At 68.2% G+C, this 56,180-nt stretch carries 51 protein-coding genes, 3 tRNA genes and 2 pseudogenes (2 of these 56 cut by a window edge); 27 read left to right on the top strand and 29 right to left on the bottom strand.

Translation table 11 applies throughout. The annotated features are described in order from the left end of the window. From M2351_RS10820 to M2351_RS10830, 3 genes and pseudogenes are all read right to left on the bottom strand, one after another. Positions 1–578 carry the 5' portion of a substrate-binding periplasmic protein gene (locus tag M2351_RS10820; protein WP_264656081.1) on the bottom strand. It extends 232 nt beyond the left edge of the window, so only the first 578 of its 810 coding nucleotides appear in the window; it begins with the start codon at positions 576–578; the stop codon falls past the left edge of the window. A gap of 204 nt (positions 579–782) precedes the next feature. Beyond that, a complete protein-coding gene (locus tag M2351_RS10825) occupies positions 783–1,340 on the bottom strand; it encodes a hypothetical protein (protein ID WP_264656885.1) in 558 nt (185 codons plus the stop codon). Positions 1,341–1,686: 346 nt separating this feature from the next. Beyond that, positions 1,687–2,265, bottom strand: a pseudogene (locus M2351_RS10830) (dynamin family protein); the annotation flags it as partial. 242 nt (positions 2,266–2,507) lie between these two features. On the opposite strand from M2351_RS10830, the gene M2351_RS10835 reads away from it, so the two are divergent. After that, positions 2,508–3,098, top strand: coding sequence for a hypothetical protein (locus tag M2351_RS10835; RefSeq protein ID WP_264656082.1), 591 nt, complete (start codon positions 2,508–2,510; stop codon positions 3,096–3,098). Positions 3,099–3,311: 213 nt separating this feature from the next. Here the strand turns inward: M2351_RS10835 and M2351_RS10840 are convergent, their stop codons facing one another. Beyond that, a complete protein-coding gene (locus M2351_RS10840; RefSeq protein ID WP_264656083.1) occupies positions 3,312–5,717 on the bottom strand; it encodes a methyl-accepting chemotaxis protein in 2,406 nt (801 codons plus the stop codon). 505 nt (positions 5,718–6,222) lie between these two features. Here M2351_RS10840 and M2351_RS10845 point away from each other — a divergent pair. Beyond that, a pseudogene (locus tag M2351_RS10845) lies at positions 6,223–6,474 on the top strand (helix-turn-helix domain-containing protein); the annotation flags it as partial. Between the two features lie 481 nt (positions 6,475–6,955). On the opposite strand, the gene M2351_RS10850 reads toward M2351_RS10845, so the two are convergent. Together M2351_RS10850 and M2351_RS10855 are read right to left on the bottom strand one after the other, a co-directional pair. Next, entirely contained in the window at positions 6,956–8,134 is a 1,179-nt protein-coding gene (locus M2351_RS10850) for a baeRF3 domain-containing protein (RefSeq protein ID WP_264656084.1), read from the bottom strand. A gap of 152 nt (positions 8,135–8,286) precedes the next feature. After that, positions 8,287–8,883 carry a DUF882 domain-containing protein gene (locus tag M2351_RS10855; RefSeq protein ID WP_264656085.1) on the bottom strand — a complete coding sequence of 199 codons (597 nt, stop codon included), beginning with the start codon at positions 8,881–8,883 and terminating at the stop codon, positions 8,287–8,289. A 370-nt stretch (positions 8,884–9,253) separates the two neighbouring features. On the opposite strand from M2351_RS10855, the gene M2351_RS10860 reads away from it, so the two are divergent. Next, a complete protein-coding gene (locus tag M2351_RS10860) occupies positions 9,254–10,462 on the top strand; it encodes a L,D-transpeptidase family protein (RefSeq protein WP_264656086.1) in 1,209 nt (402 codons plus the stop codon). 93 nt (positions 10,463–10,555) lie between these two features. On the opposite strand, the gene M2351_RS10865 is transcribed toward M2351_RS10860, so the two are convergent. Continuing rightward, on the bottom strand, positions 10,556–11,140 hold the full coding sequence (locus M2351_RS10865) for an HPF/RaiA family ribosome-associated protein (protein WP_264656087.1): 585 nt from the start codon (positions 11,138–11,140) through the stop codon (positions 10,556–10,558). 65 nt (positions 11,141–11,205) lie between these two features. Beyond that, positions 11,206–11,580 (bottom strand): DUF2934 domain-containing protein, encoded by a 375-nt coding sequence (locus M2351_RS10870; RefSeq protein ID WP_264656088.1) that lies wholly within the window; start codon positions 11,578–11,580, stop codon positions 11,206–11,208. Between the two features lie 235 nt (positions 11,581–11,815). Here M2351_RS10870 and M2351_RS10875 point away from each other — a divergent pair, with 235 nt between their 5' ends. Further along, positions 11,816–13,069 (top strand): polysaccharide deacetylase family protein, encoded by a 1,254-nt coding sequence (locus tag M2351_RS10875; RefSeq protein WP_264656089.1) that lies wholly within the window; start codon positions 11,816–11,818, stop codon positions 13,067–13,069. 6 nt (positions 13,070–13,075) lie between these two features. Here M2351_RS10875 and M2351_RS10880 read toward each other — a convergent pair whose 3' ends face one another. The 5 genes from M2351_RS10880 to treZ all read right to left on the bottom strand — a co-directional run bounded on the left by M2351_RS10880 (position 13,076) and on the right by treZ (position 19,939). Next, on the bottom strand, positions 13,076–13,435 hold the full coding sequence (locus tag M2351_RS10880) for a hypothetical protein (RefSeq protein ID WP_264656090.1): 360 nt from the start codon (positions 13,433–13,435) through the stop codon (positions 13,076–13,078). Between the two features lie 90 nt (positions 13,436–13,525). Next, positions 13,526–13,837, bottom strand: coding sequence for a hypothetical protein (locus M2351_RS10885; protein WP_264656091.1), 312 nt, complete (start codon positions 13,835–13,837; stop codon positions 13,526–13,528). Between the two features lie 670 nt (positions 13,838–14,507). Continuing rightward, positions 14,508–15,656 carry a PAS domain-containing sensor histidine kinase gene (locus M2351_RS10890; protein WP_264656092.1) on the bottom strand — a complete coding sequence of 383 codons (1,149 nt, stop codon included), beginning with the start codon at positions 15,654–15,656 and terminating at the stop codon, positions 14,508–14,510. A gap of 265 nt (positions 15,657–15,921) precedes the next feature. Next, positions 15,922–17,964, bottom strand: coding sequence for an amylo-alpha-1,6-glucosidase (locus M2351_RS10895; RefSeq protein WP_264656093.1), 2,043 nt, complete (start codon positions 17,962–17,964; stop codon positions 15,922–15,924). Then, entirely contained in the window at positions 17,957–19,939 is a 1,983-nt protein-coding gene (gene treZ / locus M2351_RS10900) for a malto-oligosyltrehalose trehalohydrolase (RefSeq protein ID WP_264656094.1), read from the bottom strand. The genes M2351_RS10895 and treZ overlap by 8 nt, the downstream gene beginning before the upstream one ends. Before the next feature lie 184 nt (positions 19,940–20,123). Here treZ and M2351_RS10905 point away from each other — a divergent pair, with 184 nt between their 5' ends. After that, positions 20,124–20,861 carry a ThuA domain-containing protein gene (locus M2351_RS10905; RefSeq protein WP_264656095.1) on the top strand — a complete coding sequence of 246 codons (738 nt, stop codon included), beginning with the start codon at positions 20,124–20,126 and terminating at the stop codon, positions 20,859–20,861. Between the two features lie 41 nt (positions 20,862–20,902). On the opposite strand, the gene M2351_RS10910 is transcribed toward M2351_RS10905, so the two are convergent. The 5 genes from M2351_RS10910 to M2351_RS10930 form a co-directional block, all read right to left on the bottom strand. Continuing rightward, positions 20,903–21,154: a hypothetical protein gene (locus tag M2351_RS10910; RefSeq protein ID WP_264656096.1), complete on the bottom strand. Its 252-nt coding sequence runs from the start codon at positions 21,152–21,154 to the stop codon at positions 20,903–20,905. Between the two features lie 19 nt (positions 21,155–21,173). Continuing rightward, complete coding sequence (locus M2351_RS10915) at positions 21,174–22,349, bottom strand: zinc-dependent alcohol dehydrogenase (protein WP_264656097.1); 1,176 nt, start codon at positions 22,347–22,349, stop codon at positions 21,174–21,176. Further along, positions 22,346–23,134, bottom strand: coding sequence for an SRPBCC family protein (locus M2351_RS10920; RefSeq protein WP_264656098.1), 789 nt, complete (start codon positions 23,132–23,134; stop codon positions 22,346–22,348). Before M2351_RS10920 ends, M2351_RS10915 begins: the two co-directional genes overlap by 4 nt. Beyond that, positions 23,131–23,565 carry a DUF3775 domain-containing protein gene (locus M2351_RS10925; RefSeq protein ID WP_264656099.1) on the bottom strand — a complete coding sequence of 145 codons (435 nt, stop codon included), beginning with the start codon at positions 23,563–23,565 and terminating at the stop codon, positions 23,131–23,133. Before M2351_RS10925 ends, M2351_RS10920 begins: the two co-directional genes overlap by 4 nt. A gap of 96 nt (positions 23,566–23,661) precedes the next feature. Then, the gene (locus M2351_RS10930; protein WP_264656100.1) at positions 23,662–23,868 is read right to left on the bottom strand and encodes a hypothetical protein; all 207 of its coding nucleotides are present in this window, start codon (positions 23,866–23,868) and stop codon (positions 23,662–23,664) included. A 122-nt stretch (positions 23,869–23,990) separates the two neighbouring features. Between M2351_RS10930 and M2351_RS10935 the strand changes: the two genes are divergently transcribed. From M2351_RS10935 to M2351_RS11000, 14 genes are all read left to right on the top strand, one after another. Next, positions 23,991–24,650 carry an alpha/beta hydrolase gene (locus M2351_RS10935; protein WP_264656101.1) on the top strand — a complete coding sequence of 220 codons (660 nt, stop codon included), beginning with the start codon at positions 23,991–23,993 and terminating at the stop codon, positions 24,648–24,650. A gap of 86 nt (positions 24,651–24,736) precedes the next feature. Beyond that, positions 24,737–25,087 (top strand): CidA/LrgA family protein, encoded by a 351-nt coding sequence (locus tag M2351_RS10940; RefSeq protein WP_264656102.1) that lies wholly within the window; start codon positions 24,737–24,739, stop codon positions 25,085–25,087. Continuing rightward, on the top strand, positions 25,084–25,806 hold the full coding sequence (locus tag M2351_RS10945; RefSeq protein ID WP_264656103.1) for an LrgB family protein: 723 nt from the start codon (positions 25,084–25,086) through the stop codon (positions 25,804–25,806). The genes M2351_RS10940 and M2351_RS10945 overlap by 4 nt, the downstream gene beginning before the upstream one ends. Positions 25,807–26,187: 381 nt before the next feature. Beyond that, a complete protein-coding gene (gene leuA / locus M2351_RS10950; RefSeq protein WP_264656104.1) occupies positions 26,188–27,897 on the top strand; it encodes a 2-isopropylmalate synthase in 1,710 nt (569 codons plus the stop codon). A gap of 226 nt (positions 27,898–28,123) precedes the next feature. Then, the gene (gene rfaD, locus M2351_RS10955) at positions 28,124–29,110 is read left to right on the top strand and encodes an ADP-glyceromanno-heptose 6-epimerase (protein WP_264656105.1); all 987 of its coding nucleotides are present in this window, start codon (positions 28,124–28,126) and stop codon (positions 29,108–29,110) included. A gap of 68 nt (positions 29,111–29,178) precedes the next feature. Next, positions 29,179–29,985, top strand: coding sequence for a prolipoprotein diacylglyceryl transferase (gene lgt, locus M2351_RS10960; RefSeq protein ID WP_264656106.1), 807 nt, complete (start codon positions 29,179–29,181; stop codon positions 29,983–29,985). A gap of 173 nt (positions 29,986–30,158) precedes the next feature. Beyond that, a complete protein-coding gene (locus M2351_RS10965) occupies positions 30,159–31,274 on the top strand; it encodes a class I SAM-dependent methyltransferase (protein ID WP_264656107.1) in 1,116 nt (371 codons plus the stop codon). 32 nt (positions 31,275–31,306) lie between these two features. Continuing rightward, positions 31,307–32,074 carry a peptidoglycan editing factor PgeF gene (gene pgeF, locus M2351_RS10970; RefSeq protein WP_264656108.1) on the top strand — a complete coding sequence of 256 codons (768 nt, stop codon included), beginning with the start codon at positions 31,307–31,309 and terminating at the stop codon, positions 32,072–32,074. Positions 32,075–32,237: 163 nt separating this feature from the next. Beyond that, positions 32,238–32,657 carry a bacteriohemerythrin gene (locus M2351_RS10975; protein ID WP_264656109.1) on the top strand — a complete coding sequence of 140 codons (420 nt, stop codon included), beginning with the start codon at positions 32,238–32,240 and terminating at the stop codon, positions 32,655–32,657. 178 nt (positions 32,658–32,835) lie between these two features. Continuing rightward, positions 32,836–33,771, top strand: a complete 936-nt coding sequence (locus M2351_RS10980; RefSeq protein ID WP_014199935.1) for a ribose-phosphate pyrophosphokinase — start codon at positions 32,836–32,838, stop codon at positions 33,769–33,771. Positions 33,772–33,966: 195 nt separating this feature from the next. Continuing rightward, positions 33,967–34,575: a 50S ribosomal protein L25/general stress protein Ctc gene (locus M2351_RS10985; protein ID WP_264656110.1), complete on the top strand. Its 609-nt coding sequence runs from the start codon at positions 33,967–33,969 to the stop codon at positions 34,573–34,575. 72 nt (positions 34,576–34,647) lie between these two features. Continuing rightward, positions 34,648–35,223 (top strand): aminoacyl-tRNA hydrolase, encoded by a 576-nt coding sequence (pth, locus tag M2351_RS10990; protein ID WP_264656111.1) that lies wholly within the window; start codon positions 34,648–34,650, stop codon positions 35,221–35,223. Positions 35,224–35,317: 94 nt separating this feature from the next. After that, entirely contained in the window at positions 35,318–36,418 is a 1,101-nt protein-coding gene (gene ychF, locus M2351_RS10995; RefSeq protein ID WP_264656112.1) for a redox-regulated ATPase YchF, read from the top strand. Positions 36,419–36,692: 274 nt separating this feature from the next. Beyond that, entirely contained in the window at positions 36,693–37,562 is an 870-nt protein-coding gene (locus M2351_RS11000) for a putative bifunctional diguanylate cyclase/phosphodiesterase (protein ID WP_264656113.1), read from the top strand. On the opposite strand, the gene M2351_RS11005 is transcribed toward M2351_RS11000, so the two are convergent. Then, a complete protein-coding gene (locus tag M2351_RS11005; RefSeq protein WP_264656114.1) occupies positions 37,525–37,995 on the bottom strand; it encodes an NUDIX hydrolase in 471 nt (156 codons plus the stop codon). The genes M2351_RS11000 and M2351_RS11005 overlap by 38 nt on opposite strands. 97 nt (positions 37,996–38,092) lie before the next feature. Here M2351_RS11005 and M2351_RS11010 point away from each other — a divergent pair, with 97 nt between their 5' ends. From M2351_RS11010 to M2351_RS11020, 3 genes are all read left to right on the top strand, one after another. After that, positions 38,093–39,019: a LysR family transcriptional regulator gene (locus M2351_RS11010; RefSeq protein ID WP_264656115.1), complete on the top strand. Its 927-nt coding sequence runs from the start codon at positions 38,093–38,095 to the stop codon at positions 39,017–39,019. 132 nt (positions 39,020–39,151) lie between these two features. Continuing rightward, the gene (locus M2351_RS11015; protein ID WP_264656116.1) at positions 39,152–40,435 is read left to right on the top strand and encodes an MFS transporter; all 1,284 of its coding nucleotides are present in this window, start codon (positions 39,152–39,154) and stop codon (positions 40,433–40,435) included. Positions 40,436–40,454: 19 nt separating this feature from the next. After that, on the top strand, positions 40,455–40,853 hold the full coding sequence (locus M2351_RS11020; protein ID WP_264656117.1) for a hypothetical protein: 399 nt from the start codon (positions 40,455–40,457) through the stop codon (positions 40,851–40,853). 569 nt (positions 40,854–41,422) lie between these two features. Here M2351_RS11020 and phbB read toward each other — a convergent pair. From phbB to M2351_RS11035, 3 genes are all read right to left on the bottom strand, one after another. Beyond that, positions 41,423–42,145: an acetoacetyl-CoA reductase gene (gene phbB, locus M2351_RS11025; RefSeq protein ID WP_264656118.1), complete on the bottom strand. Its 723-nt coding sequence runs from the start codon at positions 42,143–42,145 to the stop codon at positions 41,423–41,425. Positions 42,146–42,247: 102 nt separating this feature from the next. Further along, positions 42,248–43,423 carry an acetyl-CoA C-acetyltransferase gene (locus M2351_RS11030; RefSeq protein WP_264656119.1) on the bottom strand — a complete coding sequence of 392 codons (1,176 nt, stop codon included), beginning with the start codon at positions 43,421–43,423 and terminating at the stop codon, positions 42,248–42,250. 111 nt (positions 43,424–43,534) lie between these two features. Next, positions 43,535–44,782: an alpha/beta fold hydrolase gene (locus M2351_RS11035; protein WP_264656120.1), complete on the bottom strand. Its 1,248-nt coding sequence runs from the start codon at positions 44,780–44,782 to the stop codon at positions 43,535–43,537. A gap of 478 nt (positions 44,783–45,260) precedes the next feature. On the opposite strand from M2351_RS11035, the gene phaR reads away from it, so the two are divergent. Then, the gene (phaR, locus tag M2351_RS11040; protein WP_264656121.1) at positions 45,261–45,908 is read left to right on the top strand and encodes a polyhydroxyalkanoate synthesis repressor PhaR; all 648 of its coding nucleotides are present in this window, start codon (positions 45,261–45,263) and stop codon (positions 45,906–45,908) included. 132 nt (positions 45,909–46,040) lie between these two features. Next, positions 46,041–46,265, top strand: a complete 225-nt coding sequence (locus M2351_RS11045; protein WP_264656122.1) for a hypothetical protein — start codon at positions 46,041–46,043, stop codon at positions 46,263–46,265. Positions 46,266–46,471: 206 nt separating this feature from the next. Here M2351_RS11045 and M2351_RS11050 read toward each other — a convergent pair whose 3' ends face one another. Continuing rightward, the gene (locus M2351_RS11050) at positions 46,472–47,638 is read right to left on the bottom strand and encodes a glutathionylspermidine synthase family protein (RefSeq protein ID WP_264656123.1); all 1,167 of its coding nucleotides are present in this window, start codon (positions 47,636–47,638) and stop codon (positions 46,472–46,474) included. A 448-nt stretch (positions 47,639–48,086) separates the two neighbouring features. Here M2351_RS11050 and M2351_RS11055 point away from each other — a divergent pair, with 448 nt between their 5' ends. Beyond that, entirely contained in the window at positions 48,087–49,163 is a 1,077-nt protein-coding gene (locus tag M2351_RS11055) for an ABC transporter ATP-binding protein/permease (RefSeq protein WP_264656124.1), read from the top strand. Positions 49,164–49,266: 103 nt separating this feature from the next. Here M2351_RS11055 and M2351_RS11060 read toward each other — a convergent pair. Beyond that, positions 49,267–49,342, bottom strand: a tRNA-Ala gene (locus tag M2351_RS11060). Positions 49,343–49,386: 44 nt separating this feature from the next. Then, positions 49,387–49,473: transfer RNA gene (locus tag M2351_RS11065), tRNA-Leu, on the bottom strand. A 239-nt stretch (positions 49,474–49,712) separates the two neighbouring features. Here M2351_RS11065 and M2351_RS11070 point away from each other — a divergent pair. Beyond that, a complete protein-coding gene (locus tag M2351_RS11070; protein WP_264656125.1) occupies positions 49,713–51,425 on the top strand; it encodes a calcium-binding protein in 1,713 nt (570 codons plus the stop codon). Positions 51,426–51,449: 24 nt separating this feature from the next. Here M2351_RS11070 and M2351_RS11075 read toward each other — a convergent pair whose 3' ends face one another. From M2351_RS11075 to M2351_RS11090, 4 genes are all read right to left on the bottom strand, one after another. Then, positions 51,450–53,330 (bottom strand): hypothetical protein, encoded by a 1,881-nt coding sequence (locus M2351_RS11075; protein WP_264656126.1) that lies wholly within the window; start codon positions 53,328–53,330, stop codon positions 51,450–51,452. Positions 53,331–53,624: 294 nt separating this feature from the next. Further along, positions 53,625–53,701, bottom strand: a tRNA-Arg gene (locus M2351_RS11080). A gap of 85 nt (positions 53,702–53,786) precedes the next feature. Further along, positions 53,787–54,758: an alpha/beta hydrolase gene (locus M2351_RS11085; RefSeq protein ID WP_264656127.1), complete on the bottom strand. Its 972-nt coding sequence runs from the start codon at positions 54,756–54,758 to the stop codon at positions 53,787–53,789. 49 nt (positions 54,759–54,807) lie between these two features. Continuing rightward, positions 54,808–55,806, bottom strand: a complete 999-nt coding sequence (locus tag M2351_RS11090; RefSeq protein ID WP_264656128.1) for an ABC transporter ATP-binding protein — start codon at positions 55,804–55,806, stop codon at positions 54,808–54,810. Between the two features lie 184 nt (positions 55,807–55,990). On the opposite strand from M2351_RS11090, the gene M2351_RS11095 reads away from it, so the two are divergent. Further along, a protein-coding gene (locus M2351_RS11095; protein ID WP_406567376.1) for a zinc-finger domain-containing protein crosses the window boundary here: on the top strand, positions 55,991–56,180 show its 5' portion. The gene runs 2 nt beyond the window's last position; only the first 190 of its 192 coding nucleotides appear in the window; its start codon is at positions 55,991–55,993; only part of the stop codon is in view: it crosses the right edge, with 1 base visible at position 56,180.

Raw genomic sequence — 56,180 nt, forward strand, 5'->3', positions numbered from 1 at the left:
GCGTCCACGCGGTCGGTCGCCACCATGCGCACGCAGGCTGGCAGGTCGGCCGGGCTTTCCCGGACCAAGTCCCCGGTGGCGATCATCGCGGTCAGTTCCGTCGGCAGCGCGTAGCCCACCGGCGCGCAGACCGAACGCCCTTTGAAGTCCCGCGGCGTGTGGAACTCCATCGGCGTCCGGGCGGAAAGGTAGACGAGTTGCCGCACCTCCATCAGCGGGTCGGAGAACAGCACCTCCGACTCCCGCTCCGGCGTGCGCACATAGGGAAAGCTGCCCAGATACTTGCCGGCCACCACCCCGTCGTAGCCGCGCTTCCAGGGCATGAAGCGGACCTCGTAGCTGAGGCCCACGGCCTTGAAGGCGCTCAGCACCACCTCGGTCAGCATGCCGCCCTGGGGAAGCGTCTCGCCGGTGAAAGGGGCGAAGTCGTTGCCGGTGACAAGGTCGAGCCCGGAGTCGAGCAGGGCCGCGCGGACCGGAACGGCTGCCGCCACGAGCATCAGCGCGGCCAGGATCGCCCGCTTGACGCGCGTCCGCTGCCCCCGAATCCGCCCGACCAAGTTTCCCCGCGCCAGCATCCCTTGTTGCCCCCGCCTTCGCCCACCGCCCCCGGCCGGTCCAAGTCCATTCAGTCCACGCCGTGTAACGCCCGCGACGTGTAGCGGGGCAGCCCCGACCTGTAAAGCGGTTTCACCTAGGGATCATTTGCAACACCAGCCGCTTTCCCTTTGCGTACCCATAATAAAGGACGCCTAATCTCGCCCAATTCCTGATCGTGCGTCTTACACCGCCGTGGCCGCGGCCTTTTGCGCCGCCTTCATCCGCTTGCCGGCGGGGTCGGTGTAGATGTCGTTGATCCGCTGCACATGCTCGGCCACAGCCTCGCGGATCCCGAAGATCCGCTTCTCCGCACCGGCGCCCCAGCCGGCCGGGCGCTTGCGGAAGATGGAGCGGAAAAAGCGGGTGTTGCGCAGGAATCCCGCGCGCAGGTTCAGGTCGACGTCGCCGAACCGCTCCGGCAGGGTGCGGGCGACGCGGCGCGCGGCAAAGGCGCGCAGCCAGAAATGGCCGGCGGCGAACAGCCCGCCGACCAGCAGCGCCGCGACCAATCCGCGCACCGGTAGGCCGGCCGCCCAGGCCGGCCCCGCCTCGCCCAGCCAGGACAGGAAGCCCGGCACCGTGTCCGACCCGACCAGGCTGGCGATCCCGCCGAACAGCACCAGCAGCAACACCGTCCACACCACGTCGCCGATCAGCACCAGCTTGCGCCAGCGCTTCAGCGCGGCGGTCAACTGCGGCACGACCTCCCCGCGCAGCTCCTTCACCAGGCTGTCGATCATGCCGACGATGGCGGTAGGCGCGGGCGACCTCCACCTCGTTGATGCGCTCCTGGATTTCGGCAAGGTCGGAGTCGCGCCGCGCTTCGTAGCGGGCGCGCACCGCCTCGTCCTCGATGGCGACGGCCGACTTGCCGTCATAGATCGCGTAGAAGCGACCGGACACCAGCCCGGCCTGCGCGATGGCCCGCTGCCACGCGCCGAACACGGCCTCCAGGTTGTCTTCCTTCGCCGTGGTGTCGATCTGGTTCAGGATGTAGCAGACCTTGCGCGCGTCGGCGCGGTCCACCGTCTTGGCCACCAGATGCTTCAGCGTGTCCTGCATCGCCCCGGGTTCCGGATGGCGGCCGTCGAAGAAGACCAGGACGAGGTCCGACAGCTCGACGATGTGGTCGACCAGCCGCAGGACGGAGCGGCGCTGGTCGTCGGCGTCGAAGCCCGGCGAGTCGATGAAGATCTTGCCGCGCGCCCGTTCGCCGGACAGCGTCTTCAGCTGCAGATAGTTGTCGATGCGCTTGCCCTCCCCGGCCGCGACCTTTTCGATCTCGTCGGCGATCCGGTAGAAGGGGAAGCGCGGGTCGGCGTTCAGCGCAGTGCCGGGCAGCGCCTCGCGCCGCGTCTCCGGCCCGTGGCAGATGACCGTGAATTTGTCGTCCACCGCTTGGTTGCCGGTGTTCTGCAGCGGCGCGCCGAGATAGCCGTTCAGGAAGGTCGACTTGCCGGCCGAGAAGGTGCCGAGCACCGCGATCATCGGCCACCATGGGATGCGCGTGGTCAACGATTCGTGCCGGCCCAGCACGCCCAGCCCGGCCAGCAGCCGGTCGAACTTGCGGAAGGTCGGGATCACCGGAAGAAGGTTCGGGTTCTCCGCGCGGAGGTGCGCGTCCAGGGCCGCGAGGCGCTGCTGGAGGGCTTGCCTGGGGGTCATGGCCGGCGGGTTCCCGTAAGCTGTGAGGACAAGGGTGCGACGACAGGGTTGTGTCAGGAGCCACTCTCTAGCACGAGCCGCCGGGGCGGGGGGGAATGAAATCGGCGTGGCAAATCGGCGTAACGGACCCGCGCCACGGGGGCTGCAAACCCGCCCGGAAGGCGTCCGGTCCAATGGAGAGCGTCCTGTGACTTTGGAGGGACCGCCGGACGAAAAGGCCGGTTGCGCGCGTTGTTCCCCGCATGGTGCGCGACGATGACCCGGACCTTTCCGCCACGCCCGACTCCTTCCGCCTAACGGCGGACGAGTTGGCCTTCCTGCTCGGCGACCCCGCGGCGCAGACGCGCCGGGCGGAGCGCAACGCCCGCGCCAACCGCGCCCGGACGGAGCGTCGCCACGCCGACCCGTCCTACGCAGAGCGGCTGCGCACCGACGAGCGCGAGCGCCAGCGCCGCCGGCGCGCCAAGGCGGCCATCGGCCAGCCGGAGCGGGAGCCGAGCCCACCCGCCCCCCTGCCCGCCCTGGCGCCGGAGGACGCGCTCGCCCGCCTGACCGCGTTCCTGGAGCAGGCCGGCACGCCGCAGGCCATGCAGCTGCGCGGCCGGGCGGAGGCGCTGGACCGCTACGTCGAAGGCTTCGTCGTCTACCGCGCCCTGGCCGCGACCGGGGAGCGCCCGACCCGCGGCGCCCTCGCCGCCGCCTTGAAAGCGCAGTACGGGCGGTCGCTCACCCCGTCCCAAATCCAGAACCTGCGTGACCGGATCGAGGGTTTTGCCAAGCCCGGCGGCCCCTGGCACCCGCATTTCCAACCGCCGTCAGGCGGCGACCGGTGAAGCCCGATACAGCGCGTCACGCAGCCGCCGCGAATCCACCCTGTTACAGCCCCGAAACGTCGTTAATACGGCGTTAACCAGTTCCTTAACGATCCATTAAGGCCGACAAGGCCACTCGGACATCGCTCATTACGTCCCAAGACGCTGCGTGACGCGCTGTATCGTCCTTTGGACCCATCTCCCGCCCCCAGTGGGGGACGGGAGATTCGGACGTCAGAACTCCTTCCAGTCATCCTCGTCCGCGGCGGCGCGCTGGAGCGCCGCGCCGGCGGAGCGGCGGGCCTGCGTCGTGTGGATCGGCGATGTGGGGACTGGCGGGCGGGTCGGGGCGATGGCGCGGCGCAGGGTCGGCGCGGCCGGAGCGGAGGCCGTCTCCACCGCCACCGCATCCAGCTTGAAGAAGCCGACCAGCGCGCGCAGGTCACCCGCCTGGGTGGCGAGCGACTGGGCGGCGGCGGTGGTTTCCTCGACCAGCGCGGCGTTCTTCTGGGTCATCTCGTCCATCTGCGAGACGGTGGCGTTGATCTCGTCGAGCGCCGAGGCCTGCTCGGAGGAGGCCGCGGCCATCTCCGCGATCAGGCCGGCGACCTGCTGCACGCCCGACACAATGCCACCCAGCGCGTCGCCGGCCTTCTTCACCAAATCGACGCCGTCGCGCACCTGGCTGTCGCTGTCCAGGATCAGGCTCTTGATCTCCTTGGACGCCTGGGCGGAGCGCTGGGCCAGATTGCGCACCTCCTGCGCCACCACCGCGAAGCCGCGGCCCGCGTCGCCGGCCCGCGCCGCCTCCACCGCCGCGTTCAGCGCCAGCAGGTTGGTCTGGAAGGCGATCTCGTCGATCACCCCGATGATGTCGGTGATCTTGCGGCTGGCGCCCTCGATCCGCCGCATCGCCTCGATCGCGGAGCCAGCCACCGCTCCACCCGATTCGGCGGAGCCGCGCGCGTCCACGGCCATGGCGTTGGCGCGCTGGGTGTTGTCGGCGTTGGAGCGCACGGTGGCGCCCAGCTCCTCCATGCTCGCCGCCGTTTCCTCCAGCGAGGAGGCCTGCTGCTCCGTGCGTTCCGCAAGATCGCTCGACCCCATGGACACCTCCGACGCCGCGGCGGAAATCGCCGCGGTGGCGTGCAGGATCTGGCCGACGATTTCCGACAGCTTGGCGGAGGTGGCGTTGACGTCGGTCTTCAGGGTCTGGAAGGCGCCTTGGTAGTCGCGCTCCACACGCTTGTTGAGGTCGCCCTGGGCGAGCGCGCTGAGCACGGCGCCGAGGTCGGCGATGACCGCCTCGACCGTGTCGGTCAGGCGGTTGATGCCCTGCGACATGGTCTTGTAGAAGCCGTCCTTGCCGGCCAGGTCGAGCCGGCGCGACAGGTCGCCCTTGGACACGCCGTCGATCAACTGGGCGATCTCCTCGCCGATGGCCTGCTCGCGGGCGCGGCGGGCCTCTTCCTCGCGGCGCTCCTCCTCCAGCCGGGCGCGCTCGGCCTCGTCCATCGACTTCTTCTCGATGGCGTTCTCCTTGAACACCTGCACCGCCTGCGCCATCCGCCCGATCTCGTCACGGTTGGCCAGGGCCGGAATCGTCACGCCCAGGTCGCCGCCGGCCAGCGCCGTCATCGTCCCGGTCATCTCCAGCACCGGCTTCACGATCGACCGCGCCACCGCCCAGGCCAGCAGCAGCCCGAACAGGAAGGCGCCGCCGGCGATGGCGAGGTTGGCGGAGAAGGTGCGCTCCAGGCTTCCCTCCGCCGCGGCCAGGACCGCCCCACGGTCCTTCGTCTCGCTTTCCACCGTGCGGTCGGTCAGCTCGGCGAACTCCGCGCCGCGGGCCGCCATGGCGTCGATCAGCCGCGCACCCTCGGTCATCACGGTGGCCGTTTCGCGGAAGATCTGAACATAGCGGTCGGACAGCTGGTCGGCGTCCTGGGCCATGCGCTTGCGCGCCGGGTTGGCGAGGCGGTCGCCCAGCTTGCGGATCGCGTCGTTGAAGGCGTCGTTGCGGACCGACACCTCGGCGGCGGCCTTGTCGCTGGGGCTGTTGAAGAAACGCGAAGCCGCCAGACGGGCGAGCAGCAGCCGCTCCTGCGCCTGTCCGGCCAGCGCCGCGGCCTCCATCTCGCCGTCCGCCATCAGGCTGGCGGCCAGCTGCGACATCGTGTCACGGGCCTTCTCGCCCGCCGGAACGAGCTGGTCGTCGTACAGCCGGTCGCGGCGCTGCCGCAGTTCCGCCAGCTTGCCGAAGTCAGCGACGTAGCCGTCGAACAGCTGGACCATCCGCTCCAGCGCCGCGCGCCGTTCGCCGGCCGCCCCGTCCAGCCCGGCGCGGAGTTGCCTGGACAGGCCGGACTGCACCTTGCGGACCTGCTCCGCCACGGTCATGTCGCCGGAATTGTTGAAGTTCACGACCAGCCGGCGCATTTGCGCGACGTTGCCGTCGATGTCGGAGATTTGCAGCGAATGGCTGCTCACCGCGGCGTAGGAGCGGAACGCGTCGCGGACGGTGCCGAGCCCCGCCACGCCCACGGCGACGACCACCGCCAGCAGGACCAACACGACGGCGAACCCGAAGTAAATGCGGGTCCCGACCTTGTAGCGCCCCGCGAGACTGCCTTCCTGCATCGACCTGTTCCCCTGGCTGCTGCCCGGCGGCGGGTCGCCCCGCCCGCCGGAGCCGCCCCGGCCCCGCGATGGAGACCGGAACGCATACGACAAGATGCCAACTATCGGAATTTGATTATCAAAGAGTTTCCGGGCCTGAATTGTCGCGAAAAGTCGCTGCGGTTTTTCAATCAAGGCTCGACGCGAGGCCACAAGACCTTCCACCGCGCCCAGTGCCCCGCGAATACCGCGGGAAAAACGCCATCAAATAGTGGCGACGGCAACGGGACGCGCCGCGACCAGCGGAACGTTTCACAACTTCAGCGAGACTTAGAGCCGAACGGACGCTCTTTTCCGGATTTTTCGGATAACTTTTGTACCATATCCGATTATGTTCTGTCTTCGCATGGACACGAATCAATATCATCCAAGATTTCGCTTGCCCGTTTTCAAACGATGTGTGAACAATGCGACCATGATTCGAAAGTTCAACGCATTGGTTTGAAAGCATTGGAGTGCCGGGGCGATGAGTGAACCAACGGCGCGAAAGAGGGGACGGCGCGGATCGCCGGAATCCTGGTCTGTCGATGCGCATGTCGGGCAGCGGGTACGCATGCGCCGCACCTTGCTGGGCATGAGCCAGGAAAAACTCGGCGAGGCGATCGGCCTGACGTTTCAGCAGGTTCAGAAATACGAACGCGGATCGAACCGCATTTCCGCGGGAACGCTTTATCGTTTGGGACAAGTGCTTGACGTTCCGGTCAGCTTCTTCTTCGATTGTTATGACGACCCGCACGCGCCGCTGCGCCCGTCGTGTGGTGCGGACGGTGGCCCCGTTGCGGAAAGCGTGATCAGCCGGCGGGAGGCCCGCCTGCTCCGGCTCTGGCGCGCCGCCCCGGATTCGGTGTCCGACGAACTGCTGTCGCTGCTCGGCTCGCTGTCCCCCCACCTGAGCGACCCGCGGGAGGATGAGGACACCGCCGCCGCCGCGGTGGCCGCGCCGCCTCCCGCCCCGACGAAGCGCATCGGCACGCCACGCGTGAAAGCTGAAAAGGCCTCCTCCGGCAAGCAACGGCGGCGCCACGGCGCCGTGTGGGACCCCACCGACATCTACCGCGCCACCAAATCGACGAAGGTCACGACCTGATCCAGGTCACCACCTGATCTTGGACCGCGCTGCCCCAGTTTCCGGACACAAAAAAGGCCCCCCGCACCGGCGAGGGGCCTTTTCGCTGTGAAGCGCCGGAAACGGGAAACCGTCAGAAGCGCAGGATCGCCGCGGTCGACGCGCCGGAGGGCAACTCGCCCTTGGCCACCACATGCACCTCGCCGCCGCGCAGCAGAGTCTCCATGGTCGCGTGCTCGACGAGGTCGATGGCGCCGTCCGTCTCGTGGTGGAGCGGGAAGGCGCGGTGGTAGTCCTCCCGATAATGGCCCCAGATGCGATCGTTCTCGGCCACCAGCAGGACTCCGACGCGTCCCTCGCGGGCAGCCACCATGGCGTCCTCGACGCGGGTCATCGTCCGTTCCGCGGTGCTGCGGTCGCCGTGCAGGGCGTTGAAATGCTCCAGCGCAGCGCGGCGCGCTTGGTCGAACATCGGCTGGACGACCGCGTAGGCGCGGCGGTGGATCTCTTCGGGCTCCAGCGCGTCGGGGTTGGCGAACACACCCTTTTCGATCAGCGCGCGGGGGTGGGTGTTCTTGCGCAGATGACCCTGGATCTCGTCCTCCGCGACCAGCACGAGCGGGCCGTGGAAGGTCTTCAGATGGTCCTGCACCTTGGCACAGACCCGGCCGATGTAGGAGATCAGGTGTGCCTTGCGCAGCTCCTCCGGATCCTCGCCGAAGTTGTGCGTCTTCACCATGGAGACGCCGCCGCGGTCGGTGCGGTCGCCGTGGCGGGCCGGCGGGGCGGAGTTCCGGTTGTTCTCGTCATAATCGGTTTCGGCGTCGATTTCGGCCACGCCGTGCGGCAGGTCCACGTCCTCCTCCGCGATGCCGTGGCGGGTGGCGGAGAACAGGCGCGCACGGCCGGCGGTGACCGCCAGGATCATGAAGTTGCCGTCGTCCGCCAGCAGCGGCAGCAGGGGCCGCACGGTGAAGCGGGAGTTGACGCAGACCTCCTCCGGCAGTTCGATGGGCACACGGTGGATCGCCGCGACGCCCTTGGCCAGGAACACGGCCAGCCCGCGGTCCATGTGGCGCCAGAACTCGCCCTGGTCCAGCAGGTCCGCGACCGGCTTCATGAAGGTCTCGGCGTCGGGCCGGCGCAGGCCGTGCTTCTCGCACAGCTCGTCCTGGGCCTTCGCCATCAGGTTCCTCAGCCGGATCACATCCTGGCGGATTTCGCGCCCGGCGATGTGAGTGGGCATGAAGATGGACACCGCCGGGGCGGTGTCGACGGCCAGCAGCCGCTCAAGATCGTTTTTGCAGAACATCGCCTTCACGTCGCTTGTTCGGGTGTGCCTGTCGGCAGCAACCGGCGCGTCGGCGTATGGTTCCTGGGGCCTATCGACTGGGCAGGACGCTGATGAAGACGCCTATGACGTGCCCCCGCGACCGCCGCCCCCGTTCCATCAAATAAGGTCTGTCACCAGCTGCGCACTGGCCCGACGTCCAGATGGACGAAGCCGCTGCGCGGGTAATAACCGACTCCGCCCAGTTCCAGATCCAAGGCGGCGTCGGCGATGGCGCCGAGTTCCACGTCGGGCAGCCGCACGTCCACCGCCATGCCGCGCGTGTGGTAGCTCTGCTTCGCGACCCCGCGGGAGCGGCGGCGGGCCAAGGCGTTGGTCCGTTTGGAGCGGTAGCCGCAGATGATCCGGAAGGGTTCGTCGCTGTCCACTGCTTGGTGCACACGGGCCAGCAGGTCGAACAGGCGCGGGTCGAAGCGGCAGACCTGCTTGGCGCGGTGGTCGCGCAGCAGCACGTCGAGCTTGCGCAGGGCGTCGGCCTTGTAGGCACCGTCGGCCCAATAGACTCCGCTGAAGGACTCGTTCGTGTTGATGTTGTGCAGGGCGATCCGGCGGACGCCACCGGCCAGGGGGGCCGCCATCGCGGGGGCGGCGGGTATCACGGCCGGAACGGCCATGGCGGTCAGCGTGGCGGCGGCGAAGGTCAGAAACCCGCGGCGGCCGGTCGCGCGCCCATTCATCGGCGCGGCACGGTCGTCAGTCCCCAAAGTCATCCCTCCCGTCTTGCGTTCGGCCGTCTTGTGTTTGGCGGGGCGAAGCGCGCCGGATCCATCGCCGGGCAGCCCCTATGGATGGAATGGGTATGTCCAAAATATTGTGGTCATACCCAACGTTTATCCCTATAGGCGAGGGCCGGGGCGCGATCAACCCAAAATCCGCACGGAAAGGTCACAACAGGTTCGAATCCGTTCGCCCGCCGTCTCTGGCAGAGCTGCCTTCGGCAGGAAGGACACACCGGCGAAAGGGATTCGATACGGAGGTGTTAGGCCGCTCGAAGCCTGGGCTTGGGCGTACTACATAAGCAAAGACGATTTCTCGGCCGCCTTCCGGCAGACGGCCATCCCACAGCGCGAAGGACACGTCATGCACGCAACCGAGATGCTTTCCGCCAAGCGGGCCTTCGCCGCGTTGACGCTGGCGGCCTCGCTGTTCGCGGGCGCGGCATCGGCGCAGGCGGCCTCCTACCGCGAAACGCTGGGCGGCTGGGCCGACCGACTCGACGCTGCGGCGGCGGAGTTGGAGGCGGTGCCGGAGCAGCCCGTCACCCGGATCGGCCGCGGTCCGCTGCTGAAGAAGGGTGTGTCCGGGGAACGCGTGGCCCTGCTGACCCAGCGGCTGGTGGAGCTTGGCTTCCTGACCGAGGCGCAGCGCACCGACCTGTTCGACGACCCGGTGGACGCGGCGGTGCGCGCCTATCAGGTGGCGCAGGGGCTGCGCCCTGACGGGCTGGTCGGCGGCGGCACGCGGGTGGCGCTCGACCGCTCCACGCCCGAAGCGGCGCAGCAGATGCGGCGCAGCGCGGCGGATATGCGCGTGCTGCGCGACGGCGTGCCGGACAGCATCGTGCTGGTGAACCTGCCGAGTCAGACCACGACGCTGGTCCGCAACGGGGAGGAGGCGCTGACCATGCGCTCCATCGTTGGGCGCCCGTCACGCGAAACGCCGATGCTGCAGGACCGCATCACCCACGTGATCGTCAACCCGACCTGGACCGTGCCGCCCACGGTGCTGAAGGAGGACAAGCTTCCCCTGCTGCGCAGCAAGGGCACGCCCGGCATCGACAACGCCGTCGTCTACCTGGACGGCGCGCCGGTGGAACCGGCCCTGGTGGATTGGAACGGCGTGTCGCCGCGGCGCGTCCGCATCGTGCAGCAGCCGGGCGACCACAACGCGCTCGGCCGCTTCCGCTTCAACCTGACCAACTCCTACAGCATCTACCTGCACGGCACGAACGACCCCAAGCTGTTCGACCGGGAGATCCGCACCGTCAGCTCCGGCTGCGTGCGGCTGGAGGACGCCCGCGGCATGGCCGAGGCGCTTCTGGCCGACGAGCATGTCAGCCCGGACCGCCTGACCCGCATGCTCGACAAGCCGGAGCCGCAGTGGGTGAAGCTGACCCGACCGGTGCCCGTGCGCTTCGTCTACTGGACGGCGACGGTGGACGCCGGCAACCGCGTGCACCTGCACCCGGACATCTACGACCTGAACGAGGACAACGCCCCGGCCGCGGCGCCGGCAACCGTTCCGGCCGCCAACCCCGAGGCCGCCCCGACGCCAGCGCAGCGCGCATAAAAATTCACCACCAAGACACCAAGACACCAAGAATCCTCGCCCCGTCGGGGTGTTGGATTCTTGGTGTCTTGGTGTCTTGGTGGTGAAGATTCTCTACGACGCGTGCAGCTCCGTGTCGGATCCCGCCGCGCGCCAGACCTTGGACGCGGTAGGGCCGGTGTCGCCGGCGGTCTCCACATACTTCACCGGGTCGCCGGTCTTCAGCTCGTCCAGGTTCACGTTCAGACAGCTGTTGCGGTGGAAATACAGCTGCGTGCCCGTGTTGGTGATGATGAAGCCGTGATCCTCGTTCGGGTACAGCTGGGCGACGCGGCCCGGCTGTTCGGGATCGTGGGTCTTCACGTCGCGGCGCAGCTTGTCCTTGTATTCCTTCAACTGGCGTTCGGCCGCCTCGAAGGCGTCGCGGATCGAGGTCCGGGCGTCGGGGTTGGCGTAGCGCTCCTTCGCCTTGTTCGGCTTGCGGCTGACGACGATGTCCTGGCCCGGCACCATCAGTTCGATGTGGACGTCGTAGACGTTGCCGGTCTTGTGCTGGCGGTGCGTGGCCTCCACGGCAACGCGCATGCCGACAAGACGGTCGAACAGCTTCTCCACCTTCTCCGCCCGCTCGCGGATGTAGGTTTCCAGCTCCGGCTGGGTGTCCATGTTGTGGAACGCGATTTCCAGGTTCGTGTCCATGGGGGGTCCTTTTTCAGGCAGGCGAAGCGGAGGAAGGCGGGCACCGGCAACCGGAATGCCGCCGGTCAGCCGCCGCGGCGCGACCGGCGCGACGGGCGGGGGCGCGCGACAGCGTCCGCAGCGCCGCTGTCGGCGGTCGCCGGAATGGGGTCGCGGTCCCCGGCGCCGGGGATCTGGAACTCCTCGCCCTGGTCGGCGATGCCCGGCATCTCGCCCTGGTTGGCGATGCTCAGCACCGGTTCGACCGGTTCCGTCCGTTCGGCGGTGTCGTCGGGCCCGTGCGACGGGTTCGGCAGCAGCGTGTCCCGGTAATTGTCCTCGATGGCGATTTCCTCGCGGGCCAGTTCCCAATGGTCGTGGGAACGCCCCTCCGGCCGCCCCTCGCGCTCCCAGATCTGGTAGGCGCGCTTCTCGATCCGGCTTTCCAAAGACTCGGCCATCCGGGCCCTCTCCTTCCTGGTTCGCCTCACGCGGTGTGCGGCAAACTTAACCGCGAGAACGGATGTTGGTTCCGCACCCCAAGACCCACACGCACAGGGCGAAATCCCCCGAACCTTCAAACCCAATCCTTCGAACCATTGTCGTTTGAATTAACACCAAAGGGGTGGTATTCGACGGATACGAACGACCGTCGCGGCGTTGAGACGCCTGGTGCGGCATCGGGATGGAAAACCGGTGGGGACAGACATCGTGCGCGAGCCGCCAGCACCCGTCGCCCTCCCCTCGGGCCGCTTCCACCGCTTTCGCAAGGCCGCAGCCCTGACTCTGACACTGCTGGCCGCAACCTCTTTTCCCGCCGCCGCCACGCCGGCCGAACCGAAGGCCCTGCTGCAACTCGGCCTCTACCAGAAGGACGGAGAGGCGTGGTGGGCCTGGGAAAGCCTGCGCCGCGCGACCCCGGATTTGGCAGACGGGCTGAGCCCCAAGGTCGTGCCGCTGGACGCGAAGCGCCAGGGCAGCGGTGTCGCCCTGCGCGCCACCGCCCCAGCCGGCCTGGACGTTCGGGCGCTGTGCCGCCGCATGGTCGGCGCCGGCTTCGGCTGCCTCGTCCTCGACGCGCCCTCACCGGCATCCACCCCGGCGACCCCGGCATCTGCCCCGGCCCCCTCCCCTCCGGCTCCGGTCCCGCCCGCATCCCCTCCCCCGACCTCCCAGGCCGGCGCGGACGGCGCCTTCAGCTACGGGCCGGACGACGCCCGGACCATGGCGGACATTGAACGGCACGGGCGCCGCAAGGGCCGGCTGGGCGCGGTGATCCCCGACACCACCTGGGACGTCACGCCCGCGGTCCTGAAGCGGGAGAACTGGAACCTCTGCGCGCTGACCTTCGACGACGGCCCGCACCGGGTGGTGACGCGGCAGATCCTCGACGTGCTGAACCGCGAGAAGATCCGCGCCACCTATTTCCCGATCGCCCGCGTCGCGGAAAATCAGGGAGACATCATCCGCGACTTCATCGCGGCGGGGCACGAGATCGGCAACCACAGCCTGAGCCATTCCGACCTCCGCGCCATGACGCCGGAGGCGCAGCGCTTCGAGATCGCGGAGGCCAACCGCATCCTGCGCGGCTTCGGCGCCGATCCAGTGCTGTTCCGCCCGCCCTACGGACGCTACACGCTCGACCTGCTGGCCATCGCGCGCGACGAGCGGATGAGCCCCGTCCTATGGACCGTGGACACCCGCGACTGGCAGGTCCGCGACCCGGACAAGATCGTGCAGCACGTGAAGACGGAGGCCGGCACCGGCAGCGTCCTGCTTCTGCACTCCACCTACCCGTCGACGCTGACCGCGCTGCCCCGCGTGATCGGCGAGATGCGCGCGAAGGGCTGCGAGTTCGTGACCCTGTCGGAATGGATCGACCGCATGCGCCTGCTGGCCAACGACCCCGTGGTCAGCGCCAGCGCCCAGACCGGAACGACACGCAATTAAGTTCCGCTATTTCCCGGTCTTCTGCTTGCGCAGCTGGACATACTTGCGGATCGTCGCGTCGACGTCGGCGGGCAGCATGCTCCAGGCGCCGGCGACCCGGCCGTCCCTCACGTCGGTGATGCCCACCGTCACCGGGAAGGTGAAGTTGCCGTAGGGGTCGGCCACGCGCACTGTGATGCGCGCGGTCTGCTTGGCGATCAACGACCCGTCGAAGCCGGTCGCCACGAAGCCCTGGCTGTTGATCGAGGCCAGCGGGAAGCTCTTGCCGTCGAACTCGATGCAACTGCCGGGCGCGTCAGCGCGACGCGCGGCGGCCGGCTTCTTTTTGTCGCCGACCGAGACCTTCAGGAAATCGAACATGCCCATGCGAGCCCCCGCTGCACGCCGGGCCACGTGGGCCCGCGCCACGATATAAGCGCGGAGGTCATGTGCAGGGCAACAATTTCCCTTCGCCGATCACGCACCGCGCCGCAAGGCCTCGCCCGCGCGGCGCGCGCACAGCAGGGTGAAGGGCAGCAGAGTCACCAGTACGGCGGCCATCCCTAGCAGCACGGTCACCGCCGACGCCGCGTCGGCGGACGCCAAATGCGCGGCGAGGCTCGCCAGCAGGTGGAGCATGACGGCGGCCAGCGCGGTCGCGGTCAGGGCGGGAGACAGGAAGCCGGACGTCCTTCGGACGGCATGTCCGTCGCTTCGGCCATTGCTTCGGGCCACGCGGGTCCACCGCTGCCGCGGTGGCGGGCAAGACGTCCCGTAGACATCCAGCATGCGCACCTCCCTTTCGTCGCGCGCCCGATGCGGTGCATCGGACCGGAACGCCACCACTATAGCGGCGAAACCCCGCAAAACCTAAAATCTGAAGTGTTTAGCCCGATCGGCCGAATCGGGCGCCGGAAGGCCATGCCGGCCCGAGGGCGTAGTACCTCGCGGCTAGGCTCTCCACAGACTCTGTGGATAACTGTGTTGACAAGCCCTGGGGATTCTCGATTCGCGTCAGGCGCCGCAAGGGCCTCACCCGATTTGCCCATTTTCTAGGCAAATCACCTAAGCTGTTGATATTCAGTCGTTAATTGTTGGTTCCGTGTTGCCGCCGCGCCACGGCCTGTCAACGTGATTCTGCCGGTCCCCGACCAACCCGGCCAATTCGTCGCGCCCTGTGCCCTGTTGACAACTGACTGTTCGGAGACCTCGCAAGGGGTGCCGCCCCACTCTTTCGATGAAGGCCAGGGTACGCCGTTCGCCACCCAGCACCGCTGCCGGCCCTGCGCGAAAGAGACGGCCCGGCGCCGCACAGTGGAGCGGCCGATGCGCGGCACCGGCCCCAAGACGGCCGGCACGCGGACGGCAACGGCTGACTTGCCCCACCGTGCCCGCGCCGCGCCGATTCCGGTTCCGTTCCTTCCCAAATGCTTCGCCGCTGCTTCGCGGGGTGCCCGGCTCACGCCACGGCGCGGGCGCCCTCGGTCAGGACGACGGTGACGGCGGTGCCGCCGCCGGGCCGGCTGTACAGGCGGATGCTGCCGCCCATGCGCTCCACCATCGCCTTGCTGATCAGCAGGCCGAGGCCGCTGCCCAGTTCGCCGTCGGCGCCGGGGGAGGCGTGGTGGTGGTCGATGCGGAACAGGAAGGGCAGCACCTCTTCCGGGATGCCGACACCGTTGTCCTGCACCCGAAGCGTCACCCGCCCGTCCGCGGCCGTTGCCGACAGCATGATGATGCTGCCCGATGGGGAGAAACGCACCGCGTTCTCGATCAAGTGGCGCAGCACGGTGGACAGGCCGCTCAGGTCGCCCAGCACGTGGGTCGTGACGATGCGGTTGACGATCAGCACGTCGCGGGCGCGGGCGCGCGGCTCCAGATCCTCCAGGATGTCCTGGAGCAGGCCGCCCACCTCGTAAACCTGCAGGTCGATCGGCACTTGGTTCAGCTGCAGGCGCGACCACTGCGACAGGTTCTCGATGGTCCGCATGATCTGCCGCCCGGCGTCGTTGCACAGGGCGGCGTAGTCGCCCAGCCCGTCGCGCTCGGTGGTGGTCGGGGCGGCCGCGGCATCGGCGCTGATCATCTGGGTGGCGCCCAGGATGGCGCTCAGCGGGTCCTTCAGATCCTGGCAGATCTGGCCGAGGAAGCGGTTCATGCGGGACACCGTGTCGGCGAGATGCTCCCGCTGCGCCTCGCGCCGCATTTCCGTTTCGTGCCGGCGCGAGATGTCGGTGACGAAGATGCAGGCCCCCCGGACCGCACCGGTTTCATCGTCGAGCCGTGAGTCGTTGAAGATCGCGTAGAGCGGCTGCCCGTCCGACCGCGTCAGCGTCACGTCGTAGGAGCGGTGAGGGACGAGGTCGCGCATCACCACCTGCCGCTCCATCACGGCCCGGCCCTCGTCGGCGACGTAGCTCAGCAGGTGGGTGCCGACCAGTTCCCCCTTGCGGTAACCGAGCATCGCGCACAGGGCCGGATTCACGTGGACGGTGATCAGGTCGCGGTCCACGACCCAGCAGCCTTCGGAGGTGCGCTCCAGAACCGTATGGTCCAGATCGTTCCAGGCCGACTTTCGGCGCTCGGCTTTCGACAACAGTGTCAACATGGCCCCTCCCGAGTCATCCTGCGCCGGTTCGGATCGCGCCCCGAATCATACGTTGCGTTTGTTTGAACGCTTCAGGGCTCAACCGGCGCCGGATCATAGTCTCCGGCCATGTTGCGGAGCAACATTCGTTGGGTTTCGATTTTGTTAAACTTTGGCTTCCGATTCGCAGATTTGCCCGCCCGTCTCTTTCCTGTTGGAAGCACACGCCCGGATGCCCGTGGAACGAGTCCACGGGCACCGCCAATACTGTCCGATCCCCGTGTGTTTATTGCTTCGGCGTGGTCGCCGCCCAGCAGCGCAGCACCTCCGCCACACTCCAGGCCTGGGAGATGCAGCCGCGCGGGCGGAAGGGGGGTTCCGCGTCGAAGATCTCCGCGATGGTGCCGATGCCCGCCTCGTTCAGGCGCGGGATGAAGCCCGTCAGCAGCTCCCGCGCGCCCGCGTGGTCGTCGGGGTGCAGCTTCAGCCAGGCGTCGACGTAGGGGCCGATCAGCCAGCCCCACACCGTCCCCTGGTGGTAGGCGGCGTCGCGGGCGCGCAGGTCGCCGAAATACTTTGGCTTGTAGTCGCGGCTGCCCGGCGCCAGGGAGCGCAGGCCGACGGGCGTCAGCAGCTTCTGCCGCACCGTCTCGACCACCGGCTCCCAATGGCTGCGGTCGAGCACCGGATTGTCGAGCGAGATGGCGAAGATCTGGTTGGGCCGGCAGGACGCATCGTCGCCCTGCTCCCCGTCCACCACGTCGTAGAGGTAACCGGAGTGCTCGCACCAGAAGCGCTTGTTGAAGGAGACGCGGGCCTGCTCCGCCAACTCTTCCAGCGGGCGGGCGGCGTCGGCCTCGCCCTCCTCCGTCAGCCAGCCGGCGGTGAGGCGCAGCGCGTTGTACCAGAGCGCGTTGATCTCCACCGCCTTGCCCCGGCGCGGCGTGACCACCCAGTCCTCCACCTTGGCGTCCATCCAGGTCAGCTGGTAGCCCTCCTGCCCCTGGCGCAGCAGCCCGTCGCGCGGGTCCACCCCAATGCCGAAGCGGGTGCCGCGGCGGTGGTGGTCGATGATGTCCAGAAGCTTGGGCAGCAGAAGCTGCAGCGTGTGCCGGTCGTTGGTGGTGCGGATGTAGCGGTTCAGCGCGTGGAAGAACCACAGCGTCGCGTCGGCGGTGTGGTACAGCCCCTCGTCCTTGCCGTCGGGGAACATGTTGGGGATGAGTCCCTGGCGGATGTAGTGCGCGAAGGTGCGCAGGATCCAGCCCGCCTCCACATGGCGCCCGGTGGTCAGGGTCAGCCCTTCCAGGCTGATCATGGTGTCGCGGCCCCAATCGGTGAACCAGTGGTAGCCGGCGATCACCGTGCGCACCTCGTCGCCCTCGGCGCGGGCGCGCATCTGGTCGGCGACGCGGCCGGCGGGGACGAAGATGAAGCTGTCGGCCGACAGCACCAACTCCGCCATCGGCCCTTCGCGCAACGCCGGGTGCGCGGTGTGGACCAGCCGCCGGCGCCGCTCCGTCTCGAAGCGCAGCACGTCGTCGGGCGGCAGGGCCCAGATGCGCTGCCAGGATTCGGTCGCGGCGACGAAGCTGATGGTCTGCCCCTGCGACAGCGGGCCGCTGAAGAAGCCCGGCGACCAGAGGGACCCCCGCGACTCATAGCCCCGGTCCGCCTCAACGGAATAGAAGACGTCCCGCCGTGCGCCGCCGTCCAGCGTCAGGGGCAGCTCCGCGCCCTCCACCGCCATGCGCAGCACCGGCAGGTCGGAACCGGCCCACACCTCGTACTCGTGGCCCCGCGCGGTGATCCGGTAGTCGCGGGCCAGCGGCTGGTCCACCGCGGACTCCAGCTTGCGGAAGGCCAGCACCGGCCGCAGCCGCAGGCACACGGGCTGCTCCGCCTTCACGATGCGGTAGGTGACGTGCACGATGTTCTGCCGGTGCGGCATGACCACCTGCTTCTCGATCACCACCCCGTCGAAGTCGTAGCGCCAGACCGGCAGCCCCGCCTCCATGCGGAATTCGGTCAGGCCGGAGGGGGAACCGTTGTGCCAGTGCTCCGGGTCGGGGTTGTGGCTGCTCAGCCGGCGTTCGGTGCCGTCCGGCTGGATCAGCACATCGTTGACTTGGCTCAGCATCACCACGCGGCCGAGCGGCGCCGGCAACGCCGCCACCAGCAGCCCGTGGTAACGCCGGGTAACGGCCCCCGACAGGGACGACGACGTGTAGCCGCCGAGCCCGTTCGCCACCAGCCATTCGCGCGAGAGCGCGGCGTCCGACGCGGATTGCAGAACGTCGCGCTCGATCTTGCGGACGAAATCAGCCATGGGTCTCCTGCTCGGTTTCTCTCGTGTCAGGGTTCTCGGGCTTCAGCTCCCCGGGGACCAGCACGACGGCCGCGTGGCCGGGGATGTGCCATTCCTCGCCTGCGTCCACCGGGGCCGTGCCGCAGCCGCCGTAACAGGTCGCCTCGCTCGACCACAGCGGCTTCCATTCCTTGCCCAACGGCGGGGCCAGCAGCGGTTCCGGCACCACCCGCAGCGTCAGGTCGCGCCCCAGGTTGACCAGAAGGAGACGATCGTCGCCCCCCATATTTGATGAAGGATCCCCAAAGAAGCGCAGGACGAAGGCCTCCTCCGCCAGCACGGCGCCGTCCAGCCCGCCGATGCGCTGGGCGGCGAACACCGGATCCTCCCGCCGCAGCCGCAGCAGGTCGCGGTGAAGGGCCCAGGTCTCCGCGTGCGTTTCCCGCTCGCCGTGGTCCAGCTTGGACCGGCGGAAGGTCTCCTCGTCCTGCGGCTTCTTCAGGCAGGCGCGCATTTCCGGCGTGGCGAGGCTGGGAAACTGCGACAGAAACTCAGCCCGCCCCTCCTCGACCTTCTCGGCCAGCCAGGGCTCGTGGTCGGCGAAGTAGTAGAAGGGCGCGCTGGCCGCGAACTCCTGCCCCTGGAACAGCATCGGCGTGCCGGGGCCGAGCAGCATCAGCGCGGTCATCGCCTTGTACCGCCCGGGGGACGTCAGCGCGTGGGCGCGCAGGCCCTTCCCGGAATTGGCGATCTGGTCGTGGTTCTGGATGAAGGTGACGAAGGCCGGGCGCGGCAGCCCGAAGGCCGGCATGCCCCGCCGCTGGCTCTGCCATTTGTACCACTGCCCCTGGTAGAGGAAGCCGTATTTCATGGCGGAGACGAACTCCTGCGGCGTCCCCTTGTAGTCGGTATAATAGGCCTCGTTCCGGCCGGTCAGCGCGACCATGGCGGAGTGGTGGAAGTCGTCGTTCCAGATGGCGTCCAGCCCGAAACCGCCCTCCGTCACCGGGCGCACCATGGTGGCGTGCTGCGGCTCGTTCTCGCCGATCAGGATGGTGTCCCGCCCGCCCGCAGCATCGCGCACCGCGTCGTTGATCTCCTGCAGTATGTTCGGGCTGGAGCGGTCGAAGATCTGCTGCGTGGCGTCCAGCCGCAGGCCGTCCAGGTGGTACTCGTCCACCCAAAAGGCCGCGTTGCCGCGGAAGAACTCCCGCACCGGGCCGGAGCCCGGACCATCGAAGTTGATCGCGTCGCCCCACTCGTTGTCGTACGCGTCGGTGAACCAGCTGTCGGAGAAGCAGGTCAGGTAGTTCCCGCTGGGGCCCAGGTGGTTGTAGACGACGTCCAGGATCACCGCGAGGCCAAGCGCGTGCGCGCGGTCCACGAAGCGCCGCATGTCATCGGGATTGCCGTAGAGGCGCGTCGGCGCGAACAGGTCCACCCCGTCGTATCCCCAACCGAAGCGGCCCGCGAACTCCGCCACCGGCATCAGCTCCAGCACGGTGACGCCCAGGTCGGCCAGATGCGGCAGCTCCCGCATCGCGGCGTCCCAGGTCCCCTCAGGCGTGAACGTGCCGATGTGCATCTCGTAGACGACCTGACCCTTGATCGACCGGCCTTTCCAGCCTCCGTCGCTCCAGGCGAAGCGGCCGGGGTCGACGACCTGCGACGGCCCGTGCGGCCCATCGGGCTGGAAGCGGGAAACCGGGTCGGGATAGAGCTTGTCGCCGCCGTCCAGCCGAAAACGGTACAGGCTGCCCACCGGCACGCCCTCCACCAGCGCGGAGAAATAGCCGCCGGCCTCCGCCTCCAGTTCCACGGATCGTCCGTCATCGGCGTCGGCCGGACCGATCACCGCCGGCCCGATCACGATGGACACGCGGCGGCATTTTGGCGCCCAGACCCGCGCGTGCACCCGGTCGCCCGGTAACACCTCGACGCCCGCCGGATAGCGGCGCGACACCGCCGGGCGGGACCGGGACGAGGGAGACGCCATCGCATGGCTATCGGGACTCATGGGTGCTTGACCTTCGCGCGGCATAGAGTGGACCATTGGTTCCCCACAACAGGCGGCAGGCCGGGTTGATCCCAAAAGACCAGTACCCGATTTGCCTTTCGTACATTTCCTGACGAAACCAACACCCCCGCCCGCCGATTCTTCCGACAACAATTCCCCGACCATGCCCCAGAGACGCCCGCGCATCCTTATTTGGAACGAGTTCCGCCATGAACGGATGAACCCGGCCGTCGCGGCGCTTTACCCGCAGGGCATCCACGAGGCGCTGGCCGGCCCTTTGCGCGCTGCCGGGCTGGGCGTCGCCACCGCCACCCTCGACGACCCCGGCCACGGCCTCGCGGAGGACCGTCTGGACGGCATCGACACGCTGGTCTGGTGGGGCCACAAGGCGCACGCCGAGGTGCCGGACGCCGTGGCGGATCGGGTGAGGAAGCGCGTGACGGAGCACGGCATGGGCTTCGTGCCCCTGCACTCCAGCCACTTCTCAAAGCCTTTCCTGGCGCTGATGGGAACCGGCTGTTTCCTGAAATACCGCATCGCCGGCGAGAAGGAGCGGCTGTGGGTCGTCGATCCCGGTCATCCCGTGGCGGCGGGCATTGCAGACTGCATCGAACTCGACCACGAGGAAATGTACGGGGAGCCCTTCGACGTCCCACCCCCCGACGACCTCGTCTTCCTCAGTTGGTTCCAGGGCGGGGAGGTTTTCCGCAGCGGCTGCGGCTGGCGCCGTGGCCTCGGCCGCGTCTTCTACTTCCGCCCCGGCCACGAGACCTACCCCACCTACCACCACCCGCAAATCCAGCGCGTGATCCTGAACGCCGTCCGCTGGGCCGCAAGGCCGGAGGGAATGGAGGCGCCGGTGCGGGGGAGGAGGGAGACGCCGCTGGAGCCGCTGGATTGAGCGCGCCTATCTCCCTCTCCCCCTGGGGAGAGGGGACAAGGCTACACCCGCTCGCCGAAGCTCTCCTTCGCGGCGTCGATCACCGCGGGGTGGGCGCGCAGCGTGTTCAGCGCCTCGTCGCAGCGCTCCTCCACCTCCAGCGTCACGATCACGTCGGCGCCGCCGCCGCGTTCAGAGTCGCGCTCTTCCCGGCCGGTCTGGACGGCGTGGCCGCAGCGGTCGCGCAGAGATCCGACGATCTCCGCCTCGACGCCGCGCCCCTTCTCGGCCGGATAGGCGTAGACGAGCTTCATGGCCACCCTCCCTTTCCCGTCACGGCGTGAAGACGACCCGCATGCAGTCGTCGATCTTTTCCTTGAACATGCGGTAGCCGCGCGGACCGTCGTCCAGCGACCACTTGTGGGTCAGCAGGTAGGACGGGTCCAACTCGCCCTTCTCGATGTGCTCGAACAGGCGCTTGACGTAGCGCTGGCCGTGCTGCTGGCCCATGCGGAAGGTCAGCGCCTTGTTCATCGCCGCCCCCATGGGGAACTTGTCGATGAAGCCGCCATAGACGCCGACGATGGACAGGGTGCCGCCCTTGCGGCAGCACTCGATCATCTGGCGCAGCACCGCGGGCCGGTCGTTCTCCAGCCCGATGGCCTGCTTGGTGCGGTCGTACCAGTACTCGATTCCGGTGTCGTAGCCGTCGGCCTCCATGCCCACCGCGTCGATGCAGACGTCCGGGCCGCGCCCGCCGGTCATGGCCAGCAGCGCATCGAAGACGTCCACGCGGGTGTAGTCCAACGGCTCCGCCCCGGCCTTCATCTGGGCGGCCTCCAGCCGGTACGGGTAGCGGTCGATGCCGATCACCCGCTCCGCCCCCATCAGGTAGGCGCTGCGGATCGCCATCTGCCCGACGCCGCCGCAACCCCAGACCGCGACGATGTCGCCCTTCTTGATGCCGCCCATGTCGGCGGCCATGTAGCCGGTGGGCACGGCGTCGGAGACGAACACCGCCTTCTCGTCGCTCACCCCCTCCGGCACGCGGAAGCAGTTGGTGTCGGCGAAGGGGACGCGGATGTATTCGGCGTGGCTTCCCGCGTAGCCTCCAAACGCGTGGCTGTAGCCGAAGATGCCCGCGGTGCAGTGCCCGTAGGCGGCCTCCTCATAGGCCGGCTGCGGGTTGGAGTTGTCGCACAGCGAGTATTCCTCGTGCTGGCAGTGCCAGCACTTGCCGCAGCCGATGATCGACACGGTGATGACCCGGTCGCCGCGGTTCAGCCGCAGCACCTCCGGGCCCTTCTCCACCACCTCGCCCAGAAACTCGTGGCCGATGACGTCGCCGGGCTTCATGGTCGGGACATAGCCGTCGATCAGATGCAGGTCCGACCCGCAGACCGAGGACAGCTTGACCTTGATGATGGCGTCGTGCGGGCCGAGGAGCGTCGGGTCCGGCACCCGCTCCACCCGCAGGTCGTTGACGCCGTTCCAGCAGAGCGCCCTCATTCCATCACCTCCCTCATGCCCCGGTTGCCCCTGGGTTGGCCCTTGATGGTGGGCAGCTCGCCGGCTTCCACGATCCGCTTCAGCCGGCGCAGCGCCTCACGCGCCTGCTGTTCCGGCGCCATGCCGAACAGCCGCGACACGGCGCGCCCGCCGGCCCCGGCCGGCGGCTGGTAGACCAGCGTCAGCCGCACCTCCGTCCCGCGGTCACCCGGCGCCGGCTTGAACATGACGGAGCCGCGGTGCGGAAGCTGCGCGCCGTCCAGTGTGTGCCAGGTGATCAACTCGTTCTCCCGCACCTTGTCGAGCGCGCTGTGCCAGACGACCTCCACGCCGCCGGGACCGTGGGCCTTCCAGCGGCTTTCCGTGTCGGACAGCACCTCCACCGCGTCCAAGTGGGGGAACAGCTCCGTCAGGTTGCGGAAGTTGCGCCAGTGGCGGAACAGCTTGTCCGGCGGAGCGGCGACGGTGACGTTGGCCTGCGTGGTGGTCGGTTCCCGCTGCGCCGTGGGAAGCAGCCCGGCCACGCCCGGCAGCCGTTCGGCCGCGTCGCCAAAATCACCCAGCCCGAGATTGCCCTCGCGGACACGGCGCGCCACCGGCTCGGCGATCGGCACGCCGGCCGCCCCGGCCAGGAACAGACCGCCGCCGAGCGCCGCCAGCGCCCAGCTGCCGCGCCGCAGGCCCGCCAGTCCCAGCGCCGTGCCGCCCATTATGGCGATCCAGCGCTCCGTTGTTCCGGAATGGGCCGTTCCAGAGCGGGCTTCCGTCACCGTCGCCTGCGTCATTGGCCGTTCTTCTTCTTCAGGAGGTTCAGCTCGTACAGGCCCTTCATCAGATAGTCGTGCAGGTCGATCCGCTCGGAGATGTCCGTGTAGTGGGAGGCGTCCGGCGCCCGGCCGGCCTCGTCCAGCGCGCGGTCCCACTGGTTGCCGGCGAAGTCGCCGCGCCCGACCATCATCACGGCGCGCAGCTCCGTCCGCTGCTCCGGCGACAGGTCTTCCAGCATGCGGGTCAGCTGGTCCAGCGCCCCGCTGGCGTCGGTGGACATGATGTTGAGCGCGTCGAGGTCGGTGGGGTTGCGCGAGCCGCGCTCCGCGGACTGTTCGCCGAGGTCGATGTTCCGCATGCCGGCGAGGAAACGCTGACGGTCGGCCATGGCCTCGTAGGCGAGGTCGGCGGCCTGCTTCACGATGTCGACGGAGATCTGCTTGAACATGGTTCGCACTTCTTCTTGAAGGTTTCTACGGCTCTGCCCGGCGCCAACAGCCGGGCTGCGGGTTCGTCGCAAGGCAGCGACGATCGGGGGCGGCGCTCAGCTGCTGCGGTTGCGCTGCTCGTCGGAGGCGCCGCGCCCCCCGCCGGATCCCGATCCGCGCTCGCGCCCTTCCCCACTGGACTGGTTCTGGCCCGGCTTGTTGCCTTGCGCCTTGTCCGGATCCGCATGGCCGGCTTTCGCCGCCTTGCCGGGACCGCCGCTCTGGTGCTTGTCCTGCTCGGTGTCGCGGTTGCTGCGGGTCATCGCGCATCTCCCTCTGTGTCTCTCCGCGGACAACCGCGGATTCGCCGACGAGGTTCCGAGGCAACACGGGACGGGAGCGCGGTGTTAGCAGGGGAAAGGAAACGCAACCTGGAGAGACACCCATGCCGCTTCTGTCGGCCGAGATCGACGAACGCGTGGAGGAGGGCTACCACCCCGTCCGTCTGGAAAGCGACCGGGGCACCATCGAGGCGCGCTTCACCCCGGCGCCGGAGGGCAAGGGCCTGAAGGGCGACCTCGCCGTCATCTGGGTGGGCGGGATCGGCGGCGGCTTCGACACGCCGGCCCGCGGACTCTACCCGCGCCTCGCCGCGGACCTGACCCAGGCCGGCATCGCCGGGCTGCGCATCCGCTTCCGCAACCCGCACGACCTGGAGGAGGCGGTCTACGACGTGCTGTGCGGCCTGACCTTTCTCGGCCGGCAGGGCATCCACCACACCGCGCTGGTCGGCCATTCCTTTGGCGGTGCGGTGGTGATCCAGGCCGCCGCCTCCAACCGCGGCGCGGTCTGCACGGTGGTGACGCTGGCGACCCAGGGCTTCGGCGCCGACCCGGTGAAGGACCTCGCCTGCCCCATCCTGCTGATCCATGGGGAGGCCGACGAGATCCTGACGCCCATGTGCTCCATCCACGTCCACCGCATGGCGCGCGAGCCCAAGAAACTGGTCCTGATGCCCGGCGCCAGCCACTGCCTGGACGAGACCGCCGAGGCCGTCTGCCGCGAGCTGCGCGACTGGCTGACGGAGAAGCTGCTGGCCCTTTAGCGCAAGGCAGATGCCGCGAATCCCCGGTCCAGCAGCGGGGGCGGAGGCGTTAGGGTGCGCGAAAATCCCGATACCCGGAGCCCCCGATGCTCGGCACCCTGACCATCCTCCTCCTCTGCCAGCTGGCGGGCGAGTTGATCGCCCGCATCCTGCACCTGCCTGTTCCGGGGCCGGTGATCGGCATGGTCCTTCTGTTCATCGGCCTTCTGGTGAAGGGCGACGTGCCGACGCCCTTGCAGGACATGGCCGGCGGCATCCTGCGCCACCTGTCGCTGCTGTTCGTGCCGGCCGGCGTCGGCGTGATGGCGCACCTGCACCGGCTGGGGACGGAAGCGCTGCCCATCGCCGCGGCCCTGTTCGGCAGCACGCTGCTCGGCGTCGCCCTGACCGCTTGGGTGATGGCCGCCCTGTCCCGCCGCGGGGAGGACCGGCGATGAGCCCCGATTTCCACGAGATCTGGGTCTACCTGTCGGCCAGCCCGCTCGCCGGCCTGACCCTGACTCTGGTCGCCTACCAGGCCGGCCTGTGGGTGTTCGAGCAGTTCGGGCGCCGGCCGATCCTGAACCCGGTGCTGATCGCCGTTCTGCTGATCGCCGGGCTGCTGACCGCGACGGGGGTCGAGTACCGCACCTATTTCGACGGCGCGCAGTTCGTCCATTTCCTGCTCGGTCCGGCGACGGTGGCGCTGGCGGTGCCGCTCTACAAGCAGTTCAACGAGGTCCGGCGCTCCGCCCCCGCCCTGATCGTCGCCCTGCTGGCCGGTTCCGCCGCGTCGGCGCTGAGCGCCGTCGGGATCGCCTGGGCCTTGGGCGCGTCGGAGCGCACGCTGCTGTCGCTGGCGCCGAAGTCGGTCACCTCCCCCATCGCCATGGGCGTGTCGGAGCAGATCGGCGGCTTGCCGTCCCTGACCGCCGTCTTCGTGATCCTGACCGGCATCATCGCCGCCTCGCTCGGCACCTGGGTCCTGAACCTCGTGCGGGTGAAGGACTGGCGGGCGCGCGGCTTCGGCATGGGCGTGGCGGCGCACGGCATCGGCACTGCCCGCGCGCTCCAGGTCAACGAGGTCGCCGGCGCCTTCGCCGGCCTCGGCATGGGGCTGAACGCGCTGGCCACCGCGATCCTGCTGCCGGTGCTCTACCACCTCATCTTCGGATGAACGCGCAACAACATTTCATGGAATCGTGGCTTGACATGCACGGATCACCTGCGCACAGTACGCGCCATGATCCGCATCGACCACACGAACGCCCTTCTGCGACTTATCACCCCGGCGCTTTGAAGCGTCCGGGTGTTTGCGTTCGTCTGCCCTTTTCCCTGGTCGAAGTGTTCTTTTCCCATGAGTGCCCACTCTCCCTTGAGAGCCCATTGCACGCGACGTGTCTCCCGGTTGGGGCCGGGGCTGCGACTTAGAAACGGTCGCTGAGCCCGCCCGGCAGCTTGGCGACCGTATCCCCGCCGGTCCAACCACGACACGAGACAACGCCCCGCGCATGGCCAGACGCGAAATGCCAGGGGCCCTTAGGGATCGAAAAGCACCATGAACGCCATCACCACGCCGGCCACCTCCAACGCCCCCGTCGCCACTGGCCGCCACGAGAAGTACACCCCCTTCCCGCAGGTGAAGCTGACCGACCGCCAGTGGCCGAACCGCAGCATCGAGAAGGCGCCGATGTGGTGCTCCGTCGACCTGCGCGACGGCAACCAGGCGCTGATCGAGCCGATGGGGCCGGACCGCAAGCGCGCGATGTTCGACGCGCTGCTGACGATGGGTTTCAAGGAGATCGAGATCGGCTTCCCGGCCGCATCGCAGACCGACTTCGACTTCTGCCGCGAGATCATCAAGGGAGGCAAGATCCCGGACGGCGTCACCATCCAGGTGCTGACCCAGTCGCGTGAGGAGCTGATCCGCCGCACCTTCGAGGGCATCAAGGGTTCCAAGCGCGCCATCGTCCACCTGTACAACTCGACCTCCGAGTTGCAGCGCCGCGTCGTCTTCGGGCTGGACCGCCAGGGCATCGTCGACATCGCCGTCGCTGGCACGAAGCTGATCAAGCAGCTGGCCGCCGAGCATCCGGAGACGGAGGTCGTCCTGCAATATTCGCCGGAGAGCTTCACCGGGACGGAGCTGGACTTCGCCCTGGAGATTTGCGAGGCGGTGATGGAAACCTGGGGCGCCAGCGCCACCAACAAGGTCATCCTGAACCTGCCGGCGACGGTGGAGATGTCCACCCCGAACATCCACGCCGACCAGATCGAGTGGTTCTGCCGCAACATGAAGAACCGCGAGGCGGCGATCATCTCCCTGCACCCGCACAACGACCGCGGCACCGCCGTGGCGGCGGCGGAGCTGGGCGTGATGGCCGGCGCCGACCGCATTGAGGGCACGCTGTTCGGCAACGGCGAGCGCACCGGCAACGTGGACGTCGTGACGCTGGCGATGAACCTGTTCACCCAGGGCGTCGATCCGGAGCTGCGCATCGACGACATCAACGAGATCGTCCGCGTCTCCGAATACTGCACGCAGCTGCCCGTCCCGGCCCGCCACCCCTACGCGGGCGAGCTGGTCTTCACGGCCTTCTCCGGCTCGCACCAGGACGCCATCAACAAGGGGCTGAAGGCGCTGACCAAGTCCAACTCCGGCAAGTGGGAGGTCCCGTACCTGCCCATCGACCCGCAGGACTTGGGCCGCAGCTACGAGGCGGTGATCCGCATCAACAGCCAGTCGGGCAAAGGCGGCATCGCCTATGTGCTGGAAAAGGACTACGGCATCCAGATCCCGCGCCGCCTGCAGATCGAGTTCTCCAAGGTCGTGCAGCGCATCGCCGACGAGACCGGCAAGGAGCTGACCCCGGCCGACATCCACGCCGCCTTCAAGGCCGAGTATCTGGACGCCGAGCAGCCCCTGTCCCTGATCGAGCATTCGACGGAGCCGCGCGGCCCGAACTCCGGCGTGCGCGTCCTCAACGTGGTGGTGTCGCGCAACGGCAAGCCCGCCACGCTGAAGGGCTCGGGCAAGGGCCCGATCGACGCCTTCCTGGACGCCCTGCGCCAGGGTGCCGGCATCGATCTGCACGTGGTCGATTACCGCGAGCACGCCGTCGGCGAGGGCGAGGACGCCCAGGCCTGCGCCTTCGTCGAGGTGAAGACCAAGGACGACCGCACCCTGTTCGGCGTCGGCATGGACGCCGACATCGTGACGGCCAGCCTGCGCGCGCTGGTGAGTGCGGCGAACCGGGCGGTGAAGTAACCCCCACCCTAACCCTCCCCCGCTGGGCGGGGGAGGGAACTCCGCCGCTTCTCCCGCAAGCCATTCCCCCTCCCCCGCCCAGCGGGGGAGGGTCGGGGTGGGGGCAAACGTCCGGCCCCACCACCCCTTCGTGGGCCCCACCTTGCAGCCCCGTTCCCCGCCGCCTATAAGGACGCAACGGACAGACACCCGTCCTTTCTTTCGGTCCGGCGGCAAGGAACAGCGCATGATCGTGGTCACCGGTGGGGCCGGTTTCATCGGCTCGAACCTCGTGGCGGCCCTGGCCGCGCGCGGCATCACCAACGTCGCGGTGATCGACCGCTTCGGCACCGACGAGAAGTGGCAGAACCTCGCCAAGCGCGAGGTGGCGACCCTCGTCCCGCCCGAAAACGCGCTGGCGTTCCTTGACCAGTTCGCGGCCGAGATCGACGTGGTCTTCCACCTCGGCGCCATCTCCGCGACCACCGAACGCGACGTGGACAAGATCGTCGCCAACAACGTCGCTCTGACGCTCGACCTCTGGCGCTGGTGCTCTTGGCGCGGCGCTCGGCTGATCTACGCCTCCTCCGCTGCGACCTACGGCGACGGCTCGGCCGGCTTCGACGACGACGGCTCAAGCGAGGCCCTCGCGAAGCTCCGCCCGCTGAACGCCTACGGCTGGTCCAAGCACCTGGTCGATCGCCGCGTCGCCCGCGTGGTGGCCGACGCGGACATCGTCCCGCCGCAATGGGCCGGCCTGAAATTCTTCAACGTCTACGGCCCCAACGAGCAGCACAAGGACGACATGATGAGCGTCGTCGCCAAGCTGTTCCCCAAGCTCCAGGCCGGCGAACCGGCGCGCCTGTTCAAGTCGCACCGCCCGGAGTTCGAGGACGGCGGGCAGCTGCGCGACTTCATCCATGTGGACGACTGCGTCGCGGTGATGCTGTGGCTGTACGACAACCCGCAGGTCAACGGCCTGTTCAACGTCGGCACCGGCAAAGCCCGCAGCTTCAAGGACCTGGCGCTCGCCACCTTCGCCGCCATGGGGCTGGAGCCGCGCGTCGAGTATTTCGACATGCCGGAGCATCTGCGCGGCAAGTATCAGTATTTCACCGAGGCCAAGACCGAACGCCTGCGCGCCGCCGGCTTCACCCAGCCCTTCACGGAGCTGGAGGACGGCGTGCGCCGCTACGTTCAGGACTTCTTGTCCCAGCCCGACCCCTACCGCTGACGCTGCCCCACCCCTTCCCCGCTCCCGCGTGGGAGGGAGAACACAACAACAAGAGGCATTCGCCGCGCATGCTCGCCCTCGCCTTTCCCGCCATCGACCCGGTCGCCGTGGAATTCGGGCCGATCGTCATCCGCTGGTACGCGCTGGCCTATCTGGCGGGCTTCGTGCTGGGCTGGCGCTACTGCCTGCATCTGGCGCGCACCAACCCCGGCCGCCCCTCGCCGGAAGACTTCGACGACTTCCTGACCTGGGCGGTCGTCGGCGTGATCCTGGGCGGGCGCACCGGCTACGTGCTGTTCTACAACCTGCCCTTCTACCTGGAAAACCCGCTGGACGCGCTGAAGGTCTGGCACGGCGGCATGTCCTTCCACGGCGGGTTGATGGGCGTCGTCGTGGCGATCCTGCTGTTCTCGTGGAAGCGGGGCATTTCCGCGCTGGCCTTCGGCGACCTGATCGCGGCGGCGGCCCCGATCGGCCTGTTCTTCGGCCGCATCGCCAACTTCATCAACGGCGAGCTGTACGGCCGCGCGGCACCCGACGTGCCGTGGGCGATCGTCTTTCCGCGCGACCCGCTCCAGCTGCCGCGCCACCCCAGCCAGCTCTATGAATCCTTCCTGGAGGGCGCCGTGCTCTTCACCGTGCTCTTCATCGCCGTGCGGATGCCGGCGGTGCGGCAGCGGCCGGGCATGGCGGCGGGCATCTTCTTCATCGGCTACGGCCTGTCGCGCATCATCGCGGAATTCTTCCGCGAGCCCGACGCCCAGCTGGGCTTCCTGTTCGCCGGGGCCACCATGGGGCAGCTGCTGTCCCTGCCGATGGTCCTGTTCGGCGTAGCGCTGGCCCTCTACGCCGCCCGCCGCCCGGCCGTTGCTTGAGTTCTGCTTTTTTCACCACAAAGGCACTAAGACACAAAGAACGTCACGAAGGATCATCGGCTCACACTCGCGCCGTTTCATGCCAAGCGCTCCTTTGTGAAATTCTTTGTGTCCTTTGTGTCTTTGTGGTGTTCCCCTTTGACCCGACCGGACCAACCGGGACCGCGACCGCCATGACCGACACCCCCGACAGCCTCGCCCAGCACCTCGCGCGCCGCATCCTGCTCGGCGGGCCGCTGTCGGTCGCCGCCTTCATGGCGGAGGCGCTGGGCCACCCGCGCTTCGGCTACTACATGCGCCAGGACCCGTTCGGCGTGTCGGGCGACTTCACCACCGCGCCCGAGATCAGCCAGATGTTCGGGGAGCTGGTCGGGCTGTGGTGCGTCGACACCTGGGCGCGCCTCGGCGGGCCTGCCCCCTTCCACCTCGTCGAACTCGGCCCCGGCCGCGGCACGCTGATGCAGGACGCGTTGCGCGCCGCCGCCCTCGTCCCCGCCTTCGGCCAAGCCGCCCAGGTCCACCTCGTCGAGACCAGCCCCACCCTGCGCGACCGCCAGCGCCAAACGCTCAAAGACCGGTCCGTCACCTGGCACGACCGCCTCGACGACGTTCCCGAGGGCCCAACCCTGATCATCGCCAACGAGTTCTTCGACGCCTTGCCGATCCGCCAGGTCCAAAAGACCAACCACGGCTGGTTCGAGCGGCTGGTCGACCTCGACCCCGAATCCCCTCCCGAGTCCCCCCGCTTCCGCTTCGTGCTGGAGGCCTTCGGCAGCTCCGGCGCCCGGTTGGTGCCGGACCGCTTGCGCGACGCGCCGGAAGGCAGCGTGGTGGAGGTCTCCCCGGCCTCGCAGGCCGTCGCCCGCCTGATCGGGGAACGGCTAGCCACCCAGCCCGGCGCCGCCATCGCCATCGACTACGGCTACAGCCACGGTCCTGCGGTCGGCGACACGCTCCAGGCCCTGCGCCGGCACGCCTACGCGCCCGTGCTGGAAACCCCCGGGGAGGCCGACCTGACCGCGCATGTGGACTTCGCCGCCATCGCCGCCGCCGGGCGGGAAGGCGGCGCGGAGAGCTTCGGCCCGGTGGACCAAGGCGACTGGCTGGTCCGCCTCGGCATCCACCCCAGGGCCGCCGCGCTGAAGCGCAGCGCCACGCCGAAGCAGGCCGCCGACATTGATTCGTCACTCAACCGCTTGATCTGCCAAGATCAAATGGGCACCCTGTTCAAGGTCCTCGCGCTCGCCACCCCCGGACTGGGGGCTCCGGCCGGATTCGAGGTCCCATAACAACGAGACCGGCACAGCAAAGGGACGGGTCTGTGATCACGCTTGGCGCGCTGAACGACATCACCCACATCCGACACGCCTTCTTCACCCGCACGGGCGGGGTTTCCACAGGGCTCTACGCATCGCTCAACGTCGGGTTCGGCTCTGGCGACGCGCCGGCCGCGGTGGCGGAGAACCGCGCCCGCGCCGCCGCCCGGCTGGACGTGACGCCGGACCGGCTCGTCACCTGCTACCAGGTGCACAGCCCGACCTGCGTCGTCGTCACCGAGCCGTGGCGGCCGGAGAACGCGCCCAAGGCCGACGCCATGGCGACGAACCGGCCGGGCATCGCGCTCGGCATCCTGTCGGCCGACTGCGCCCCGGTGCTGTTCGCCGACGAGAAGGCCCGGGTGATCGGCGCCGCCCATTCCGGCTGGAAGGGCGCCCGCGGGGGCGTTCTGGAGGCGACCGTAGCGCGCATGGTGGAGTTGGGCGCCAAGCCCGGCCGCATCGTAGCATGCATCGGCCCCTGCATCGCCCAGCGCTCCTACGAGGTCGGGCCGGAATTCCCCGGCCCCTTCCTGGAGGAGGACGCGCGCAACCGCGACTATTTCGCCCCCGCGCGCAAGCCCGGCCATTTCCTGTTCGACCTCGTCGGCTACGTCGCGCGCCGACTGGGCGACGCCGGGGTCGAGGTGATCCAGCGCTGCCCCAACGACACGGTGGTGGAGGAGGACCGCTTCTTCAGCTACCGCCGCTCCTGCCTGCGCGGCGAGGCGGATTACGGCCGCGGCCTGTCGGCCATCGTCCTCCAGGGCTGATCCTTTTGGGCGAGTGGGGCTGGGCGAGTCGGGGTGGCACCGCCGCCGCCCCGCTCTCATCAGTACGGGTCACTGCCAGTTCGGATGACTGATTGATTGCCATCTTACCTATATCGGGTAAGATCGATCTCCTGCGTGAACACGTTTCGCAAAGGGGGCCGGGATGCAGCTCGACTGGCGCGACGAAATGGTTCTCGACAACGGGGGCCTCGACACCGACCACCGGCTCCAGCACGAACTGATCCGCCAGTTCGTCGACCTGCCCGGCGAGGACGCCAAGCGCGACCACGCCCTGGCCCTGCTGGAAGAGCTGCGCAACGTGTCGTCCCGCCATTTCCTGCGGGAGGAGCGCATCCAGGCCTCCATCCGCTACCCGCAGATTGAGGAGCACCGGGCGCAGCACCGTCGGCTGGCCACTTTGCTCGACGAGATCATCGACCAGGTGGAGGCGCGCGAATCGGTCTTCACCTACGCCTACACCAAGAGCAAGGCCGACGAGCTGCTGCAATTCTGGTTCTTCGACCATTTCGCGAAGGCCGACATGCGCCTGAAACCGCACCTTGCCAAATTCGCCGTACGGTGACGCTTGCGCCATGCGGAACGCGCAAGGCCGGGCTTCTGCGACCTCTTGGACGGTCCGTCATGGAACGTTTACATAGGCACGCCCCTTTGTTATGGTCCGCCGCGTTTTCAAGGGGCGACGTCGGGCCATACCCGCCGCGCGCCCTGAAACCTTTTCCCTGCAGAGAGAGCCGACTGCGATGAAGGTGCTTGCCGGCAACAGCAACCGTCCGCTGGCCGAGGCCATCTCCACCTGTCTCGGCGTGCCGCTGACCAAAGCGAGCATCCGCCGGTTTTCCGACATGGAGGTGTTCGTCGAAATCCTGGAGAACGTGCGCGGCGAAGACGTGTTCGTGGTCCAGTCGACGTCGTTCCCGGCCAACGACAACCTGATGGAGCTGCTGGTCACCATCGACGCCCTGCGTCGCGGGTCGGCCCGGCGCATCACGGCGGTGCTCCCCTACTACGGCTACGCGCGCCAGGACCGGAAGACCGGCCCCCGCACGCCCATCTCGGCCAAGCTGGTCGCCAACCTGATCACCCAGGCCGGCGCCAACCGCGTGCTGACGATGGACCTGCACGCCGGCCAGATCCAGGGCTTCTTCGACATCCCGACCGACAACCTGATGGCCGCCCCGGTGTTCGAAAAGGACATCCGCGCGACCTTCGAGGACATCGGCGAGGTGACGATGGTGTCGCCGGACGTCGGCGGCGTGGTGCGCGCCCGCTCGCTGGCCAAGCGGCTGGACGCCGACCTCGCCATCATCGACAAGCGGCGCGAGCGCGCCGGCGTGTCGGAGGTGATGAACATCATCGGCGACGTCAAGAACCGCCGCTGCATCCTGCTGGACGACATCGTCGATTCGGGCGGCACACTGTGCAACGCCGCGGTCGCGCTGATGGACGCCGGTGCGAAGTCGGTCCACGCCTACTGCACCCACGGCGTGCTGTCCGGCGGCGCGGTCGCCCGCGTGGCCGTCTCCCCGCTGGAGCAGCTTGTCACCACCGACAGCATCCAGGCGACCGAGGCGGTCCGCGTGTCCCGCAACATCCGCCAGCTGACCATCGCCCCGCTCCTCGCCGACGCCATCACCCGCATCAGCGAAGAGCGCTCGGTGTCAAGCCTGTTCTCGTAAAGCACTCGGCTTTTCGAACGAAGATGAACGGAGCGGCCTCGGCTGCTCCGTTTTCGTTTGCGGGTGCGTCCATACCATCCCCACCGGGCAAACGACACTCCACGCTTGACGCCGGTCCCCGCATGGCTTAATCACCGCGCCCACGCGTCAGCACCCCTGGAGGCTGGCGCTTTTTTCCGTTCAAGGAGCATTCCTATGACTCAGATCGTTCCGCTCAGCGCCGAAACGCGCGACCGGGCCGGCAAGGGGACCGCCCGCCAGACCCGTCGTGATGGCCGCATTCCGGCCGTGATCTACGGTGACAAGCAGGCCCCCGTTATGATTTCGCTGGAGAAGTTCACGTTCACGCGTGTGCTGCACCAGCCGGGCTTCTTCACGCACCTGTTCGACATCACGGTCGACGGCGCCACCCACCGCGTCCTGCCGCGCGACGTGCAGTTCCACCCGGTGACCGACGTCCCGCTGCACGTGGACTTCCTGCGCGTGTCGGCCGACACCCGCACCCACGTCCAGGTTCCGATCGAGTTCGTCGACCAGGACAAGTCCCCGGGCCTGAAGCGCGGCGGCGTGCTGAACGTCGTCCGCCACGAGCTGGACGTGACCGTCGCCGCCGGCAACATCCCGGAGCACATCACGATCTCCTGCGAGGGCTTCGATGTCGGCGATTCGATCCACATCTCCGCCGTAAAGCTGCCGGAGGGTGTGGCCTCGACGATCACCGACCGCGATTTCACGATCGCCACCATCGTCGCTCCGTCGGGCCTGAAGTCCGAGGGCGCCGAGGGCGAGGCCGCCGCTTCCTAATACGGGAATCGGCACCGGTTACGGCAGGGGGCTTCGGCCCCCTGTTTCGTTTCTACGTTAAGGAGTTTCGCCATGCTGCTGCTGGTGGGATTGGGCAACCCCGGCGCCGAATACGCGCGCAACCGGCACAACATCGGCTTCATGGCGGTCGAGGAGATCGCGCGCCGCCACGGCTTCAGCCCCTGGCGCAAGCGCTTCCAGGGCCAGACCGCGGACGGCACGGTGGCCGGCGACAAAGTTATGGCGCTGGAGCCGCTGACCTTCATGAACGTGTCCGGCCAGTCGGTCGTCGCGGCCCTGCAGTTCTTCAAGCTGAAGCCCGAGAACGTCGTCGTCATCCACGACGAGCTTGACCTTCCCCCCGGCAAGATCCGCGTGAAAAAGGGCGGCGGCCACGGTGGGCACAACGGCCTGCGCTCCATCGACAGCCACATCGGCAAGGAATACTGGCGCATCCGGCTCGGCATCGGCCATCCCGGCAACAAGGACATGGTCAGCGGCTACGTTCTGCACGACTTCGCCAAGGCCGACCAGGCCTGGCTCGACCCGCTGATCGACGCCGTCGCCGACAGCTTCCCCCTGATCGTGAAGGGCGAGGCCGAAAAGTTCATGACCAAGGTGGCTCTGGCCACTGGCCCGGCGAAGTAGCGGGTCACCCCTCCCCCACTTCCCGTTTGCGCTTTCGTCCCCCACGTAGGATAAAGCGCCCCAATTCCTGACTTTTCCGACGGCGAGCACCCCCATGGGCTTCAACTGCGGCATCGTCGGCCTGCCGAACGTCGGCAAGTCGACCCTGTTCAACGCGCTGACCGCCACCCAGGCGGCCGAGGCGGCCAACTTCCCCTTCTGCACCAAGGAGCCGAACGTCGGCCGCGTCGGCGTGCCCGACCCGCGGCTGGACAAGCTGGCGGCCATTGCCAAGTCGCAGAAGATCATTCCGACCCAGCTGGAGTTCGTGGACATCGCCGGCCTGATCCGCGGCGCGTCCAAGGGTGAGGGCCTCGGCAACCAGTTCCTCGCCAACATCCGCGAGGTGGACGCCATCGTCCACGTGCTCCGCTGCTTCGAGGACGACGACGTCACCCACGTGGAAGGCAACGTCGATCCCCTGCGCGACGCCGAGGTGGTCGAGACCGAGCTGATGCTCGCCGACATGGAGAGCCTGGAACGCCAGCTCACCAGCCTCCAGAAGAAGGCCAAGGGCGGCGACAAGGACAGCAAGATCAAGGCCGACCTGATGGAGCGCTCCCTGAAGGTTCTTCAGGACGGCAAGCCGGCCCGTGTCGTCGAGGTCAGCGAGGAGGAGAAGCCGGTCTTCAAGCAGTTCATGCTGCTGACCGCCAAGCCCGTCCTCTACGTCTGCAACGTGGAGGAGGCCTCGGCCGCCACCGGCAACAGCCTGACCGCCAAGGTCGCCGAGAAGGCCAAGGCCGAGAACGCCGGCATGGTCGTCATCTCCGCCGCCATCGAGGCGGAGGTCGCCCAGCTGTCCGACGCCGCGGAGAAAACGGAGTTCCTGGAATCCCTCGGCCTTGAGGAAACCGGCCTGAACAAACTGATCCGCGCCGGCTTCCAGTTGCTCGACCTGATCACCTTCTTCACCGTCGGCCCGAAGGAAGCCCGCGCCTGGACCGTGCGCCGCGGCGCGAAGGCCCCGGAAGCGGCCGGCGTGATCCACACCGACTTCGAACGCGGCTTCATTCGCGCCGAGACGATCGACTTCGACAGTTACACCAATCTGGGCGGCGAACAGGGCGCCAAGGACAACGGCAAGATGCGCCAGGAAGGCAAGGAATACGTCGTCAACGACGGCGACATCTTCCATTTCCGCTTCAACGTCTGATCCAGCCTCTTAAATCCCCTCCCCCGCCGTAGGTGGGGGAGGGCTAAGGGGGGACTCGGCGCAAGGGCTTTGCAGTAGCCCAACACCCTCCCCTCCCCGTTGCCGATCCGCCTCATCCAAGCGCCGAATCACCCCGCCCCATTCTTATCACCACAGCACAGGTCGTTAACCCTTTCGTAACCACGGAAAAACCGCTTAACTACCCTTGAAATATGGTTAACAAACCGGGCTTCGACTGTTAAGGCCGGGGTGTTGAACTGGAGGGGGTAGGGCGGTGAACCAGCAGGCGTTCAGCGACACGGGCACCAAACCGGGCCTGAACCGGGTTCCGGAGCCCCCCCTGCAGCCCATCGGCGCGCCGGGGACCTTCACCGACCGCATCCGCGAAGCCATCGAGCGGAACGAGCTTCGCCTCGCCTACCAGCCGCAGGCCGACGTCGAAACCGGCCGCCTGACCGGGTTCGAGGCGCTGTCGCGCTGGCGCTTGGACGACGGCACCGTCATCCCGCCCGACGTTTTCATCCCCATGGCGGAAACCAGCGACGCCATCCATGTGCTGGGCGAATGGTCGCTGCGCCGCGCCTGCCAGGCGGCGGCGCGCTGGATGCGCGACGGCATCGCCGATCTGCCGGTGGCGGTCAACCTGTCGGCGCGCCAGCTCGACGACCCGGGTCTGGCCCGCACGGTGCTGGGCATCCTGGCCGAAACCGGCCTGCCCGCCGCGAACCTGAAGCTGGAGCTGACCGAAACCGCCCTGTTCGAGCACAGCGACTCCTCGCGCGAGGTGCTGACGCAGCTGCGTGGCGCCGGGGTGCGGCTGGTGCTGGACGATTTCGGGACCGGCTATTCCTCGCTCTCCCTGCTCCGCCGCGTGCCGGTGGAGGCGCTGAAGATCGACAAGCACTTCACCCAGGCGATGGTGGAGGATCGCGACGCCGCGGCCATCGTGCGCGCAATCATCGACATGGCCCACGCGTTGGGCATGCAGGTGATCGCCGAGGGCGTGGAGACCAGCGACCAGCACCTGTTCCTGCGCGCCTACCGCTGCGACCGCATCCAGGGCTACCTGCTGGCAAAGCCTCTGCCGGAAGGTGAAGTACCCGACTTTATTCAGCGGCGCGCCGCGCCGCCGACAGGCGGATGACGCGTTCGGTCTCGTCCCATTCCGTCAGCTCGGCGGCTTCCTCGACCGTGACCCAGCGCGCCTCCAGCGCGTCGTCGGCGCAGACCGGCTCACCCTGCGGGCTGTCGGCGGCGACTTCCACCAGGGTGTAGTGGAACTGCACCGCGCCCGCGTCGTCGAGCGTCATGGCGTCCACCACCGTGACGACCTCCGTCGGCACGACATGCAGGCCGGTTTCCTCCAACGCCTCGCGCACGGCGGTCTCGAACACGGTTTCGCCAACCGCCTGGGCACCGCCGGGCAGGCTCCACTGCCCCATCCGCGGCGGCCGTCCCCGGCGGATCAGCAGCACGCGCTCCCCACGCCAGACGATGACGCCGACCCCCACCCAGGGGCGGTCCGGGTATTCGCGGCTGGAACGGTCGTCCGGGGTGGCGGGGGGCGCGTCGGTCATGAAGATCCCTCGTTGTGCTTGACCCCGACGCTAACCCAGGCGGACAGTCGGACGCCAGGGGACAAGACGCAGGACCTCATCCCATGAAGCTCGCCCCATGAAACTGAACGAGATCCGCACCTTCGTGGCCGTGGCCGAGGCGCAATCGGTGCAGGAGGCCGGCAACCGGCTGGGGCTGACGCAGTCGGCGGTCTCGCGCCTGATCCAGCGGCTGGAGGCGGAGTTGGGGGCCGCCCTGTTCGACCGCCAGACCAAGCCGCTCGTCCTCACCCGCGACGGGGAATTGGCGCTGGCCCACGCGCGGCGCGTGTTGCAGGCGACCGACGACCTGTCCGACGCCTTCGCCACGGTTTCCCGACCGCGGGGGCTGCTGCGCCTCGGCGTGGCCCATGTGCTGACCACGCTGGCCGCACACCAGCCGCTGGACACGTTGCGGGCCGCTTTCCCCGACCTGACCGTCCGGCTGCATTCGGACTGGAGCACGCCGCTGATGGAGCAGGTCCGCGCCGGCACGCTCGACGGTGCGGTGGTCCTGCTGTACGAGGGGCAGGCCCCGCCCGAGGATCTCGCGGCCATCTGCATCGGGCGGGAACCGGTCAGCATCATCGCCCCACCCGGCCGCTGCCATCCAACGATTCACGACATGAACGCGCTGGGCTGGGTGCTGCAGCCCGACGGCTGCCGCTACCGCACCTCGCTGACGGAACTGCTGGCGCGGTACGGCTTGCCGCTGAACATCGCGGTGGAGGCGTTCGACCAATCGCTGCTGGTGTCGCTGGTGGCCCGCGGGGTCGGATTCGGCCTCGCTCCGCTGCGCCTGATCGCGCCGGTCACCCGCAGCACCCCGGTGGACACGGTGCAAGTCCCCGGCTTCGACCTGACGGTCGCCGTCTGGCTGGTCCGCGCCCGCTTCACCGGCCGCATCGGACCCGTGTTCGACGCGCTGGAAAACAGCCTGCACGCCGAACTTCCCGCACGCTCGCCGACGCTCCCTCGTCCGGTGCTTCATTCCGCGGCTGAATAACCTTGTTTCCCGTTATGAATTTGATGAAAAGCCCAGCGCGCCCTATGGTGTCGTGACCGATCATCAGGCCCGCCAACCTGGACAGGAGCCGGAGCGGGCATAGGGCCAAAGCGGCCATAGGGAGAAACGACCGTGAGCAGCAGCAACCAGGCGGGCCCAGCCACCACACAGGCCGCCACACCGGCCGCCCGATCGGGGTCCTGGCTGACGCCGGGTTTCGTCATCGCCTGCGGGTGCATGATCGCCATGCTGGCTTTCGGTCCGCGTTCCAGCATGGGCCTGTTCATCAAGCCCCTGTCGGAGACGAACGGCTGGGGCCGCGACGTCTTTGCGCTGTCCATCGCGCTGCAGAACCTGCTCTGGGGCATCGGCACGCCGCTGGCCGGCGCGCTGGCCGACCGTTATGGGCCGGCACTTGTGCTGGGGATCAGCGGCGTCTTCTACGCGGCCGGCCTCGCCCTGATGTCGATGGCCGACAGCCAATTGCTGCTGCACCTCAGCGCTGGCCTGCTGATCGGCATCGGGCTGGCCGGGGCCTCCTTCGGCATCGTCATCGCCGGTTTCAGCCGCATCGTTCCGCCGGAGAAGCGGTCCTGGTCGATGGGCATCGCCACGGCGGCGGGCTCGCTGGGCCAGACTCTGTTCGCGCCCATGGGGCAGGCCTTCATCGCCGCCTACGGCTGGCAGACGGCGCTGGTCCTGTTCGGCGCGACCATGCTGCTGATCCCGGTCTTCGCCGCCGCCTTCGCCGGGGCCGGCGGGGCGAAGAACGCGCCGGTGGTGACGGGCGCCGACATCGGCTTCGCCGCGATGATCCGGCAGGCGTTCCGGCACCGCAGCTACGTCCTGCTGGTGACGGGCTTCTTCGTCTGCGGCTTCCAGCTGGCCTTCATCACTACGCACCTGCCGCCCTACCTCATGGGCGCGGGGATCAGCCCCAGCCTGGCGTCCTGGGCGATGGGCCTGATCGGCCTGTTCAACGTCATCGGCTCCTACGCCTCCGGCGTGCTGGGCGGGCGGATGAGCAAGCGGTACCTGCTCTGCGCCAACTACACGCTGCGGGGCGTCTGCACGGCGATCTTCATCCTGCTGCCGGTCACGCCGGTGTCGGTGATCGTCTATGCCGCGGCCATGGGCCTGCTGTGGCTGTCCACGGTGCCGCCGACCTCCGGCCTCGTCGCGCTGATGTTCGGCACGCGCTACCTCGGCATGCTCTACGGCTTCGCCTTCCTCAGCCACCAGATCGGCGGCTTCCTCGGCGTGTGGCTGGGCGGCGTGCTGTTCGAGCGCACGGGCTCCTACGACGTGGTCTGGTGGGCCAGCGTGGTTCTGGCGCTGGCCTCCGCCGCGGTCAACTGGCCGATCGCCGAGAAGCCCGCGCCCTCGTCCCTAACCGCGCAGCAGGCCAAGGCCTGACCCCGGAGAGGCATCACCAATGACGCCCGCCACCCCTTCCTCCCCAAGCTTCGGACACGGCTTCGCGCTGGCGCTCGGCGCGCTGGTGCTGGCCGCCTGGGCCGCGGTGATGGGCGTCTCCCTGAAGCAGGCGGCCCTGCAGGAGGAGGCGGGCGGTACGGTGCTCGCCGTCTTCCCACCGGGCCTGCCCACCGGCGAGGCCTTCGCCGCGGTGATCCGGGCGGGCGGCGAACCACTGCGCCAGACCTGGATTCCCTTCGCCTGGGTCGTCCGCGCGGAAGGCGACGGCTTCGTCGGCCGGCTGAAGCGCGAAGGCGCCGTCACCGCCTATGGCGAGCTTCCCGTCGGCCCGGTGCTGGGCGGCTGCGCCGTGGTGTCGCTGGACGACAAGCGTCCGGTCGGCTTCCAGTTCAAGTGACTTTCACGGAACCGTCATCAAGCGGAAACACGACAAGAGAACGGGTATTGACAACCCCCGCAAGGAGGAGCAGGCTATTCCTCAGAGCAACACTGGTTGAGGTGAAGACGCGGATGGCCCCGCGGAAAGTTGGCTCAAAGGCCAGCTTCTCAGCTCTGCAAATGTTCCGTAGCCAGGAGGGTGAACTGATCATGAGTCCACCTGCGCTTATTTGAGGAAGCCGACCTGTTCGGCCACACAAGTTTGAACATTGCCGTTGAGACGGCTCAACCATTGCGGACGTCTTGAGACAATCCGCAGAAAACCCCCGCCCCTCGCGAGCGGGGGTTTTCGTTTTTGGACCGCCGCTCGAATTTTTCACCACCAAGACACCAAGGCACCAAGAATCCTCGCGCCCGGCACGGCGTGGACTCTTGGTGCCTTGGTGTCTTGGTGGTGAATCCCTAACCGCCCCAAGCCGCACTCTCCGAAGAAAAACCCCTCCCCCACCAGCGTGGGAGAGGGGCGAAGGCGAGTGTCGCTCGGCAGAAAACCCCCAGCCCGGACGGGGCCGGGGGGAAACAACCACATCAATACATGTGCTGGCCGCCGTTGATGGACAGCGTCGAGCCGGTGATGAAACCGGCGTCGTCGCCGACCAGGAAAAGCACGCCGCGGGCGATCTCCTCGGCCTTGCCGAGGCGGCCGACCGGGATGCGGGCGACGATCTTCTCCAGCACGTTCGGCGGAACGGCGCGGACCATGTCGGTGTCGATGTAGCCCGGGGCGATCGCGTTGACGGTGATGCCCTTGGCCGCCCCCTCCTGGGCCAGCGCCTTGGTGAAGCCGTGGATGCCCGACTTGGCGGCGGCGTAGTTCACCTGGCCGTACTGGCCGGCCTGACCGTTCACCGAACCGATGTTGACGATGCGGCCGAAGCCGCGCTCGCGCATGCCGTCGATGACGTTGCGGCACAGGTTGAAGCAGGAGGTCAGGTTGGTCGCGATGACGTCATTCCACTGCTGCGGCGTCATGCGCTGCAGCACGCCATCGCGGGTAATGCCCGCGTTGTTGACCACCACGTCGACCGGGCCCAGCTCGGTCGTGATCTTGGCGATGCCGTCCTTCACCGCGTCGAAGTCCGACACGTCGAACTTGTAGACGGCGATTCCGGTGCGGGCGGAGAACTCCTTCGCCTTCTCGTCGTTCCCGGCGTAGTTGGCGGCGACCGTGTAACCGGCGTTCTTCAGCGCGACGGAGATGGCCTCACCGATACCGCGGGTTCCACCCGTGACGACTGCAACTCGAGCCATTGGCTCCTCCCCCAAAGCATGGACGTGGATTCGTTTTCGTTTTCTGTACGCACGCTCAAACGAAACGGGCCGCACCCCGAAGGGAACGGCCCGTCTTTTTCATCAGCCCCGCTCGACGCAGAGGGCGATGCCCATGCCGCCGCCGATGCACAAGGTGGCGAGGCCGCGCTTGGCGTCGCGCTTCTGCATCTCGAACAGCAGGGTGGTCAGGACGCGGGCGCCCGAGGCGCCGACCGGATGGCCGAGCGCGATGGCGCCGCCGTTGACGTTCACCTTGGACGTGTCCCAGCCCAGGTCCTTGTTGACGGCCAGCGCCTGCGCGGCGAAGGCCTCGTTCGCCTCGATCAGGTCGAGGTCGTCGACCGTCCAGCCGGCCTTCTTCAGCGCCAGGCGGGAGGCCGGGATCGGGCCGGTGCCCATGATCGCCGGGTCGACGCCGGCGGTCGCCCAGGACACGATGCGGGCCAGCGGGGCGACGCCGCGCTTGGCGGCGTTGTCGGCGCTCATCAGCACCAGCGCGGCGCCGCCGTCGTTGATGCCCGACGCGTTGCCGGCGGTCACCGTGCCGTCCTTGGCGAAGGCCGGGCGCAGCTTGGCCAGAGTCTCCACCGTGGTGCCGTGCTTCGGATACTCGTCGTCGCTGACGATGACGTCACCCTTGCGGCCCTTGATGGTGACCGGGACGATCTCGTCCTTGAAGCGGCCGGACTTCATGGCCGCCTCGGCCTTCTGCTGCGACGCGGCGGCGAAGGCGTCCTGCTCGTCGCGGGTCAGCTGCCACTTCTGGGCGACGTTCTCCGCCGTGTTGCCCATGTGGTAGCCGTGGAAGGCGTCCCACAGGCCGTCCTTCAGCATGGTGTCGAGCATCTCCGCCGAGCCCATCTTCACGCCGTTGCGCAGGTGCATGACGTGCGGGGCCTGGCTCATGCTCTCCTGGCCGCCGGCGACGATGACGTCGGCGTCGCCGTTCAGGATCGCTTGGTAGCCGAGCGCCACCGAGCGCAGGCCCGAACCGCAGAGCTGGTTGATGCCGAAGGCGGTCGCCTCGGCCGGGATGCCCGCGTTGACGGCGGCTTGGCGGGCCGGGTTCTGCCCCTGACCGGCGGTCAGGATCTGGCCCAGGATCACTTCCGTCACCTCGGCGGCGTCGGTCTTGGCGCGGCTCAGCGCTTCACGGATGGCCACCTCGCCCAGGTAATGGGCGGGCACGGAGCTCAGCGCCCCGTTGAAGCTGCCGATGGGGGTACGCGCGGCACCGGCGATGACGACCTCGGTCATGTTGACGCTCCTCGAATTTGACAGTTTTATTTTCGTATTGAGTGACGCTGGGAGTGCGAAAAAACTCTATGCGGGTCTTTTGCGCAACGCAAGACACCTCTCTGGCTGCGGTTATCCTGCCGCAGTAAGCCATTCGGCCAGGGGACGCCATACGCCTGTTTCCGCTCCGGCGCTGACCACCATGCCAATATGACCCAGCGGCGGGCTGATCATTTGAGCCCTAGGTATTGTTCTTGCGAGCGCCGCCGCCGACAGGGGCGGAACGATCCGGTCGCGTTCCGGAATCAAAGCCAGCGTTGGAACTTTGATGCGCGGGGGCTCCACAGGCTCCCCAGCGACCAGCCAGTTCCCGCAGGCGGTGTCGTTGCGCCCATACCAGCCGGCCAGCGTGTCGCGAGCCACGGCGGCGACCAGCGGCACGCCGTCGTTCAACCAGTCCTCCAGCGCGACGAAGGCGAGTGCGGCGCGGCTGTCCGGGTCCATGCGGGCGAACTGCGAAAATTTCTTCAGCGCCAGCAGCGGGTCCAGCTGCGCGAACAGCGCCTGGAGCGCGTCCACCGGCAGGTCGCCCCAGGCCTCGATCATCGGCCCGAAGGGCTGGAAGAAGGCGGCGGCCCGGCGGGCGAGGCCCGCGTCCTCCGCATGGAAGTCCCAAGGCGTGGCCATCAGCACCAGCCCAGCGACCTCCTTCGGCCGGCGCTGCGCCAGCGCCGCGGCGAGCAGCCCGCCCATGCAGTAGCCGACCACCGGCACCGGCCGCCCGGTCGCCTCCACCGCCGCAGCCAGCGCGCGCTCCAGCCGCCCGGCGATGTAGTCGGTCAGCGTGAATCGCCGCTCCAGCGGGCCGGGCGTGCCCCAGTCGATCAGGAAGGGGCGCAACCCCTGCCCGGCCAGCCAGCGCATCAGGCTTTTGCGCTCCGACAGATCCAATATGTAATGACGGTTGACCAGCGACGGCACGAACAGCACCGGCGTGCCGGAGCCGCTTCCCAGCGCACCATAATCCAGCAGGCGCGACGCACCCTCCGTCCAGATCACCGGCGGGTCGGGCAGGTCGCGGCGGTAGGGATGGTGCCGGTAGCGCTCGATCCCCGTCAGTGCGAGGTCGAGCTGGCGGCGGACCGCGCGGTCAACCGCCCCGGCGAGGGCGTCGGCATCGGTCCGGGCGATCTGGCGGCGCAGCTCCTCCGCCCGGTCGCGCAGATGCGGCTTCCATGGCAGCGAGCCGTTCCTCAAGTGCGGCAATGCGGTCGAGGAGCTGAGCAACGACGACGCCACCGTCGCCAGATGCAGCGCCAGCGGCCGCGGTCCCGTCCGCAGCTTGTGGGCGCCCGGCGGGTTGCTCTCCGCCCCGCTCACGCGACGCTCCTTCCGCAGGCTGCGACGGTGCCGGCGCCGGGTTCCAGCCGCGGCCGGGCGGGCTGGCGAAGGCGAATCCGCTGGGGCCGAACAGGAAGGGCGCCACGGCCCCGGCGCCCTGCGCCATCATCTGGACGGCGCGCGCCATGGTGTCCGCCACCTCGGGATCCGCGGCACAGGCCGCCCATTGTTCCTGCCACAGGTCGAGGTACCGTTGCGCGAGCGTTTCCAGGGACGGGATGTCGGAGTCGGACGATTCGGCCATGAACGGCAGTATAGGTCGCCCATAGCCTTCTTTGCCAGAGGCGCGTGGAACCGTACGAAAATGTCGCGATTTCCCGAATAACGGGGCTTTCCGCACCGCCGGACGGCCGCTCCTCGCAGCGCTGCGGCACAGCACTGGACAGCGTGCATGGCTTCGAGTAGTGCTTATATCTTGAACAGCCCTGCCGAGTGCCCCTTCTTGAAAGAAACCGCGATGGCCGACAAGGAAGACCAGAAGTCCGCTCTGATCACGATCAAGAAGTACGCCAACCGGCGGCTCTACAACACCGCGACCAGCAGCTACGTCACGCTCGACCATCTCTGCCAAATGGTCAAGGACGGCCTCGACTTTGTGGTCTATGACGCCAAGACGGGGGAGGATATTACCCGCTCCGTCCTGACGCAGATCATCGTGGAGGAGGAGAGCAAGGGACAGAACCTGCTGCCCATCAGCTTCCTGCGCCAACTGATCGGCTTTTACGGCGACAACATGCAGTGGATGGTGCCGCGCTACCTGGAATATTCGATGCAGTCTTTCGCGCGGAACCAGGAACAGATGCGCGACTACTTCCAGAACACGCTGGGCGGCATGTTCCCGTTCGGCCGCCTGGACGAGGTGAGCAAGCAGAACTTCGCGATGTTCGAGCGGGCGATGCGCATGTTCTCGCCCTTCGGTGGCAACGAGGATGGGCAGGAGGCGCCCCAGCCGCCGAGGCCGGCCGCCGCGGCCCCGGTTCCCGCCCCCGCGACCAGCGCCGGCGGCCACACCTTCGACGAACTGCAGAAGCAAATCGACGAACTGCAGAAGCAGATCGCCAGCATCGCCAAGACGCCCAAGCCGGCCAAGCCCGAAGGCAAGTGAGCGCACCAGGCGGCCATCCGAATCGCGGACTGATGAAGGGCGGGGAGAGTTCTCCGCCCTTTTTCTTTTTTCGGCACCAGCCACCCCTCCCCGCTGTTTCATGACCGTTACGGTCCCAAGGGAGGAATGACCATGAAGACCGAATTGAACGTCACCATGGAACTGGAGGTCGCCGACCCGCAGGAGGCGAGCCGCTTCGAGGAGAAGCTGCGCGGCTGGCTGCGGCACCAGAGCCAGGTCGTGTCGGTGTCCAGCACCAACATCGGCGTCGGCAACGACGTCGCCTGGCGGGAGGCTCGCAAGGAAGCTTTCGGCTCGCGCTTGCAGAATCCGTTTGCACCCGGGCGCGGGCGGTAAGGCCTACCGGTTGCCCCCTCCCTTCCCACGCTGCGCGTGGGCCCCTTCCCCCCCCGCTTCGCGGGAGCGGGAGAGACGGCGGCAGCCCCCTCCACCGCAAAGCTCTCGCGCAAGCGAAGCTTGCGCTGACGCGGCAGGCGGACCTTCGGTCCGCCGAGAGCGGGGGAGGGTTAGGGAGGGGGCAAAACGCTTGAGGGGGTAACGCCCTACCCCCGAAACAAATGCGGCACCATGGCCGCGTCCGACCCCACCCGTGGATCGGCCGATTCGCGCACCGACATGCCCAGGCACTTGTCGCCGACGATCCAGGCGTGCAGCACGGCGTGCCCCCCCTCCTCCTCGAAGATGAAGGGCGTTTCCAGGAAAACGCGGCCGCCGGGGAAATCCACGTGCCCCGTGTCGGACACCACGCGCCCGTGCACGGTCATGCGCTGGGCCGCGTCGTCCAACCCGAACAGGCTGCGCGTCGTGACCGCGTCGCTTCCTCCCAGATCGGCGGCGTCGAAGCCGGCGCGGCACAGGTTCGGGTGGCGGGGGTAGAGCCGCCACAGGTGCGCCAGCAGCCCGTGGTTGGACATCAGCCAGCACCACAGCGGCGACAGGGCGCTCATCCCGCCGGACCGCAGCTTTTGCAGGAAGGAGTCGTCGGCCAGCCCCTGCCAGGGATAGATCTTCGCCAGCCAGGACATCGGCTGCCCCTCGTCGTCGACGAAGCGGCGACCATCCCAGCCGATGCTTTGCAAGGGCAGCAGGTGCGTGCCGATGCCGGCCTCCGCCGCTGTGGCGGCCAGATAGACCAGTTCGCTCTCGCGCACCGGGTCGGGGGTGGCGCAGGTCAGGTGGACGCGGCCGCGGGCCGGCAGCCCGGACCACAGCTCTTCCCAGCGCTCGACCAGACCCTCGTGCAGGCCGTTGAACTGGTTGGCGTCGGCGGCCAGCGCCTCGCGCCAGTTGCGCTGGATGATGGAGGCGGCGAACAGCCCTTCCGGCGTGTCGTAGTTGCAGGCCAGGAGCCGCACCGAATCGCGCCCGTCATAGGCCAGCGTCAGCCGCCCGACCAGCGGGCCGGCGCGCTCGTTCAACCGCCCGCTCGCCCAATAATCGTTCCAGGAGGCCTCCATCAGCCGCGCGACCTCGCCACGCAGGCCGAGCTGGGCGAGCAGCCGCCCCTCGACCGCGGCGCGCACGGCCTCGCGCGCCATGGTGTGCAGCTCGTCCGCGACGCTCTCGATCAGGTCGATCTGGGCGGCGGTGAACTCATAGCGGACGTCCTCGCGCCAGAAGGCCCCGGCGTTCATCGCCCGGACGCCGTACGGATATTTGCGGAGCCCCGGCCGCCAGTCCGCCCGGGGTTTGATGATCACTCTGCGCATGGTGGATTTCAGGCCGCCCGGATCAACACGAACTCGTCACGCACTCAACATCAACAGCACGCCTTTGGCGTTCGTCAACAGCACGCCTTCGGCGTTCGTCAACATCCCACCTTCGGCGTTCGTCCCGGACGCACCGGACCGGACGCAAGGCGGGGGCGGATCATCGCGGCGCAATCGCCTCAGCACAAGCCCGATCCGGGGGCGCCCCCCCGTTTTTCCCGGCGGATTCCCAACGCTTTCCACACCGCGGCACCACTGCCCTGCCCATGGCGCGACCATCCATCGGCACCCTCAACGCACGGTTGGCGGCAGCTCCACCGGATAGCCCAACCTGGATCAAGGCAATCCCCCGGCGCACCGGCTACACTCATTCACGGATTCGGCCGTCCTTGCGGACGGCGTTTCAAGTCTGGCCGTCCCCAAGGACGGCGTTGGAGACCGCGGCGTCATGGCAGCGAAGGTTTCCCTCAGGACCGCGATCGGGCTCGGCCGCCGCTTCCTCGGCTTGGCCGGCGGCTACTGGCGCGGTCCGGGCGGCTGGCCGGCGTGGCTGCTGACCGGCGCGCTCTTCCTCCTCACCGTGGCCCAGGTGTTCGTGCCGGTGATGATCAACCTGTGGAGCCAGCGCCTGTTCGACGCGCTGGAGCAGCGCGCACCCGACCGGCTGCTGACGATGATCCTGGCGGCCGGCGGCATCATCCTGTTCAGCGTCGGCGTGACGGTGGCGCACCTGCGGGTGAAGCGCCGGCTGCAACTCGGCTGGCGGGCGTGGCTGACGCGCAGGCTGCTGGACCGCTGGCTGTCCGACGGGCGGGAGGAGCGGCTGGCCGCGCTCGCTGACGGCCTCGACAACCCCGACGGCCGCATCGCGGAGGACATCCGGATCGCCACAGAGCTTGCCATCGATCTCGGCCACTCCCTCACCTACTGCGCGCTGCTGCTGGCCGGTTTCACCAACATCCTGTGGGCGCTGTCCGGCCCGGCGGAACTGGAGGTCGCCGGCGTCACGCTGGTGATCTCCGGCTATCTGCTGGTCATGGCGCTGCTCTTCGCCGCGGCAGGCGCCGGAACGGCCATGCTGCTGGGGCGGCCGCTGGTGCGCGCCGTGGAACGCCGCCAAGGTTGGGAGGCCGGCTTCCGCTTCGGCCTCGCCCATGTGCGGGAGAACGCGCCGGCCATCGCCGCGCTGCACGGCGAACCGGCGGAGCGCAACCGCCTCGCCGCACTGTTCACCGGCGTGCGCCGCGGCTGGAACCGCCAGACCAACGCGCTGACCGGCGTCATGAGCTTCGGCGCGGCCTATTCCGTGCTGTCGACGGCCTTCCCCATCCTGGTCGCGGCCCCCGGCTACATCGCCGGGCGGATCACGCTGGGGGTGCTGATGCAGACCGCCCAGGCGTTCCAGCAGACGGTAGCGGCGTTGTCCTGGCCGGTGGACAACCTGGCGAACGTGGCGCAGTGGGCGGCCTCGGTTGAACGCGTGCTGGGCCTGGACGAGGCGCTGCAAAACCTCGACCCGCCCTGAAAGCCAGCCCGATGGACCAAAAAAGCGAAGGCCCGGAGGGCGGTCGCCGTCCAGGCCTTGGATCGTCTCGCTTTGCTGAAGCCCCCGAACCGGGGGAGGAAGATGGTGGAGCCAAGGAGGATCGAACTCCTGACCTCTACAATGCCATTGTAGCGCTCTCCCAGCTGAGCTATGGCCCCACGATGCTCTTCCAGACACTCTTCCCAGTATTCACCGGAGAAGATGGTGCGCTTGGAGGGAGTCGAACCCCCACGGCCTTTCAGCCACTAGGACCTGAACCTAGCGCGTCTACCAGTTCCGCCACAAGCGCGTGTCTTTTACTTCATCCCCGCGTCTCTTGGGGTGACGCGGGAGCGCTGATATAGCCGCCCCGCTGCCCTCGCTCAAGGGAAATCGACATCGCCCCGTCACTTTTTTGCAAAGCCCGAACGGGGTGGGCGTCCATGGACCGTCGGTTGAGCGGATTTACAATTTATACACCGCAGTTGTGCAACAGGATGGTGCCGCCAAACGCCTTGCGCAGCGCGCCCGAGCACAGGAGACGCCGCGATGCCCGTCAGCCCCTTCCGCACGGAATTCCTGGTGAACGCCACGACCACCGGCGACCAGTCCGCTCCCGCCGTCGCCCCGCTGACCGGCGGCGGCTTCGTCGTCACCTGGGTGGACGGCAGCCGTAGCGCCGACGACAGCAGCGGAACGGCGGTGCGCGCCCAACTCTACGACGCCCGCGGCGCCAAGGTCGGCGGTGAATTCCTCGTCAACACCACCACGGCCGGCAGCCAGGACTCTCCGGCGGTCGCCGGTCTGGACGGCGGCGGCTTCGTGGTGACCTGGATCGTCAACGCCGCGGCCTATGGTCAGAGATTCGCCGCCGACGGAACCAAGCTCGGCGCAGAGTTCTTCATCGGGGGGAACGCACCGCCCCTCCTCATCGACAAAACCAGAATCCTCGTCTACAGCTCGGAAGGTCCCTACGCGTCGGCGCCCGACGTCACGGCGCTCCCCGGCGGCGGCTTTGCCGTGACGTGGAGCTACATCGCGCTGGGATCCGCCGGGATCGCAGGCCAGGCCTTCGACGCCACCGGCGCCAAGGTCGGAGCGGGCTTCGGCTTGTCGCCCGGTGTGGGCGGTATCCAGGTGAGCCCGGACGTGACCGTGGCCAAGCTGGTCACCCTGAACGACAAAACCAACGTCCTGTTGACGAACAGGTCGTCCGGCTGGTCGGACGTCACGCCTCTTTTCGGCGGCGGGTTCATCGCCGTCTGGACCACCGTGGGCAAGGCCGGGTTGACGGCGGGCGAAACGGACATCCATGGCCAACGGTTCGACGCCGCTGGCAATCTGGTCGGGCCTGAATTCCTCGTCAACAGCACAACCGTCGGGTCGCAGTCGCGTCCCACGGTCGCGGCGCTGCCCACCGGCGGCTTCATCGTCGCCTGGACCGACGACAACCAGATTGGGACCGGCTTGACTGGTGGCGACAACAGCAGCAGCGCCGTCCGCGCCCAGGCGTTCGCGGCATCGGGCGCCCGGGTCGGCTCCGAATTCCTCGTCAACACGACCACCGCGAACGCGCAGGCGAGCCCCAGCCTCGCCGTGCTGCCCGACGGGACGATGGTCGCCGCCTGGACCGACAGCAGCGGATCCGACGGCAGTTTGACGGGTGCCGACATCTCCGGTTCCGCCGTGCGCGCCCAGTTGTTCACCGTCACGCCCACCGACCCGAACCGCCGCCTTCTGGTGAAGGACGGCGACGGCGACCACGAGGTCCAGATGGACCGCTACGCCGGCCCCGTTCCCTGGCTGAAAAACCAGTATGTCGGCCGGTCCGCCGGCGAGGCCGCCATCGGCAGCGACGAGTCCGACTTCCTGAACCTTCTGGACGGCGACGACGCGGCGGCGGGCCAGGGCGGCGACGACGTGCTGGACGGGGGCACCGGCTCCAACTTCCTGACCGGCGGCGCCGGCAACGACACCTTCTTCGTCGACGGCCGTGTCGCCGGCACCACTTGGTCCACCGTCACCGACCTCACCACTGGGGAGTGGGTCACCGCCTGGGGCTGGACGCTGGGCACATCCACCGTTACCTGGGCCGACATGCAGGGTGCCGACGGCTACCAGGGCGCCACCGCCCACATCGACATCGACGGCAACGGCTCCGTCGACCTCAGCATCACCTTCGCCGGCAGAGCGGTGGGCGGCGTCGTCGCAACACCGGGCCAGAGCGGCGCCGACCGCTACCTCGCCTTCCGGCTGGGGTAAGCGGCGGCGGCGCAACGCGCTGCATCAAAGGTTGATGAAGGCGATGTAGTTCTGGCCGTCCGAGCTGCCGGTGGTGAAGGACATGGCGCCGACCGCCTTTCCGGCGAAGGTCACGCTGGCATCGATGGTGCCGTCGCCGTTGATGTCCACGTGCGCCGTGGCGCCTTTGTTGCCGTCGGCGCCGCCCATCTCCTCCCAGGTCAGCTTCGACGTGCCGGACTTGTAGCCCCACAGGGTCGCCCACTCGCCCTTCTCCAGGTCCATGATGGTGGACCAGGTCGCGTCCGGGTTGCGGCCGTCGATGAAGAAGGTGTCGTTGCCGGCACCGCCGACCAGCCAGTTCGACCCCGACCCGCCGTCGAGCACATCGTCGCCCGCCCCACCGTCCGCGGCGTCGGTGCCGCCCAGCAGGTTGATGAAGTCGTTGTCGGCCGAGCCCTTGATGACCTCGTTGCGGCCGTCCCCCATGAAGGCCCATTTCAGGGTCGGGACCGGCCCGTCGTAGGCATAGGCCTTCACGGTTTCGGTCACGCCGTCCACGACCCGCTGCATGTCGGTCGAGGGGCGCGTGTCCAGCGGCGGCGTGGTGGTGGTGGTGTCGGTCGGGGGCGCGGTGTCCGGCGGCGTGGTGTCCGGCGGCGCGCCGGCATTGCCGCCTGACGACCGGTTCAGCGTAGCGACGAACAGGTCGGTCAAGCCGTTGGTGTCGCCGTCGACCACATTGTCCGCCATCGTGGCGAAGAGCAGCCGCGTGCCGTCCGCGCTCAGGCTTTCGCCGGTGACGTCGGCGTTCAGCTGGCTGCCGTCGGCCCCGAGGCTTACGCGCCGGATGACGCCGGTGTCCAGATCCTTCAGGAACACGTCCTTCGTGCCGTTGGTGTCGCCGTCCACGAGGTTGCCGGCGTAGCTGGTGAACAGGACCGACTTCCCGTCCGGGCCGAAGGTGACGCCGTAGCTCGTGCCGTCGGCCGGGGTACCGTCGGCCGCCGTGCTGACCAGGTGCGTGGTGCCCGTCGTCAGGTCACGGACATACACGCCCGCCGACCCGCTGTTGTTCGCGTCGAGACCGGCCACGTCACTGGTGAAGAGGAGATAGCGGCCGTCCGCGGACAGGGCCTGGGCCGTCGACATGCCCCCGTCTGGAAGCGAGCCGTCCGGAAGCCGGTCGATCCGGTCGACCTGGTTGGTCTCCCGGTTGAGAAGGCGCAGCGCCCCGTTGTTGGTGTAGACGAGGACCGACCCATCGGACGACAGCACCGGGGCCGTGGCCGTGAACGGTGCCGGGGAATCGGAGTTGCCGTAGGCGTTGAACGATCCCGTCTCAAGGTCGCGGAGGACGACCGACGTCGATTGTGCCTGATGGATGCCAAGGCCGGTGCTGACGTAGGACAGGGTCTTCCCGTCGGCCGCGAGGGCGAGGTTGGCGATGCTGTTGGCGCCGCCGTTCAGGGTCGTTTCGGCCCCGGTCGCGACGTCACGGATGTGGATGACCGTGCGCGGGCTGCTGTAGGCGTCTGAGACCGGGTCGACGCTGGTGTAGAGCAGCTTGCTCCCGTCGGCCGAGAAACCGACCACGCCCAGTTGCCTCGACTGGTTCTCGTCGGAGGCCGGCATGTCGATGCGCGTGAGGGTGCCGGTCTGCAGATCGCGCAGGAACAGGTCCGGCAGGTCGTTGTCGTCGCCGGCCACCAGGTTGCTCGCGCCGCTGGAAAAGGCGACGTAGCGTCCGTCCGCCGAAATCACGCCGGTGCTGGCATCGTCGGCCTGCGTGCCGTCGGCCGCCGTGCTGACGCGCTCCACCGTAGTAACAGCGGAGCCAGCCAGGAAATCACCGCCAACTCTACCAATTGTATTGTCGCCCGCCCCGCCGTTCAGCGTGTTGGCACTGCCCCAGAGAATAGCCATTACTAGGCTCCATCAGCTATCGGTTTTGACCAATAGTTGCAAATCTCTGGTCACGGCCATGCATTCTCAATGACGCCCACGGGTGATGCCCGTTTTGGCGGAGCGACCCGTTGGGGCTCTTCCTACGCCCCGAGATCAATCATTGGATGTATCCGAAATTGCGGGGCAGGCAGCGCCGTCCGCGCCGCCGCCTTCGGACCGGCCACCGCGCCGATCCTTGAGCGGAAAATGTGGGGAAAAACAAAAAGGCTAGAGCGGATTTCCGTAGGAAATCAACGCTCTAGCCTGAATTTGTGGCGGACCCGATACGATTCGAACGTACGACCTCTGCCTTCGGAGGGCAGCGCTCTATCCAGCTGAGCTACGGGTCCAGCGTGGTGGAGGCGCACCATAGCGAAGTCGTTGGCGGAGTGCAAACACTCCTTTCGACTTTTTTCGGCGCCCTTCCGAGGCCCCCTACTTCGCCGCCACGAGGTCGCGCGGGCCGCGGTCGGCGCCGCTGACCAGCGGGCTCTTGGGGTCCCGGATCCAGGTGGCGATGTCGTCCAACACCACCTGCCCCTTCAGGTCGCGCAGCAGCATGTGCCAGCCGTCGGGATAGACAGCGACCACGTTCCCCGCGTGCGCCTCGAAGTCGCGGATGGCGCGGTGCACCGGCGTCTTGGGCAGCACCTCCTCGTGCGCGCCGTACAGCACCAGCGACGGCACCTCCATCCGGCCGCAGGCGGCCAGCGCGGATCCCATCAGGTCGGTCAGCCCTTCCAGCGCGTCGACGCGGGAGCCCTTGATGACCAGCGGGTCGCGGCCCAGCGCGCGCAGCATCTCGATGTTGTCGGATGCCTGGATCTTCAGGTCCTTCGGCGGGTGCACCACGATCCCGGGCATGAGGTTGTAGCTGACCCACAACAGCGCGCGGGGGACGAAGCCCATGGTCTCGCGCCCCCACACGGCCGGGGCGACCAGGATCGTGCCGTCGGCGCGCGGCGGGTTCGGGGAGGTCATGGCGGTCAGCACCACCGCACCGCCCATGCTCTCGCCCATCAGGTAGAGCGGCGCGCCGGGGTGGCGGGCGCGCACCTGCTCCGCCGCCGCGCGCACGTCGGCGACCAGCGTCTCCGTCCCCGGCCAGATGCCGCGGTTCTGCGTGGCGCCGAATCCGCGCTGGTCGTAGGCGTAGGTGGCGACGCCGTGGGTGGCAAGGCTGCGCCCGGCGCCCTCGAAGGCGTTGGAGTAGTCGTTGTAGCCGTGCAGCGCCAGCACCACCGCCTTGACGCGACCGTCGGACGGCAGCCAGGCGCGCATCGGCAGTTCGAACCCGTCCGCCGCGACGAAGGCCTGGTCGGTCAGGCGCGGCTGCGTGATGGCGTTGCCCATGGGCTGAAAGGTCGCGGTGCAGGCCGACAGCACCAACCCCATCCCCATGACCATGACCGCCGCCCTGAACCGTCCCCGAAACCGGCCCCCCAGCCGCCCCCCCCTAAGCTGCATTGTGCACACCCTCCCCGCGCGCGTGCGCACCGCCGGTCAGCTGCAGGAAGATGTCCTCCAGGTCCGATTCCTCGGTGCTGAGATCGATGACGCCGAGCCCCGTGGCGGCCAGCGCGGCCAGCACGCCGTCCACCCGCTGCCGGCTCGGCTGGTAGCGGACGACGATGTGGCGCGGGTCCGCCAGTTCGGCGGTGAAGCCCGACAGCGCGGCCGGCACGGCGTCCAGATCGCGGTCCACGGTGATGGTCAGCGCCTTGGCGTCGACGCGGCGCAGCAGCTTGGCCGTCGGCTCGCAGGCGACGACCGCGCCGTGGTTGATGATCGCGATGGTGTCGCACAGCTCCTCCGCCTCCTGGAGGTAGTGCGTGGTCAGCAGGACCGTGGTGCCCTCGCGGTTCATCTTGCGCACGTGTTCCCACAGCTGGATGCGCAGCTCCACGTCCACGCCGGCGGTGGGCTCGTCCAGCACCAGCACGGGCGGGCTGTGCACCATGGCCTTGGCGACCATCAGCCGGCGCTTCATGCCGCCGGACAGCGACCGCGCGTAGGCGTCGGCCTTGTCCTTCAGACCCACGGCGTCCAGCAGCTCCTCCGTCCGGCGCTCCGCCTTCGGCACGCCGTACAGGCCGGCCTGCAGCTCCAGCATCTCGCGCGGGGTGAAGAAGGGGTCCATGTTCAGTTCCTGGGGAACCACGCCGATCGAAGCACGAGCTTGCCTGGGATGGGCGTCGATGTCCGTCCCCCAGATGGAGACGTCGCCCTCCGTCTTGTTGACGAGTCCGGCCAAAATATTGATGAGCGTGGACTTCCCGGCGCCGTTCGGCCCCAGCAGGCCGAACAGGGATCCGCGCGGAATCGCCAGGTCGATGCCCTTCAGCGCGTGCTTCGGGCCGGCTTTTCCGGCGGGACGATAGATTTTGGTGAGGCCGCGGACCTCGACGGCGTGGGCCGGCAGGTTGACGGGATTGAGGGGGGCGTGCGCAACCATGTGGGTCGAAACGTGGCCTTTCCGGTCTAGCCCAGAGTCCCCGAAGCTTCCCAGCTTTGGGGACCCGAGTCCAATCACTTGATCCGTGCGGCGCGTTCGGTATGATCCGGCCCGCCCGCGCGCGTGCCTCATTCGGTGGGCATCTTAACGATGGCGTTATCGCGCGAGTGTGTCAAAGTGGAGGATGTCTGCCATGCAGCCGATCGAAACGATTGAAGTGGAAACCCTGACCGTCGGGTGCGACGGCGGCGGCGGTGCGCTGGGCCATCCGCTGGTCTACCTGACGCTGAGCGCCGAGGGCCGCGCCGAGTGCCCCTACTGCTCGCGCCGGTACATCCTGAAGGAAGGCGCCAAGACGGGCACGCACGGCCACT

This window comes from Azospirillum canadense (assembly GCF_025961225.1).
GTDB classification, from domain to species: Bacteria; Pseudomonadota; Alphaproteobacteria; order Azospirillales; family Azospirillaceae; genus Azospirillum; species Azospirillum canadense.

Coding starts and splice junctions, on each gene's coding strand:
- M2351_RS10825 (WP_264656885.1), bottom strand. CDS start 1,340: ATGATCGACAGCCTGGTGAAGGAGCTGCGCGGGGAGGTCGTGCCGCAG.
- M2351_RS10835 (WP_264656082.1), top strand. CDS start 2,508: ATGGTGCGCGACGATGACCCGGACCTTTCCGCCACGCCCGACTCCTTC.
- M2351_RS10840 (WP_264656083.1), bottom strand. CDS start 5,717: ATGCAGGAAGGCAGTCTCGCGGGGCGCTACAAGGTCGGGACCCGCATT.
- M2351_RS10850 (WP_264656084.1), bottom strand. CDS start 8,134: ATGTTCTGCAAAAACGATCTTGAGCGGCTGCTGGCCGTCGACACCGCC.
- M2351_RS10855 (WP_264656085.1), bottom strand. CDS start 8,883: ATGACTTTGGGGACTGACGACCGTGCCGCGCCGATGAATGGGCGCGCG.
- M2351_RS10860 (WP_264656086.1), top strand. CDS start 9,254: ATGCACGCAACCGAGATGCTTTCCGCCAAGCGGGCCTTCGCCGCGTTG.
- M2351_RS10865 (WP_264656087.1), bottom strand. CDS start 11,140: ATGGACACGAACCTGGAAATCGCGTTCCACAACATGGACACCCAGCCG.
- M2351_RS10870 (WP_264656088.1), bottom strand. CDS start 11,580: ATGGCCGAGTCTTTGGAAAGCCGGATCGAGAAGCGCGCCTACCAGATC.
- M2351_RS10880 (WP_264656090.1), bottom strand. CDS start 13,435: ATGGGCATGTTCGATTTCCTGAAGGTCTCGGTCGGCGACAAAAAGAAG.
- M2351_RS10885 (WP_264656091.1), bottom strand. CDS start 13,837: ATGCTGGATGTCTACGGGACGTCTTGCCCGCCACCGCGGCAGCGGTGG.
- M2351_RS10890 (WP_264656092.1), bottom strand. CDS start 15,656: ATGTTGACACTGTTGTCGAAAGCCGAGCGCCGAAAGTCGGCCTGGAAC.
- M2351_RS10895 (WP_264656093.1), bottom strand. CDS start 17,964: ATGGCTGATTTCGTCCGCAAGATCGAGCGCGACGTTCTGCAATCCGCG.
- treZ (WP_264656094.1), bottom strand. CDS start 19,939: ATGGCGTCTCCCTCGTCCCGGTCCCGCCCGGCGGTGTCGCGCCGCTAT.
- M2351_RS10905 (WP_264656095.1), top strand. CDS start 20,124: ATGCCCCAGAGACGCCCGCGCATCCTTATTTGGAACGAGTTCCGCCAT.
- M2351_RS10910 (WP_264656096.1), bottom strand. CDS start 21,154: ATGAAGCTCGTCTACGCCTATCCGGCCGAGAAGGGGCGCGGCGTCGAG.
- M2351_RS10915 (WP_264656097.1), bottom strand. CDS start 22,349: ATGAGGGCGCTCTGCTGGAACGGCGTCAACGACCTGCGGGTGGAGCGG.
- M2351_RS10920 (WP_264656098.1), bottom strand. CDS start 23,134: ATGACGCAGGCGACGGTGACGGAAGCCCGCTCTGGAACGGCCCATTCC.
- M2351_RS10925 (WP_264656099.1), bottom strand. CDS start 23,565: ATGTTCAAGCAGATCTCCGTCGACATCGTGAAGCAGGCCGCCGACCTC.
- M2351_RS10930 (WP_264656100.1), bottom strand. CDS start 23,868: ATGACCCGCAGCAACCGCGACACCGAGCAGGACAAGCACCAGAGCGGC.
- M2351_RS10935 (WP_264656101.1), top strand. CDS start 23,991: ATGCCGCTTCTGTCGGCCGAGATCGACGAACGCGTGGAGGAGGGCTAC.
- M2351_RS10940 (WP_264656102.1), top strand. CDS start 24,737: ATGCTCGGCACCCTGACCATCCTCCTCCTCTGCCAGCTGGCGGGCGAG.
- M2351_RS10945 (WP_264656103.1), top strand. CDS start 25,084: ATGAGCCCCGATTTCCACGAGATCTGGGTCTACCTGTCGGCCAGCCCG.
- leuA (WP_264656104.1), top strand. CDS start 26,188: ATGAACGCCATCACCACGCCGGCCACCTCCAACGCCCCCGTCGCCACT.
- rfaD (WP_264656105.1), top strand. CDS start 28,124: ATGATCGTGGTCACCGGTGGGGCCGGTTTCATCGGCTCGAACCTCGTG.
- lgt (WP_264656106.1), top strand. CDS start 29,179: ATGCTCGCCCTCGCCTTTCCCGCCATCGACCCGGTCGCCGTGGAATTC.
- M2351_RS10965 (WP_264656107.1), top strand. CDS start 30,159: ATGACCGACACCCCCGACAGCCTCGCCCAGCACCTCGCGCGCCGCATC.
- M2351_RS10975 (WP_264656109.1), top strand. CDS start 32,238: ATGCAGCTCGACTGGCGCGACGAAATGGTTCTCGACAACGGGGGCCTC.
- M2351_RS10980 (WP_014199935.1), top strand. CDS start 32,836: ATGAAGGTGCTTGCCGGCAACAGCAACCGTCCGCTGGCCGAGGCCATC.
- M2351_RS10985 (WP_264656110.1), top strand. CDS start 33,967: ATGACTCAGATCGTTCCGCTCAGCGCCGAAACGCGCGACCGGGCCGGC.
- pth (WP_264656111.1), top strand. CDS start 34,648: ATGCTGCTGCTGGTGGGATTGGGCAACCCCGGCGCCGAATACGCGCGC.
- ychF (WP_264656112.1), top strand. CDS start 35,318: ATGGGCTTCAACTGCGGCATCGTCGGCCTGCCGAACGTCGGCAAGTCG.
- M2351_RS11005 (WP_264656114.1), bottom strand. CDS start 37,995: ATGACCGACGCGCCCCCCGCCACCCCGGACGACCGTTCCAGCCGCGAA.
- M2351_RS11010 (WP_264656115.1), top strand. CDS start 38,093: ATGAAACTGAACGAGATCCGCACCTTCGTGGCCGTGGCCGAGGCGCAA.
- M2351_RS11020 (WP_264656117.1), top strand. CDS start 40,455: ATGACGCCCGCCACCCCTTCCTCCCCAAGCTTCGGACACGGCTTCGCG.
- phbB (WP_264656118.1), bottom strand. CDS start 42,145: ATGGCTCGAGTTGCAGTCGTCACGGGTGGAACCCGCGGTATCGGTGAG.
- M2351_RS11030 (WP_264656119.1), bottom strand. CDS start 43,423: ATGACCGAGGTCGTCATCGCCGGTGCCGCGCGTACCCCCATCGGCAGC.
- phaR (WP_264656121.1), top strand. CDS start 45,261: ATGGCCGACAAGGAAGACCAGAAGTCCGCTCTGATCACGATCAAGAAG.
- M2351_RS11045 (WP_264656122.1), top strand. CDS start 46,041: ATGAAGACCGAATTGAACGTCACCATGGAACTGGAGGTCGCCGACCCG.
- M2351_RS11050 (WP_264656123.1), bottom strand. CDS start 47,638: ATGCGCAGAGTGATCATCAAACCCCGGGCGGACTGGCGGCCGGGGCTC.
- M2351_RS11055 (WP_264656124.1), top strand. CDS start 48,087: ATGGCAGCGAAGGTTTCCCTCAGGACCGCGATCGGGCTCGGCCGCCGC.
- M2351_RS11070 (WP_264656125.1), top strand. CDS start 49,713: ATGCCCGTCAGCCCCTTCCGCACGGAATTCCTGGTGAACGCCACGACC.
- M2351_RS11075 (WP_264656126.1), bottom strand. CDS start 53,330: ATGGCTATTCTCTGGGGCAGTGCCAACACGCTGAACGGCGGGGCGGGC.
- M2351_RS11085 (WP_264656127.1), bottom strand. CDS start 54,758: ATGGTCATGGGGATGGGGTTGGTGCTGTCGGCCTGCACCGCGACCTTT.
- M2351_RS11090 (WP_264656128.1), bottom strand. CDS start 55,806: ATGGTTGCGCACGCCCCCCTCAATCCCGTCAACCTGCCGGCCCACGCC.